Genomic DNA, 57,671 nt, shown 5'->3' with positions numbered 1-57,671 from the left:
TTTTGATCAATTCTAATAGGATCTGTAGCTGTGCATCAATATCTAATAATATTGCTAATTTCAGAAAAAGAGTGGCATCTGTTTGCTGATAAGTCATTAGGAATTTTGTTCGTAAATCAAGATAAAATTCAAACATTTCTGGATGTTTACTGATAAAAGAATGATTGATTACTCTCTGATCATAATAGGCCAAGTATTCTTCAGGCGTTTCAATTCTTTTCGTTTCCATTCACTCCCTCCTTAAAACATTAAAAACCACATTAATGTTTCTTTTAAGATTTATTTGTCAGATTCACCAAATTTAATTACGCTTACATTTTGATACTTCACTCAAGAAAATAATTACAAAAAAATATATCTTTCTTCACAGATTATTTTTATATTTACTCATTAATGAAAGTAACAGATTCTATATTTGATGTGTTCCATAATAACATTTAATGCAGAGAACATCTTACTAGATCCAAATCAGTTTTTCCCATTACTTAAAATTGTTTATGTGAGACTACCTTAAGAACAAGCCTCTTTCGTCGCAATAATTAATAAACAAATTGAACTAATAACACGCCTAATTTCTAACTTCTTCATGCAATTTTACAGTATTCAAATAATACTTCAATTGAATAATTTCATAGTTTTCTGAAATTTATCGATTGTTGTCATTAAGTTATTTTAATATAGTTATTAGGTAATATTAATTATCAATCTGAAAGCGATTTGTTTTTTAACCTTACGCTAGTGCAAAAGTGGATTGCTAAAAAAAAATAGAAAGGACGAATATCCGTAATGAATGGTATTAGTAGCTCGTTTATCTACTGAACACTTTGAACCACTATCAAAAACTGATCATAGAAGTAAAACCAACTCATTTGATACTGATTAAAATAACCATGTAAAATTGAACGCTCCAATAAGCAAATAAAAAACGTTAACCTTTCACTCAAAAGATAACATAAGCTACTTTTAATTTATATGAATGTCCACTACTCAATTTGAACATTACTCTCATATTCAACATGTAAGAAACTTAGATTTAATGAGTTCCTAACTAAATGAATACTATGATAAAAGCAATTCTCCTTTACTCTTTTATTAAAAATATACATCTGAAAATATTCTAACTTTTTTTGAATTTCTATCTCACTTGTTAACAAATAAGAAATTGGAAAATTCCAAAAATATATCTTTAACTTTCGCAATGGATGCAAGCCTATGCTCTATTTTCTATTCCCTAGAAAGATTTAGATAGGAGGTAAAAGTTCTATTGAAAAATTTTCAATTAAATTTTATAACAGATAAAGTAAAATTACGTTGGTTCCAAATCTTGAAAGAGTTAGAGTCTACTGGAATCTGTACGACAGCCCAACTGATTGGCATGACAAACAGTACAGCCAGGACATTAGTCAACGACATCAATTATTTGAGAGAATATTTCGAGAACGTCGCGGATATCCAATCCTCGAAACAAGGTTATTCTTTAAACATCCATTCTTCAGAAACCTACCTAGAAAAAAAAAGAGCGATTCTCGAAGATGAACCACTCTTTATTATTCTTGAACAAATTTTTTTCAACGAACTTCAGTCTATTTATGATTGGGCAGATTATTTTCATATCTCTGAGAGCACGATGATCACGTACGTTAAAAAAATTGCAGATCAAGTAAAAGAATTCAATATCACCCTTGAGCTAAATCCCGTCAATTTGATCGGATCAGAAGCCGATATTCGAAATTTTTATTTTGCTTTCTATTACGAATCAGATATTACACCCCACACGGTTTTTCCATCAATTGCGACGCAAGAAGTAGTGATTAAAATTGTTAACCTATTGGAGCGTCCTAATCAAAAAGTTTCTTCATTTGGTTATTTTAGTTATTTATTATACCTCTCTATTGAACGGATATTATGTGGTTGTATGGTGGAACTCGACCCTGAATTAAAAGATATTGTCCTTAATGATCCAGAGTTTCACCGACTTTCACCTGCCTATTCGATTGTAAAAGATTATTTTAATATTGACCTAACACAAGAAGAAGCCATTTTTATTTTTATTTCTGTTTTATGCCGTAGAGGTATCGAAAATCCGAGACAGGAAAAATATTTTTGTGAAAGGTATAATCGATGGCCTCGAATAATAGCGCTTACAAGTGACTATTATCAAATGATCAAGAGAAATACGCACACACAAGCACACGAGTTAATCTTATTAGAATCTTTTTTCACGTCCATCAAGCTACGTAGTCTATTGTCTAAAAGCGGAAATAAAAATATCCAAGATACAAATGAGTATGCCAAAACCTTGTTTAGCAATGAATATAAAAAAAATCGAGCTTTTTTAGAAAAAAATTCCTCCTTCCATCATTTGTTCTCTGATGATCATTTGGATGATATCTGTGCTAGTTTAACGATATTCACTGAGTCAATCAAAGAAAAATATTGGAAAAACCCTACGAATATCGCATTTATTTTTGAAGGAAATGAGTATATCAGTCAACATCTCGAAGCCTTAGTTCGAAAATATTTAGGGGGCTTTCAAAATATCTACTTTCTTCGTCCAAATGAGCTATGCGCCTCTTATATTGAAAATCATGAGATTGATCTCTTAGTCACGAATTACAATGAATACTTGACATTTTCTTCGTTAGGTCTTGAATGTCTTTTATTAAAAACAGTACCTGATGCCTCAGATTGGAAAAAATTACTAAATAAAATTGATCCTCAATTATTACAAAAATTTAGAACGCAACATTAGTTAAACTTACAGTTATTCATTTTTTCTACTGCATAATGTAGTGATCCAAACAAGTAAATACAACTACACCGATTCGGAGTAGATGGTCTTCGGACGACTCTTTCAGTGCATTTATACTTATAATCATCACTTGCTACATCTTACATCTAAAAAAGGAATTCAATTGACCTTAATGTACCGATCAATTGAATTCCTTTTTATTTTTTTCATTTCCAGTCAATTTTAATCACCACTGACTGGTTCATTCTATTCGATTTTTAGGAGTGGCTTGAAACGAGTAATTGATGTGCGTCGTATAGTTTGTTGCTTTTGCATTTGCTGTATTCGGCACATTTAGAAAGATACTGCTCTCTTTATTCGAATCATCCCCAAAATTATAAAACCATGTCTGCTTCTCTATGAATAGATTGGCATCGATCAATTGAATACTATTATTATTAGGAATCAAGATCCCACTCGTGCTGATGATACCTAAATTATCTTCATTGCCGATTTCTCCAGTGCTTGAAATGGCTTGTCCATTTTTCCAACTAAGTTGGGCACCTTTCAATTCACCTGTTTTTTGATTAGAAAATTGTTCTTCTTGTTTGATGAACAAACTCCAGCCACTTATTTCTGATACCGGTCGCTCATCTGTCACCTGAACAAAATTCGGTCTTGAAGTTTCCTGCTCCGTACCGCCTATCTGACTCGGTAATGCATGGTACGTTTGTGTTTTAGTCGTAAGCGGTTGGGTCCCAAAGTCCCAATTACTTGCTTGATCGATCGTTAGCTCTCCATCGACCATACCACCGACAATCAATGTGGTAGCAGGAACAAACGTTGCATCCCGAAATGCTAATGGCGTTTTCGGATTGATGTTTCCTACGTGATTATTCGTCTCTGGTGGATTCATGACACCAGCTTCACTAGCAGAACCTTGGTGATCTCTTAAGAAGACTTGGATGACATCATCTACTGCTAAATTTAACTTCTCAACAGCAATCCTGATATCCCCTTTATCATCTATGGTAATGAGTGTAGGATCGATTGTTTCTCCATTATGAGTCGCCGTAACCTCTACCTCAGGATCGTCGGAATGACCTGAAATAACCCGCGCATTTGCCGGAACTAAATGATTGGAGAAAGTCGCAGGTGAAGGTGGTGTGATAGGAAATACGGTGACATCTTCCACTTCATACACATTTTCAAAATCGCCTTCCATTTCACCTGCTAAAACCTCAACATCTGTTATACGTACAAGATCGCCTGCTTGTAAATATTCGTCAAGTTCGATTTCAAAAACGCCGCCTTGTGGCTCTTCATCATAGATACTAATACCTGGTTTTTCCGCTGTGTGACCATGTGTCAAGGTTTCGTATGTCTGAATCACTGCCCCATCTCTTTTGATTTCCACAGTTACCTTCACTTCATCTTGCCACGCGGGGCGGCTGTCATGGAGACCAACTGGCATACGGATCAACCCGTGGATTTTTTTATCCGCATTTGTCGGTACTCTCAATTCATTCACGATTGCCCAACGTGCATTGTTTGAGCTGAGTCGAGAATAAGAAGTCAAGCCCGCTGAGCCAAATGCTTCAAAATCGAAACGTTCTGCTGGTTCCATTGAAGTGAGCGTAGAAAAGTTAGTGCCAGAGAAAGTATAATCCATATTGTTCGAGTGAAGATACGGATCGGCATCTAAGTCTGTACCATCTTTCCAAACAGCAAAATCACTTGCAGTAGCAGTTAAAGTGGAGCTCGCAATATTACTAAAAATATTCCCGCCACCTACACGATTATTCCGATAGTCCATAAATAGCGGATTATCGAAATTCACAGTAGTTGAACGACCACGAAAAATACCTGCATTTGCGCTTGCCGTACGACCGGAAGCTTCAAAATAACCTAAATTACTCACTCTGATCTCACCATTTCCACCGGCTGTATTTCCACCGGCTACTGTCGCATCACTCATATCCAATGCGGGACCATCATTCGCATAGATTCTTACTTCTGAACCCGGATCATTGACAGAAAACCCATTATTTGATCCAGCAGTATAATGGATTCCTTGGTTTCCACCACCTGTATTCCCATTATGAGCAATACCAGTCCCCTCATTGACTACTAACAATCGCCCCGCATTACTAACAGTCACTTGATTATTACTGCCCCACATCCGGATTGCTGGCGCCATTTGCGCCGCACCCCCTGCGTTACCTTTTCTCTTAGTCACGGTCATATCCCCACCATTGATATTAAATTGATAGCCACCGTGCGTCGTTCCTGTATTATTTGGACCGGAACGTAAGAATCTTAAAGTAGCATTCGCATTATTTGCTTCAAGTTGTCCAGAAGGACCTGAATCTAACTTTAATGTCGCCTTGCTATTTACATTGAACTGTCCATTGATGCCTTGCAAGACTAATGCAGAGGATGAGTTCGCCCAAAGTGTGATATTTGCTGAATCGGATGCTCCTACAATTGGCTCACGTCCAATTTTTTCTGTTTCTTCTTCGCCTAACTTCACAGTGGATACACCATTTACAGTTGTTGCGATATAGTTACTTTTCGCATTGATACTTGTCTCTTTATTCTCTGCGAGGAGTTTGACATAATCACCATTCAATTGTATCGCTGTTGCTGCTTGCGTTTCCGCAGTTAACTTTCCGCCTTGATTAAGTGATAAAACAGCATTCGCACCGTCTAAGCGAATCCCTCTCTTCGTACCCGAGCGGACCAATACATCCACGCTAGCTCCTCGAGTAATTTCCATAGTAGGAGCATTTCCTTTTAAATAGATACTATTATTCGTTATGACGGTGTCAGCAGAATTAGTACTTGGAACTGCGACAGATAGTTGTGATTGGTTGTCAACAACCATTTTTGCTTGATTTCCTTGAAGAGAGACATTAGCAATTGCTCCGCCTTCATTTTCTACACTCATATTACTTTGGTTATCTAGGGTAAATAAACTAGTTTCACCCGTCAGAAGAATAGCTCCACCGGTACTTGTTGATTTCGTTGTCAAGTCACTTCTATCTAAATGGACAGATGGCTCAGCCCCAGATAGTTCCACTGCTCTTCCTGTCACGGTCTGTATGTCAGCCTTAGAATCTGCAAATGTAATACCCGCTTTCTTTCCTTGTAAATATATGCCATTGCCTGTTCCACTGTTGACTGTCAGATTCAGTTGAGCATTTTCTGAAAGAGTCGCTTTTGACTCTTCCCCGTAAAGTCCAATCAAACTATTCGCACCTGCGGTAGATACTAACGCACCTTGCACGTCTAGCGTTGCACCATTTTGCATACGTAACGTAGAATTTTTACCTAATGTGGTGGTGCCGAGTTGATTGATATCCTCGGTTCGGTTCCCTGTATTTGTAATAGCAACAGCACTATTATCAACAGTTAACGTCGCTTCTTGATTCAACAATCGAATACCTGCCCCGGTTGTCGCAGTCATCTTCAAATCACTGTCATTGATCGTCATTGTCGGCGTTATACCAGTCATTGTCAGCCGATTGCCTGTACTAGAGTTGATCGTTACATTACTTGCGTCACTTACTTCAAAAGTTGCATCGTTTCCAGACATGACTAGACTATTTCCTGTAGTCGATTGGATTACTGCCGTTGATTTAGCTATGTTGAATGCGCCATTTGCACCTGTAAGGTTGATGGAATGCGCTGTATTCGATTGACTTTGCCATTGACTACCTGATGCCACATCGATTGTTGGGTTTTCCCCTGTCATGATAATTGCCTGTCCACCTGTAGTTGTCGCATTTAACCTTCCATTTTCCAGCTCAATGCTCGATTGATTCCCTGTCATCGAGAGCGCATTCCTACTTGTAGCGTCTGTCGAAGTAGATGCTGCACCATCCGCTTGTATTTGTAAGTTACCGTTGTTTTTCACAGAAACTGTCGCATTGCTCTCCGTAAAATAGACGGAATTTTGCAAAGCCGTTGTTCCACTATTCGTAATAAACAGTTCTGCTCCGTCTGCGACGGTCAGTTTTGCATTCGCACGCGTAAATGCCAACGCAGAATTTTGAGTATTCCCTAGCTTCACGACTGCCTGATTTTCTACGATAAATTCTTTTGTCGTAAACAACGCGCCTGGTAGATTGATCCTATTATCTATGGTTAACTCACCGCCAGTTATTCGTACCACTGCGCTTGAGATATCAGCTACTCTAAAATAATTGATCGATGAGCGGTCTCTTGAAACATCTTCCATTTGAAGGGTCCAATTTTCACCAGTCGATTGCCCGATAACAAAGGGATTGGTATCTGTTTTATTAAGAAAAGTATTTTCAATTCTTAAAGTTTTGCTCTCAGTAGTCGTCAATAAACGCATTTGTCCGGTGCCAATATTCAAAGTATTCATTTGTCCATTGATTTTCAGCGAGCGAGCAATGTCTAAGTTTTCTGGACTGATAACTGAACCTATATCGATCGAACGTTCTAAATTAATGGTAGAAACCTCTGGATTGGCGAGTGCACTTAAAAATTCTGCACGAGTCGAAACTGGTACCGTTTCTCCTTGAAAGATATTTTCTTCATCCTGTTTCTCTTCCGAGCGATTTCTTTCTTCCTTTTGTTCGTTGTTTTCTGACTTTTCTTCTTCTGAAGAATGATTCGGCTCAGCCTTCGTGATTTCTACTTTAACAGTCGCCGTTTCTCCTACAGTTACTGAATAGGTTCCTGCTTCTGCAAACATCACAGGTACGGTAAATTCCTTTTTCGGAGTTTCTGATGATAAGAGCCACTGGTCGAACGTTTCATCATAACTGCTACTCATCCCTGATGACAATTCATCTTCAATGATCTCAGCAGTTGACGGAAGTTTGATTGCTACGTTGTCCACTTCTTCTGTACTTATAAAAGAAAGGCTAGTTACTGTTTTTTCAGTTCCTTTTATTACCGCTTGCTCAAAAGAAAAAGCGGGTGCCAGTGACTGGGTATCCTTCACTTCAGCTAATTCTGTTGATTGACTATTACTGTTCGGCGTGTTTATAGGTTGACTCCCTTGATCGATTGTCTCCGCAACAGCGAGGAAAGGTATACCCAAAGTATATAGTGCAAAGATTGAAATACTTATTTTAGTCATCATTTTACATACTTTTTGACGCATTGGTCCTCCTCCTCTAGTCATCTGTTTTATTTTCTGAAAGTGTATCCATGTATTTTTCTTGCATTAGTTTTGCTTTTTTCTTATTTTTGTATGTCGTATAGGCGAGTACACTAATAATGATCACGATTAGAACGATTGCTGAAATCAACCACCAGTTGGTATCTTTAACGGAAACATCTGATTGGTTCAAGCGTCTTGCTTCGTCTGCTGTCACATCAAAAGTTTCTTCCCAAGTCCATTCATGTTCGCCAGAGCGAGCCGTCATATTCAGCACATATGTCCCGCTTCTAAAACGTTCGCCATTGAGTGAGATTGGAAAATTAAAATTGGAGTTAGGTGCCATTTGCATCATCTCCTCTGATGCTCGATATAAAATCGTATCAGATCCTTCTCTACGTATCGCGGCTTCCACACTTAGTTCATTCACAAAAGTAGGTAAGAAATTCTGAATCGTCGCACTAAAGGCGTTTCTATAATTTATTTGATCCGCAAATACATCTAAAAGCGCCAATTCTGGAACAATCGTTTGTGTACGATCATTACTCGCTACGACACCAATTACATAAGAAAAAGAATTGATGATCTGCATTCCTTTATCCTCAGAATCCTCTTCCTCTTCTTCTTGTGCCACTTCGCTTAGTTGTAAGCCACCGGCTAATAATCCTTCTACCTCATCCTGAGGCATAGTGAGGGTTGTAACGATCCGTTTTTCCTCTCCTGCTTCTAAACGAATGGGTTCATCTTCGACATCCAGTAAGTCCTTCATTTCCACTTTTAATGTAGGATCGGGTTGGTCAGTTTCTCCGCCATATTCAACCACACCATTGATATTTGTGTAGGCAGTATGAGCTGTGATCGAGAGATCGATCGGGATATTTCTAACATTTTTCACCACTAACGTGAGTTCTTCTGTTTCTCCTGGTTGCAATTCCACATCAAAGTAGCCTTTATCATCCCCAAATTGACTTTCAGGCGTCATTGTGCGAACACTAAAATTTAGTTCACCATTGGCAAATACCTCTTGAGAAAAACCAACAAACCCGATCATTACATAAAGCATAACCAGAAAAGATGCAGTAAACTTGTTCAATAAAGGCATAGTTATCTCCTTTCTAAAAAACAACGATGCTGACTGCATCGTTGTTTTTTATCAACCTTTCAAATCTCTAGCTAGTTAATTGATATTTGCCGGTGTTGCAGACAATGTCCATAATAAATTAGTCGTATATTTGGAATTAGCATCTGTACGTGTTGTGCCAGGTACACTTAATTGTACAGAAGGATTAGCCAATCCTCCATCTACTTCACTGTCTTGCACTAAGTTGGCTTTATCTCCCCACATGGCAGTACTTAGTCCATAGCCTATGTTGCTTCCGGCAGTCATGATCACGCGGCTATTTTCCGGAATCAACGTGAAACCTGAATTTATCGTTGGTAATTCGTCACTTGTATTTTGAGCTGTCCCATTCGCAAACTTGACTTGAGCACCATTTAAGCTTCTTTCCCCATTCGTAAATTGTGCTTCTTGTTTCAATGCCAGGTTCCAACCTGTTAGGTCTTCACGTAAGTCACGTACTTGAGCAAATTGTGCACGTGCAGCTTGTTTTGTCGCTTCATTGACCCATGGGCTATTCATATCAGGATTAGGAAAATCAGTTGATTCTTCATCGATGTCAAACCACCAAGCGGCAGCTGGATAAGATTGATCTAATGCTGAATTTTGACGTGAACCAAAATCATAATCGCCAACGTATGCAATTGCGAAAGCACCATCTTGAGTAGGAGGTACGATGACTTCTTCTGGTCCTGGATTTGGATCAATTGTTTCACCGTTGTCCTCATCCGCTTCACGATATTGAATCTGTCCATTCGTTTTTAGTGTTCCATCCTGAGCTGTATCGTCTGCATGAACAACCATACTTCCTGTTGCTAGACTTGCTAATAACACTGACATTGATACTAGTTTTAATGCTTTCATTTATTCGTTCTCCCTATTTGTTTTATTTTTTTTACATCTACTTTATAGTGCAACTTGCCTGTTTATTTTCTTATCTCTTCGTTTTAGCCAGGTTCGAATGACCAATAATAGGATCAATAAACCCAATAATCCAAATTGTTGTAACATTTGATTTAATTTTGGTAATTGTCCTTTTACCTTTAACTGCTCATCTTTATCAGAAGGTTGCGTCTGCTCTTCAGAAGGTGGTTGTGGTTTAGGGTCCCCTTCATAATCGATTTCTCCGTAAAACCCTACATTCTTATTCGTTTCTACAGAGGAGCCTTCTGCCGCAAAGAATTGAACTGGTTGATGAAGCATCCCAAGAAACAATAAAATGGTCCATAACAAATACCAAGGCTTCTTTTTCACATTTATTTCATTCCTCCTATTCTATGTAACTACATTTATTTTCTTCTAAATAACATTTTTATGACTCAAGTTTGTTTTTTAGAAGAGTACATTATATACTTTAAACAACACACGTATTCTTTCGCAATTAGCGTTTTTCACCATACTCTGAAATTATTACTATTTACTAATTATACTTAATAGATATAATTTACTTAAAATTAGCTACACCTAAAACAAAGAATCAACTACCCTAAACTAAACTGATCTACGAGAGGTGGGTACATTGAAAACATTCCAACTGAATTTCATTACCAATAAACCCCTGATACGATGGCTTCAAATCCTCAATGAATTTGAAAAGAATGCTTGTTGCAACGCGAATGACTTAGCAATACTTACTGAGAGCACTTCTAGAACAATTGGTAAAGATATCTGTCAGATCCGAGATTATTTTGAAGATTCGATCACAATTGAATCTACCCATCAGGGGTATGTATTCAAACAACTAAAATTAGTTACTTACGAAGAGAAAAAAACTGCTTTACTTGAGAACGAGCCACTTTTTTTAATTCTTGAGAAAATTTTTTTTGCTGAATTATATACCCTTGACGATTGGTCCGATCAGTTACATCTCTCTAAAACGACCCTCTTGAAATACCTCAAAAAAATCCAAGCACAGTTAGTTCATTTTGATTTGGATATCACGCATGATCCCGTAAATATCATTGGTCAAGAAGCAGATATACGACATTTTTTTTGCACGTTCTTTTATGAATCTGAAATCACTCCGCACACCATCTTCCCTTCTGTTTCCGCTCAGCAAGCGGTGAATGAAATCAGTTGTCTGTATAAGAATGACTTCTATCGAAACACCTCATTTTTCTTATACACTTACTTACTTTATATCTCGGTTGAGCGATTCATGCAGGGAAATACTGTGAACGTAAATAACCACTTACGCTGTGTCCTGACTGATCGGCTGCAACAAGTACATGCCGAAAAAATAAATGACGTAATTGAAAAATATTACGGCATCCGTTTGCCTGAAGATGAACTGATTTTCTTATTCTGTAGCATTATTACACAGAGAAAAATGAGTGATATCATTGTTGAAAAACAATTTTGTTCAACATACAATCAGTGGCCAGAAAGCAAACGACTTGCAAAAGAGTTTCTAGAGATATTAGACTGTAGCGATGAAAATAAGCTCGTCAATCTGATCTTTTTAGAATCTTTTTTTACAACCGCGAAACTGAAAGAATATTTGTGCATTTCTGCTAATCGAAATACGCAAGATATCAATCGATTTATTCAAAAAATCTTCCCGAATGAGTGTCGTAAGTACCAATATTTTCTAGAAAACAGCTCGGCTTATCATTCGCTATACTCTCATGACTTTTTAGTAGATTTCGCTTCTAGCCTAGTGATCTACGTTGAAACCATTCGAGAACGCTACTGGAAAAACAAAAAAAATATTGCCTTTCTTTTTGAAGGCAATAATCATGTCATACAGTTCATTGAAGCCATATCGAATAAATATTTTATGGAATATCAATATGTGTTCTATCCAAACGCTAGTGAAGTAAACAAGAACTATCTTCTTAAAAACAAGATTGATTTTTTGATCACTAATCATCCTGAACATGTAGAAGAATTCCAAGAAGTAACAGAATGTATTCTTTTTCGGTCTATTCCTTCTGCTTCTGATTGGAATCGCTTACTCGAAAAAATCAATCCGAAAATCATCAATCAATATTTTTTAGCTGATAAAACGAGCTTTCCCTCATCCATATACGAATGATAAATCCACCATACTCCAATGGCCTTTCGAATGGGTCTTTGCTAAGCAGATTTTAACTATGTCTACGATTACTCCTAACCCTGGCTTACGATTATTTTATCAGCACCTGTATCATGAAATGCTTGTTGTTTAGATTTGCAAATATGTATCGATTTTTAAGACAAAAAAACTCCCTCAAATTGAAATAATCTTTGAGGGAGTAAAAACGTGATAACGTTAGTCGTTCATTGATTCAGTTGAGGGAAATGTATCTGGGTACAGCTGACTAGCACTTCCAGCAGTATACTCTCGATAACCATTGAACCCTAAGAAATTCTGTGTAAAGCTATTGATGTTCGAAGAAACCACTTGACTCCCATTTGCACCACTTAACTGTGTTTGTAGATGAGCTGTCCAAGCATGAGTCGGTGTTGGTCCAAAATTATTATTCGCCCAGAAAGCATTTCGAACGGCATTGATCTGGATATTTGTTCCTAACGTATGGATCAATGGACTAGAATAAGCGGCAGAACCCGTTTGTCTTAAATGGATTTGGTAAGGATTATCAATTGTTAAATGTCCAGATCCAAGGACTTTTACTACTGGCTCGCCACCAGTATGATCTGCTTTAAATGTTGAGAATTCCCCCACATACATCCGACCATTTGTTGAAATTTGTACAGGTGATAAAATATTCGAATTGACAGTCAAACTACCGTTGTTGATCACATTCAATTGATTCGCCACGATGGCTTCATTCATGATCACTTGGGAGCCAGAGTCGATTTGCACTAGACCATCTGTTCGGATAAATGGTTGCTGTCTCTGTCTTGTTTGTTCATTCCCAACAACCAACGTATTCCCAGAAAAACTTACTGTTGAACCAGAAACACCTTGTACAAATGGTTGTCTGACTTGGTTTCCGTTTGTAACAATTGGTCGATTCGAGTTAGAGTGAAAATGAACATGTCCACCAAACCCTACATGTAGAGAATGATTATTATTCATATTGATAGTCGAATTATTGAGGAAATTGATCGTCACCGCTCGATTCACTGTGTTTAGACTAGTTAAAGCGCTATTGAAACTTGAGGTGACATTGATCACTGATACATTTGAATCATTGATAGCACTTCTAAATCCAGACCATGTTCTTACGGATGCAGATTTGCGATTTTGACTATCTACAAAAAATTCCACATCCTCATCATTTGTAAATGTTTCCCCATACATTGATAACGTTTCTCCATCTTTCAGAAGAACACCACCAGCAGTTTCGCCTTCTGTCGATGATTGTGCTTCTGGTACGATTTCACTTGCAGCGACATTCGTTACTGAAATTGGGCCAGCAAGGAGCATACCACTTAATAATAAGGTACTCATCAGAGTCATTCGTTTCATTTTCTTTCCTCCATTCATTTGATAATTTAAGATTAACGAAGAACTCATATTGAATCAAAAGTGTTTTTTCGTGACTATACGAAATTTTTTAATTGATTCTTTCCAGGTTCTTCAAAAGCTGTTGTGATTTCTATTTCAATCATGTTACTCCGGGAATGTATCAGGAAATAATGGCATCTCCATTCCAGCAGTGTATTCTCGATAAGAACCAAATCCTAAAAAATGTTTTTCAAAACTAACTGAATTAGAACGAAGAACTTGTGAACCATGGGAGCCACCAAGTCGTATCTGTAATTGACTATTCCAAACATGAGTGGGACAAAAACTCATATTATAATTTTCCCAAAAGGCATTTCTTACGGCATTGATTTGCATAAGTACGGCAGAAGAATCGATCAATGGAGCGACAAGCCCGCCGAAGCCAGTCTGTTTTAAATGTATACTGTACGGATTATCAAAAAAAATCTCCCCGCCAGTCATTTTGATCACTGAATGACTCCCCCCATGCGTCACTTTTAACGAAGAAAATTCACCGACTCTAATCGTCCCATTGATCCCCATTTTTATGGGGGTGATTTCATGTGCGCGTAATTCTAAACGACCATAGTTGATCACAAATAAATCATTCGCTTCGATTGCTTCATGTATCCTTACATTGGAGCCAGACGGAACCTCGATCAATCCTTCTGTTCGAATAAAGGGTTGCTCTCTCAGTTCAGTTGAACCATCTCCGATGATCACCTCACCTTCTAGACGAATCGTACTCCCATAAGAACTTTGGATAAATGGTTGCTTTAATTGATTTTGACTAACAAATATAGGCGACTTGGCGTTCGCTTTGATTTCTAAAGTAGAATGCTTTGCCAGCTTGAGTGCATGATTATTTTCCAAATCTATACGAGCAGCATTGATAAAATTGATCGTCAATGGGCGATCAATCGTATCCAACGAATGAAAGGTCGTATTGAAGCTAGCTGACACATTGATAGCGCTGACATTTTGATCGTTGATGGCATTTCGAAATTGGTACCACGTTCTTACCTCCACTGTTTTACGATTTTCCTTGTTTACGACATAGTACGCCCCATCTTCACTGATAAAATGATGGACGTTATCGGCTAATGATTCACCATCTTCCAGCAAAATCCCATTGACCGATTCTTTCACTCCGATTCCAAGATTTGTTTGGAAATCATGCATTGTCGCTTCACTTGTTGTTGAACGTACAAAGAGTAAGCCTATTATTCCTCCTAAAAAAAATACCAAATTGAGCTGCATAATTTTTTTCATATCTAACACGCCTTCCTTTTATAAAGCGATCATACCTGAAAGCAAAATGGAATATCAAAAATGTTTTTTCTGCAAAGCAAGAATTTTTCTGTTTTTACAACTAGAAGTTGTGCTCATTCGGCATATACATCCACCATGAAACGAACAAACCAACAAGCCCCTTTCAATGACGGAGGCCTATTGGTTTGTTTCTTCTTTATTATTTTGTTTTTAGTAACTATTCTTTTTCGGACGTTTGTTACCTGAGCAATGATTCTTTCTAGTCGAAATAACAAGCCAGGCGGTAACGAGTAAATAGCCTAGCCACAAGAAACGCTGACCGCTCAAAGCGTTTGTTTTTGGTAGCTTCCCTTGTTTTAGTTCGGAAATATCAGCGACAAGGGTGTGCTTCTTGTCCTCGTTTCCATGTGATCCATTGATCGTTACACTTTTTTCTGTGCTAGTGTCTTCTCCAATTCGTCCAGTGACAGTGATTTGTCCCGTTGTCGTATCTGCACCAACTACCTCAGTAAGCAATCCATTAGCGATAATAAAGAATAGTCCCGTGATATAGAACAACTTCATTCTTCTTTGCATACGATTGATCCCTTCTTTTTGGGATTTAAGTGATTCTTTTTTACGCTACATTAGGAGAGAAACTCAAAACTAATTTAAATGTTGGGTTTAACTCTGCTGAGGCATTGACCGGCGTGACTTTACCAGTGAAAGTAAATTTTCCTTCATTCGTCCCTTGATTTCCTTGGAGTCTGAAAAGTTCAGCTACCGTTTCTGTTGGCTTGCCATCTTCAAACAAATCAATCGTATTCACTTTCAATGAGTCTACTTCAGCCATATTCGTTGGTGTATCTACGCCAGAAACGGAAGCAATCACGCCAACAGCAGAATTATTCGTAATCGTGTGTTCAGGTGACGTAATTGTGGTATGATTTGAGGCTTTTGTTGTGTAAAATAAGGCGGTTGTTGGAATCGTCACATTGATCCATTGATCCAAATCCTCAGGATTTGGTCCAGGTGTCGTATTATCGAATTCACCGATGATCCCACGTACAAGAACGTCTCCTGACGTCTCTCCTTCACGCCCGTCAATCACTTGCTCCGCTCTAGCGATTGTCCCAGTTGCCATGATCCCTACGATTGTTGCTGTACTTAGAAGTGCTGCTACTATTTTTTTCATCTAAATTCCCTCATTTTCTTTTTTTTTAGTTTTTAACGATAATCATTACTTCCGCCTCAGTGACCCCTTGTTTTTCTTTCGTTTCAGGATCATAAATATTAACGGTGGCTTTAGCAGGATACTCTCCTTTAGTTAATTGTTTTTCCAATTTTACATTCTCTACGAATTGGTTTGGATGGATGGCTCCCGAAGAATAAATCAACTCTCCAGTAGAGAGTAAAGAAATATCAACTGCGATCGGATAAACATTCGTCCCAGGATTGACAATCTCGATCGAGCCTTCACTCTGTCCGTTCTCAAAGACGGCTTCTGGATTGATTTGTAATGTAAAATAATTGGCATCGGCTACTTCTTGCGCACGTTCCGCCAAGCGTTGATCAGAGGCATCACCAACTGCTGGTAAAAGATCCGCACTGATCAATGGAACCTGATCTTTTGATTGATTGAAATAATAGGCAAGACCACCGGCAATCAACGAAAATAGCAAAAACCACAAGAGCCATTTACGCTTATTCTTATTTTGTGCTTGGTTCGTTTCCTCCAATGGATTCACCTCCTTGATAACTATTTTTTCTTTAAATTCGTGGGACGAATCGTAACACGATTCGGTAATTAGGCACGAGCGTGTTCTCGTAATAGCCTCCTTGCTCAATCTCAGGATTATCAACCCACCGTGGATAATCCCCATAAAAATCTCCTGATAAGGAAAGGGGTGTACGATCTCCTTCTGATAAACGAATCAGATGTTGCTCTGGCATCGTTGCGTATAACTGTTTTTTGACCTCTGGAGTTTGAATATTCAAGCGCAACAATGGCTTCGTAATATCCTCATAACTAGGATCCTCCACATCACTTTCTACATAGTCAAGTGGATCTTCCCCTTCTTTCAAAAGAACGATTCCAGCAGGATCATCAATAGCAACTTGGTTGATATACGTATCGACAGCTACCGAAGATTGGTTGTGGATCTCATAGGTTTGGCTCTCAAACTGGCGTTTCGATTCTGCTTCGTCATACAATGATTCAAAGATCATTTTGACAGGGATCGTTACCCGCAAATGTTCAACTTTTGAGGTCAGATCGATACCGATCGTCATCTGATATGCTTTATTGCCGACTTCAAGAATAGCGTAGTAACTTCCGTCTTCTTCACTATCTAACGAAAGATCGGTCTCAATGATGCGAAAATCATTGGTTATGTCTTCTTCGGATAAGATGTTTCTTGCTTGCGCACGACTTTCTTGGAGAATGAGCGCATGTAATCCTTCGACTGTCTCTAACTCATTGATCTTTGAACGATCTAACGTAAAGTTATTGCTCCGATAATCAATCCCTTTGATGACTATTTGCTCTTCTGTCACATCCCCAGTTGTATCCCCAGAAGGCTTTGACAGTTTGATTTCGACCTTTGACCCCGTTTCGAGCCGTTCATTTTCTGCTAAGTTGATTTGGAAGGAACGAACTTTCTGTTGGTTATCTTGATAGTCTCCCCAGACAATACGAGGAGAATCTTTTTCAAGAACAATCGTATTTCCTTCTGTGTTTTTATAGGTAATCGTCAAATGATCCACCAATTCTGTGGCATGACCGTGAATCGCTACAGATTGGTCACTCACAGGGTCCAGTTTGGCAATGAGTTGTTCAGGCGGAACTGGCTCCCAGATGTAAGTACCTGGATAAGTGCCATCATAGTTATTCATAAACTCGGTTGAGTTTTCAAACGCGATAACCCCCGTTTCGCTCGTTAAACTTTCTTCTAAAACCCACCGTCCTGTATATTGATCAGTTATTTCAATCTGTGGCAAATTTGTCGAACCAACTTATGACGCGGTTAGGAAAACCGTTTTTTCTCCCAGAACGATTGTCTTTAAAGGTGTATTATTAAACATAGCTACAACAAAAATGCTTCTTGCTATATCCCAATTACTGATATCTAATTTTGTTAAAGACGTTGCACCACTGAACATATACACAGTAGAAACTAAAGCGGAGGTATTCCAATTACCTAAATCTAGTTCTGTGATTGAGCTTGCCAATTGGAACATGCCACCCATATCTGTGACATTTGACGTATCCCAATTACGTAAATCTAATTCTCTTAGATTTGATGTACCGGAAAACATCATCTGCATGTTTTCGACATTTGAAACATCCATTCTATCAATATTCTCGATTATTTCCAGATTTCGCAAGTCTATAAACAGAGCCCGTGAATTTTTCGGTAATATCACTTGATCTTCCACGATGATTTGCTTAACTGAAGAATGGGTTTTCCAAGGTGCATCTGCTACTGCGCCAGCTTCTCCACTATATAATCTGATTGTTTCAGTTCCTTCCTCATACGACCAAGGAACCGTTCCCCATAGATTCTGTTCAGGCTCGTAGGTATAGACAACCGTTTGTTCTTCTACTCTAAAAGTTCCAGAGGCATTTTCGGGAGTCTTACTCAATTGCCAACCACTAATGCTTAACGCTTCGGTTGTGTAGGTTTGATCAACTAATCCAGTCAGCACGCTAGAATCAGCTAATTGATTCCCTTCCTCATCTTCATGCTTTACAGTAACATTTCCACCTTGAACTGGTTCAAAGACTGCACGAATCACAGAGTTTCCAGCTCCATTTTGGCTTACAGCAAGTTCCTGGCTAGTTGGATGAAATATAACTATTGGACCTGAAGCGACTTCCCAGCGTAAAAATCGGTAACCGGGATTGGGAAATGCATTCATATTCCCCAGGCTCTCTCCGACACGGAGCCATACCACATTCGATCCTGACGAATCAGTTCGTCTAGGATTACCACCAGCTGGTGGACTTGCAACTAATTCTAAACGATACTCAGTCGTACGATTACTTCCCTCTTTACTATTTTCTAATTCTTCTGATTCTTCTGTCTTTTCTGGATATTCCGAAATCGCTGTTACTTCATGATTATCAGAAGAGCTTGACTGATTATCCGCATAAGTAAGTTGAAACGGGAGATGGTGCAAAAGCAAAACCATAATCAATAATAACTTTCCAACGATTCGGCTAATTGTATTTATGTTCATACCACTCCTCCTAGTATTTGACCTACTGCATTATTCTTATTAGAAACTTATAGCGAGCAACGTTTAGACATTCTTTTTATCAACTGTCATTTCTTGTGGGCTCGAAGATAACTCTTTTCCCAAAAATTCTGTAAGTCAATTTGCATGTTTATTACTTCACTAAGATTACATTGATTTTTTAATGAAATAAAATCATCTATTTCATTAACGTCTGAAATAAATGAAAAAAAACAGTCGCTATTTTTATTAGCAACTGTAAGAAAAACATTAATTATAGGTTTTACGATAAGGATTTATTTTTCTTTCTAGTCGTTGCCAATCATGATCATCTGGAACAGCTTTCAACAAGAGAAAATCGCTCTCAATGATGTAATCTAAAAGATAGCGATTGTAGTTTGTCACGATCAAATCAATATGTGCGGCGTTCAATACTTCTTCTGCTAGATAATAAAGCGGTAAAAAAACTAATGTATGTTTACTCCCAAATTGTTGACGTACACGAGTTATAATTTGTTGACAAACAAAATGATCCCCTTCCAGAAGAAAGTAAATTGTTTTACTTGGTAAATAAAAATCGAAAATTAAATTACTATAAATCGTTAAACTCACACTTATATCTTCCATGTATTTTGAAGAAATAGAGTAGTTTTTCCTTTCTTTTTTTAAAAAACCTAAATTCCGCTGATAATTCTCATTATCTGAGCGTATAACTGCTTTTTTTATCTCTATCGCCTCTTTATTTAATACAGGTGATAACAAATCATTTATTTTTCTAGAGAGAAAAAACGAACGTAAGAATGTTGTGATTTTTTGATCAATATTTTGGGGGAAATCAAATTCCTTTAGATATCGATTCGTGAGTTGAGAAATTTCTGTGCCTTCATGAAAATCTTGATAAAACTTTTTCTCTGATTCTTCATGGTCTAGGGTACGTTTACAGATAGTGACTAAATAAATCCAAGCGAATTCTTCTTTTGATAATTCGACCTTATAAAGTTTCTTGATGTCCTCTTTCAAAGAATGAAGGAGAGAGAAATTCTTTGCTTTGTATGCTAATTTCGCCAATTTTCTAGGAATCTCTATAGAAAAACCCAGTCCTGCACGTTTGATTGCGATAAAAAAAGTATAATAAAAGGCTGCCGGCGTAGTTCCAGATCCAACCTCATCTTGGCCCAATTTATTGCTTAATTTTTTTAAAACCAATTCATGTAATTCAATATCAGGAACAAGCGTATAGGGCGTTTCTACTCCTTCATAATAAAAATCTTTGAAGAATTTTCGCAAATTAGCTTCTCTTCCTTCAATCGACACAGGATTAGATACCCACTCTAGTCCATAACTCTCTAAAACTGTGGTTGATCGATTCAATAATCGCCGAAAGGTACTCTCTGAAAAATGATAGAAATGTGCAAGTTCATCGATATTTGACAATTCCCCTAAAAAAATATTGCCGATAATTTCAAATAAACATTCATTTTCTAATAATTGTTGTTTTTTTTCTTGGTATATCGAAGGTTTTTTTTCTTCAAAAAGGATTCCACTATTGCCTGACTCTAAACTGATACAATCATCAAAATAGTCTTTGATGTACTTGATATCATTGGCAATCGTTCGTTGTGTCACTTGGATTTTTTCGGCCACTTCTCCAATCGTAAACAAACGTCTTCGTTCAATCATACTCAATATTCGAAACAAACGGCTCGTCGTCCGATTACTGATAAATGCCAATTGTAGATCTTTCAAGTTTTCCACCTCATTTTTAAATGAACGCTTTTCTTTATACTTAAATATAAATAACATAAGCAAGCGGAATGATAAACTATATTGTTTTGTTACTAAATGGAACTAGACATGAAAAAGTAGCAAGATTTGCTCTTTTTACTCTTATAGCACATGATTTTTTTTATCATCCGATTATTCTGATAGTTTAAATTTTTTGTTAGAATTTCAACTGTAAGCATCCATTGTAAATGAGTCCGGTGAATTATTCTCTATTTAAGAGTTAGAAACGACTGATGTTTGCCATCACAACTATTCACGGGAAAAAAATCAATCATAATTGTTATCTAGCTATTAGGGTAAAAGGATTGATTTTTTATTTAACGTAATTAGGCAGAAGTCGCCCATCCTCTCTAGCTGGATGATGACTGCCGTTCGGAATGAGGGGTGCCGTTAGCAACTCGAAAACCAACAGTTTTTCACAGTTTTGTTGGATAGCTTCGAGAATAGATTCATCGTTAGAAAAACTAGAATATTCGAGGACAACGCAAGTAAAAATTGATCGAAACCAAAAATACTCCAATTTAGCAGTATGACTATACCATCTATGAAAAACAAGCCTGTAGAGAGTTTTATATTGAAATATTTTTTTAAAATTATCGGTGGAATTGACGTTCCTCCACTAGAAGAATTTTGTGAATAAACAATGGACATACCTACAGAAAAAATTAGACTCCCCAAAACGATCGATAAAATTTTATTTTCAGTAAACATTATTTTAGGTACATAAGTTAACAATAACGGTAGAACTAAACTACCATATAAAACTTTCATAAATACTTGTTTACCTAAATAAATGATTGCTAATAGCAACATAACTGAATTTAATGCTAGCACGACGAGTGAACGATCTACTCGAACAAGGTATTCAAGTAATATTCCTAGACCACTCGTTCCTCCAGCAGCAATATAATGCGGGCCAAAAAACATATTGATACTAATTGATAGTATCAACAGCCCCAAAGTAATCGTTAAATATTTGAATAGATTTTTCATATGCGCCTCCTAATATTTTTTAATGCAAGAACACAAAAAGGGATTAGATAAGAATATTCTTATCTAATCCCTTTGGATCCTCCGAAACTTTAATTAAGTTAACACATCTATTCTAAAAAGTAAACCTGTTAATTTTATTTTTTAATTTTGACTCACAGAATTACACCGCTATAAACAATTGAAACTAGTATCCGGCAGAACTCCTTTCACTAATTGGCTTTCGTGGCTCTGTGCACGATCTAGTCAAACTAAAGAGGTATCTCTCAAAAAAAATTTCAGGTTTCACTGCTTATTGCTTATAGTTGTATCTTTCTGTCTTCTTCTGATTTTCCAGTTAGTTGCTCGTTTGTCTGACTCACATTCCATCTCTTACAATGGTCTTTTCACTGTTTCAGATAGGTTGCATGAAAAGCAATATGTTGTTCTACAAATGTAGCAATGGTGAAGTAGCTATGATCATAGCCTTCTTCTTTTTGGTAGAAAACTTCGTGTTTCGCTGATTCTGCTGCTGTTAAAAAAGCTTCTTCATTGAGCTGGACTTCGTAGAATGGATCAGCCGTTCCTTGTGTGATCAGGATAGGCGGTTGACTGGTTGTTTCTTTTTTGATCAGCTCAGTGGCATCCCATTCACTCCATGTCGCTTGGTCAGCACCTAGATAAGCGGTGAATGCTTTTTGTCCCCATGGTACGTTTGAGGGGTTCGAAATTGGTGCAAAAGCAGAGATCGAAGCAAAGCGTGCTGGATTTTTCAGACCGATCACTAACGAACCATGCCCACCCATGGAATGACCCATGATACTTTCTTTTCCAGAAAGATTTGGGATCAAGGAGTAGATGATCTCAGTCAGCTCTTTCGTAAGGTAGTCGTACATTTGGAAGTCTTTCTTCCAAGGTTCTTGTGTTGCATTCAAGTAAAAGCCAGCCCCTTGACCGAGATCCCAATCTTCACTGTCAGCAACATCCCCCCGAGGCGATGTGTCCGGCATGACGAAGGCGATTTGCTGTTCTGCTGCATAGCGTTGGAATCCACCTTTGATACTAAAATTATCATCTGTACTTGTTAAACCAGCTAACCACCAAATGAGTGGGATTTCTTGACTTTCAACAGTGGTTTCTGGTAGATACACGCTGAATGTCATCTCACAATGTAGCGTTTCTGACAGGTGACGGTATTTGATTTGTTGCCCGCCAAACGACCGATGTGTTTCAATTTTCTGTAGTTCCATCAGTATCACCTCCATAAGTGAGCATGGTACGAATGGATTCTCCACGATGCAACAGCTCAAGTGATTCATTGATTTGTGTAAAATCTAAACGATGGGTGATGAATGAATCTAAATCGATTCCACCGTTCAAGTAATCTTCCACCATACCTGGCAATTGGCTTCGACCTTTGACACCGCCAAAAGCAGAACCACGCCAGACACGACCAGTCACCAGTTGGAACGGACGCGTGTGGATTTCTTTTCCAGCTCCAGCTACTCCGATAATGATGCTTTCGCCCCAGCCTTTATGACACGCTTCAAGCGCGGAACGCATCACTTCTACATTACCAATACACTCAAAACTATAATCCACGCCACCTTGGGTCATTTCTACGATGACTTCTTGGATCGGACGATCGTGTGTTTTAGGATCAACAAAATCCGTTGCGCCCATTTTTTTAGCTAACGGCCATTTTTCAGGGTTCATATCGATTGCAATGATTCGTTTGGCGTTGGCTTTTTTCAATCCTTGGATTACTGCTAAACCAATCGCTCCTAGTCCAAAGACAGCTGTGACCGCTCCTTCTTCAACTTTTGCCGTGTTTTCCACAGCGCCTAATCCTGTTGTTACACCACACCCTAATAGTGGAACGGTATCTAACGGAGCATCCTCTGTGATTTTCACCAAATTGATTTCATTGACGACGGTATACTCACTAAACGTACTCGTACCCATATAGTGATAAATCGGCTCGCCTTTGTAAGAAAAACGTGTCGTACCATCTGGCATTAGACCTTTTCCCTGCGTTTCACGGACAGCAGAGCATAGATTGGTTTTTCCTGACAAGCAAAACTCACACTTCCCACATTCTGGGGTATACAACGGAATCACATGATCACCCACTTCAACAGAAGTCACATCATCCCCAACTTTGACAACGATACCGGCGCCTTCATGACCTAAGACCGCAGGAAAAACTCCTTCTGGATCTTCCCCTGATAAGGTAAACGCATCTGTATGACAGACAGAAGTGTACAAAATTTTTACCATTACTTCCGTCGGTTTCGGATCAGCAACATCGATTTCAACGATTTCTAACGGTTTTCCTGGTTCAAATGCTACGGCAGCTCTACTTTTCATTTTTCGTCCTTCTTTCTTATTCCGCTCGTCTGGTTCTTTGTTATTGAGCGAATCCGTAATCTTTCCACTTCATCGTATCATAGGCTGTGTTGAGAAACAAAACTGACAAACTTGTCAGTATCCTCAATTTCTTTACTTCTATTGGTGAGATTTGTATAATAGCAACTATTGCTGTCGAATAAATAAATCAAAGTGAGGTCCTTTATGTATCAATACCATGAAAAAGAGTTTACCAATACGAAAGATTTAGCCATGCACGTCCTTAGTGGAAAATACAAGATCGTCTTGATTTGGTGTTTTTTACAACAACCGATTTTACGATTAAGTGAGATTGAGAAAATGTTACCAGACATCAACCAACGCATGTTGATTCGCCAATTAAGAGAATTAGAAAGCGATCATTTACTCACACGTAAAGTCTATCCCGTAGTCCCGCCAAAAGTAGAGTATCAATTGACCGAGATTGGGCGCGAACTCTCAACGATCGTCCAACATATCTGCGATTGGGGCGATCATTATTATGAAGTCGTTGCTGATCTTTCAACGGATATAGCGGATTGATTCTGTAAATGATGGAAAGATGGTTTTTCTATCACAGTAAAGACAGTTCTTGAGACAATAAAAATCCCATATAGTTGATAGTAGAATGAACATCTTCTCTTATCGACCGTATGGGAAAGTGGGGAAGTATTTTAAAAAGTTGGATCAATCAAAACTCGAATGTTGTCGCTTCCAAAAGCGTCACTTCATCTTGTGGATTTTTGTTGATTTTGTAAGTCACTAATTTTTTACTCTGTGTGGGGCCAAACATGTTGACTTTGCATAAGATCCAATAGTTTGTCCCAGCAACTACTTGTGTTCCTAATAGCGCAAATGGTATAGCTTCACTACTGTCATCTAACGTTTTGCGTGCTTCTTCTACCAGCTTCTTGTGTTCATCAGTAATCGTTGGTGCGTCTGGAATAGTGATTCCTCCATCTAAATCAGTCATATCTATCGCCTCCTAAGCTTATTTTAAAAGCGCTTACCGCTTCTTAAAATAAGGATAATTTATTTTTAAAAAAACATCAAATAAAACAACCCGAAGAATTCCACACACTGAATGAATCTTTTTTATATTTTCCCTCTTTCGCCTATCCACCATACCATTCCCCACTGCATTAAAAACCACTAACACTCATAAAACAGTAAAAAACAGCTGGTAAACCAGTATTACCAAAGCCCCTAACACCTAGCGAATCATGGAATCGCATAAAATCTATTCATGTTTTACTCAACTAATTAAATAACTTTAAAACAAAAAATAGATAACGATATACTCAAAAAACTTGAGGTTGTCAACAACAAAAAACATACGCCAATCTTTGAAGATGGCGTATGTTCTCTTGATCATGCTATTTTCATTTTACCCATTCAACAAGGCACGTTCCAAGAGCGCTCCAGCTTGGTGCTGCCCTTCTAGGTTTCGTTCCCCGGAGAATTTCGACACACGATCCATGTTCGTGATCACAACGATGACCATGCTCTTTTTCCCTTGACTATGGATATACGGCAAATCCATTTGAGCAATTTTAGTGTCAACGGTTACCTGATCACCGACCTTTACAAGTACATCGAATCCTGCCCCATTCAAGTTGACAGTATCAATTCCCATATGGACTAATACTTCGACGCCATTACTAGTTTTAATTCCTAACGCATGTTTGGAAGGGAAAATCGTAGTGACTTTTCCGCTGACCGGTGCAAAGATGGCACCATCGATTGACTCGATTGCAAAACCATCCCCCATCATTTTCGTTGAAAAAACTTCATCAGGCACATCTTCTAAAGGAATATATTCTCCTTTAGCTACAGCGTGTAGATTCACTTCGTTCGTGTACTCAGTATCTTCTGCTTGTTCATTTGGTACTAAGAAATAAGTAATCGCAAAAGAGGAAACCAAGGCAATCACTATCCCAAGTACCGCAAACACAAAATACTGACCAATATAGGCGGGTAAGCTAAAAATACTTGATAAAATATAGCCGTAGATCCGAACACCAAAGAAACTGATAAACGCTGAAGCGATCGAGCTACCGATCGTAGCTGCCATAAACGCTTTCTTGTATTTTGATAAGATCCCGAAAAGTGCAGGTTCAGTGATTCCTAATAGACCAGAAACAGCAGAAGATAGAACCAATGATTTTTCTTCTTTTGATTTCACTTTCAAGTAAATAGCCGCTGTCGCCCCAGTGATCGCCATGTTTGCCATAAACATCATCGGCATCAACATGTCATAGCCTTGATTCGCAAAATTTTGTAAGGCAATTGGGGTCATCGCATGATGCAACCCAGTAAAGATCGCAATTGGACGAATCGCACCGACCACGATACCAGCTAACACTGGCGAGATTGAGAATAACCATGCCACACCAGCTGCTAAGAGGTTACCTAAATGAATACTGATTGGACCAATCACTGTTAGTGTCAATAAACCTGCAACGAATAGTGAAATGGTTGGTGTGAACACCGTTCGTAACACTTGTGGTAATAGCTTATCCACCCAACGATAAATGTAGCTGAGTGCCAATACCGCAAAAATGATTGGGATAACTGTTCCTGCATAATTAAAGACAGGAACTGGAATAATGCCAAACAGTTGGAAAGCAGAGATCGAACCTTCAGCAACCGCTGTCGTCATGGTGGGAAATTGTAAAGTTGCAGCGATCGCAATCGCTAAATATGGATTCGTTTTGAAGATCCGAGCAGCAGAAGCAGCAACGAAAAATGGCAAGAAAGTAAATACGCCACTCGCAATCATATCAATGATCAAATACGTATCCGTCTGGTTCGAAATGACATTCAATGCCACTAAACCGGCCATCAAACCCTTGATCATTCCTGCCCCAGCAATTGCTGGTACGATCGGACCAAATACACCGGAAACAGTATCCATAAATAAGGATACGACGCCTTTTTTCTCTCCTTCACTTCGTTCACTTGTTTCATCTAACCCTAATTCTTTCGCAATTGGTGCAAAATAGTCAGCGACTTCTGTACCGATCACGACTTGCAGTTGTTCGCTTTGATACTTTGTCCCCACCACTTTCGGTGTTTTTTCCAACGCAGCATAATCCACTTTTTTCTCATCTTTTAAATCAAACCGTAATCGTGTCATACAATGCCAAGCGTTGTTGATATTACTTGCTCCACCCACATGTTGTATGATTTGTTTTGCTATTTCTTCATGCTTCACTTGTTCTCCCCCTTATTCTCATCAAACAATGATTCTTGTTTCCGCTTTCACCCAAATAGTAGCATGTGGAACGCCACTTGTAAAACCAGTCCTTTTTAGTAAATAACCAATGAAAAAGCTTTAATATCAACGTTTATAAAAATACTAACGTAAAATTGGACTGATTTTTAGTCGGTTTAGATGTTTTTATTAGACCAAATTGACAGGATGTTCTTCCCCATGTTTCAATGAGGATGCACACGATTCATATTTATGTATATTGGAGTGAAAAAAATGACACCAACGATCATTACAAATATAAAAAGTTACGCAATCAAACCAGATCGTCACAACTTGTTAGTCGTAAAAGTTGAAACAGATAAAGGCGTGACCGGCTTCGGTTGCGGCACTTTCCAATTTCGTCCTTTGGCTGTCCAGACCGTAGTTGAAGAATACTTAAAACCTTTACTGATTGGACGCGATGCGAATCAAATCGAAGACCTTTGGCAAGTCATGAATGTCAATTCTTACTGGCGGAATGGGCCAATCACAAATAACGCCATTTCAGGTGTCGATATGGCGCTCTGGGATATCAAAGGGAAAATCGCTGATATGCCATTGTATCAGTTATTCGGCGGAAAAGCTCGAACAGCAATCCCTGCGTATACGCACGCTGTCGCAGATAATTTAGAAGACCTTGATCGTGAAATCGAGACATTTCTCGCACAAGGGTATCGCTATATTCGTTGTCAATTAGGTTTTTATGGGGGAAATCCAACGAATTTAGCCACACCTGAACAACCACTTGCTGGCTCTTATTTCGATCAAGAAGAATACATGTCCACTACGCTGTCCATGTTTGAACATATCCAAAACAAATATGGCGATCGTTTCCAAATGTTACACGATGTTCACGAACGCTTGCATCCTAACCAAGCGATCCGTTTTGCAAAAAAAGCAGAAAAGTACAATCTTTTCTTTTTAGAAGATATTCTACCGCCAAACCAAAATGAATGGTTGGCTCAATTGCGAAGTCAATCAACGACCCCGATTGCTACTGGAGAATTGTTCAATAATCCAATGGAATGGAAAGAATTAGTTCGCAATCGTCAAATCGACTATATGCGTGCCCATATCTCACAAATCGGCGGGATCACGCCTGCCTTGAAATTGGCACACTTTTGCGAAGCGATGGGGATACGAATCGCTTGGCATACGCCATCTGATATCACACCGATCGGCTTAGCAGTGAATACGCATTTGAACATCCATTTGCACAATGCGGCGATCCAAGAAAACATCGATGTTCCTGAAAATACGAAACAACTTTTCGGAAATATCCCCACACCAAAAAAAGGCTTTTTCTATCCGATCGAACAAAGTGGGATCGGTGTCACATTCAATGAAGAACAGGCAGCAGAATTTCCAGTTGTCTATCGCCCACATGAATGGACACAAAGCCGTACACCAGACGGGACGATCGTGACACCGTAATTCCCAAAAAAGCTATCCTTACACGAAACATGTAGGGATAGCTTTTTTTGGTTCCGCTGTATTCCTCTTATTACAATAATGAATACACGTGTAAATCTTAGCAGCTTTTTATGTAAAACATAATTTTCAAAAATCAATTTCTAAAGAATAATCTAAAATCTGTTTGACTTGAAGAAAATCGTCTCCTCTTAGACGATCAATAAATTCTTTACTAATAATCCGGTCAGTATCAAAGCTATGAATTTGTCTAGCGTTCACTCTTCCACGTTTCTTGTAATCATTCAAAGAAACATATACCCAGAAAAGTTATTCCCCCCAGTCGTTACCGGACAGACAATAATATAGTTCGTTTTTTTATTGTAAGCATTTGAGGAAACAACTAAAGTCGGGTGCTTCCCTCTTATTTCCCTGCCAAAAGAAGGCGTAGAATTAAGCCATATCAAATCACCTTGTTGAGGTTCCTAGATTTTTCCCAATCTCCTCTTTTGCTATTGTTTGCCATCCCTCATCTTCATCCTTTTGAAATGGTTCATCCGATAAAAATGGATTTTCTATTTGGGGTGTGAATATTAATCCTCCATTCTTAGATTTATATACGACATATTTTGATCCAGCTTCAACCTGATACTGTTTAGGAATTGAAATAGAGATAGAATTCCCTATTTTACGAGCTTTTACATTAATCATCATTTATCACTCCTCATAAAATAAATTTTACAACGTAAAAGATACTAATACAAAAATAAATCAATAGAGTTCTCAGACCTTCTTAATCTTTTATTTAATGCCACATTCTCATTAAACACTTATTGAATATTGACTTAAAAAAGGCATATAATCAACTTAAATCACAATAATAATTTTAAGGAGAATGAACATCTATGTCGAATAAAACCCAAGCTGGGAGTAAACTTATTCAAGTTATTTGGTTGTTACAACTTTTAACTTTGTATACTTTTTTCCTAACAACTAACGATCAATCCTATCAGCTATCGAATCTGATCATGAAGTTACTTATCATGCTCTCTCTAGGTTTACAGAGTATTTTTATACGCAGTAACAGGAACTATAAATTTGGTATTATCTTTACATACAATCAATCAACAATAGCTCAAATAGTTGAAAGACTTATTTGGTTCATACTTATTGTAAGTTATTTTTTTGTGTTTTATATTTTCTATTATAAATAATAGATATAACTTACTTCACTTATCAAGCACTTGTAATAAAAGCACTGATGATTGCGTTTTACGCTTCATCAGTGCTTTCTTCACAATCACTATCAACTAATTCGTTTTAATATTTTCTCCCTTAACTTTCAAAAAAGCTATATTTTTACAGAAGTTTTTTCCTTAAGCTATTTTGAGACTACTCAAATCCTCAATCAATCCTCGACCGATGGATCTCACGGTCAAAGGGACGGATGTAAGTCACTGAGTAGTCAATGGCAATGATACTGCTGTATTCATAGACTTGTCCATCTTCTAATATAGCTCGGTTCGTGATTTGCATGGCTGGTGTACCGCGTTTACATAGCAATATTTTTGATTGTTCTTTGGAAGTCGTGATCGGGTCATAACTCGTGATATAGTGAGAAATTCGATAGCCTTTTTGTTCTACATATTTTTGGATGGAATGTTCGATGACTTCCTGGGACAGGTCGGGAAACATTGCAACCGGCATTTTTGACATTTCTAACTGCTCGATTTTATAATCAACGATTCGAATACGTTCAAATGTCCAAACTTCGGCGCCTTCATCAAGTTGAAAGATTTTTTGCTCATCAGCCGTTGCTAGCGCTTTGTTTAAACCGATCATTTTTGAATGGATCCGATCATAAGGGGTACGTGTCAACGAGTTGAAGATCAAGGGATTTTTGACCCATTTTTCATGGATAAAGATACCTGATCCTTGAACGACACGGACAATACCGATTTCTTCTAGATTTTTGATCGCTTGTTGGATCGTAAAGCGAGAAACATGATAGATTTCCGCTAGTTTTCGTTGATTCGGTAATTTTCCATCTTTAAATTCTTCTTGATAGATTTTACTCAATAAATCTTGGACGATGAATTCTCGTTTTTTCATGATCTTCTCCTTTACGGGTTACATTCACTTCTTTATCTTAACAAAAAAACAACCAATCACAACCCACTCATGACGAGCCAGTGGCGAACGAAACGTATTTAGAACAAAAAAGCCACAAAAATTGGCAAAAAGAACCACTTTTGTGACTTCATCTAATCAATTGAAGTTGAATCTTTCTTCTTGATCTTCCTAATTCAAACGTAATTCTTGACCAGGATTAAAGAAGAAATCATCCATCGTCATGCCATTCAAGGACAAGATCGTCTCAACTGGTACACCAGTCCGTTGCGCAATTTGATTTGGACCTTCGCCTTCACGTACAACGGTTGTAGCTGCTTGATTGGCTTGATTGCTCATATCTTCTGTGGACTGTGCCGTGTACTGACTGGCTTGTGACTCCGACGTTTCTGTTGTTTCTGGTGTCGCTTCCGTCGAAGGTGTCGTCGCTTCCGAAGAGGATTCGCTACTAGGTGTCGCTGCTTGAAGTTCCGCACTTGTTCGCAGATAAATGTCGGAGATCCGAGCGACCTGCGCCGTGTAACTTGCAGATAGCTGATTGATCATGGTATCTAGGTCGATATCCTCCTTATTGGAAGCATCTTGGTACATCCCTCTTAATTTACTGATTCCTTCATCCGATAAAGCTTGAAGTTCTCTTGCTTTTCGGTTGGCAATGACCGAAAGACCATTGACACCGTCTTGATTGTTTTGGATCTCTGCTTGGTACTCTTCGATCAACACTGGGGTTTTATCTTCGATTTTCTTCGAATAATCTGCAACGACTGCCTGTAGTTGTTCAGAAATAGCTCCTGAAGGTTCTGTTGCTTCGCTGCTTTCTTGTGTTGCTTCAGTTTCAGATGAAGCAGTAGTTGAAGCTGTGGACGATTGCGTCGTTTCACTCGTCTTTGCTACCGAGTTTTCACTGGCATTGTTTCTACTATGGAGATATAATCCAGTACCTGCACCAACCAGTAGTAAGACTACTGCAACAGCGGCACCGATTTTCATCATACGCATGCGTGATGCTTGTTTCTGTTGTTGTCTTCGAGCTGATCGAACATTGCCACGCTGTTCATTTTCTTCATTCATTTCATTCACCACCTGTTATTTCTGTAAAAAAAATAGCGTTACCAACTTTCTTGTAGTTCCATTGTAGCAAATAATAAGCGTTATGAACATTTTTTATTATGTTATTACTGAAGAAAAATCACCATTTTTGATGATTCCAAGATTCTCCATCGATTTCTCCTTGCAACTGCTTGATCCGTTCATTGATTTCGACAAATAAGCGTGACATTTCATGAAGTAAGGCTTTGCCCTCATAATCCGCTTGCGTACTCAATTCGGCTAATTGTTCTGTCAACCATTGATCCATTATAAGATCCTTCCTTTCATCTCTTGTAGTATAAATGTCAGATCTTCAATGTTTTCTTTGGCTTCTTCTAACATCGTTTCGATCATCTGTTGCTTCATCGGTGCTTTTTCCTTGATGCGTTCATTTTGCGCAAATCGTTCGATAAACCAATCGATCCGATTGATCAATGAAGGTTTTTCGACTAATGTGAGATATTGCTGATAACTGATCAAGCGTTCAAATCGTTGTTCTTGAGTCAAGTACATGAACTGTGCTAAAACAAACGGAGGTAAAAAGGTCATCTGGAATTTATGGGCAATTCGTTGGTAAGGACGCAAATACTCCGAGATCGTATACTCTTCTTTCCCACCTGCTTGGTATTCTTTTTCACTCACGCCGGTTGTTAAGACGATCCCTAATTCTTTACCTGATAAGACTGCTGTTGCCGCTTCTAACACTTGGTCTTGCCACATTTTCAAATGGGCTGGCGCGCTATACCAATAGAAAGGAAATTGGAAGATGATCCGGTCATGCTCTTTCAATAAAGCAAGTTCTGCTTGAAGATCAATTTTCCCATCTGGATAACAAGCTTCTAGATGATGCCAAGTAGTCGATAGCTGGCTGGATGCTTCTTTAAAAAACTGTTGGTTCAACGATGTGTCAATTGTCGGATGGCTGACAATAATCAATGTTTTCATAGCTTTTTCCTCCCGTTTTCTAGTCTAGCATATCCCAAGAAAAACCCAGTCAACAATGCCTTTATGTCTTAGGTTGCCCAAGAAATGATGGCTTGTTCTTCTAATTGCTTTTTTAATTGTTCTGCGGAAACTCCTTTGATCTTTTCGTTATTCATTCGTCTACGATAGTTTGTCGCCGTCTCACCAGTGAATTTCTTGAACATGCGGCTAAATACGACCAAACTATTGAAGCCGACTTGATAAGCGATTGCTTCAACGGATTCTTCCGTCAGAGATAAGAGAAACGCTGCCCGATTGATGCGAACACCGATCATATATTCTTTGATACTGATCCCCATGTGATTTTTGAACACACGAGAGAGATGACTTCGGTTAACGGATAATTTTTTTGCGATCTCCTCAACAGTCAAACGCTCGCTGTAATGTTCTTCGATATACTGTACCGCATCAACAGCGAGGGCTGAATAACTTTTTTGTTCTCCTAAATGAACATAGCCACCATCTTCTAATAAGAGCGCGAGCAATTGATACGTCAACGCATTTAATTGCAGCTCATCGACTAGATTTTTTGTCGAGTAATTCATACATGCCAAGATAATCTCCACATATCTAGCAATTTCTGAAGAAACCATCGTGTATTGATCATCTTTGAATAAAGAATGTTGAATGATTTTATCGGCTACTGCCCCACCGAAGGAAATCCAACAGTAGACCCAAGGATCTTCACCATCCGCCAAATAAAAAGTAGAATCACCCGGTCTAATCAAAAAAAGATCACCTTTTTTTAATTGATATTGCTGATCTTTTACGCGATAGACTCCTTTTCCTTCCATCACGATATGCAAAATATAATCTTGACGAATAGCTGGTCCAAATGAATGAAAGGGCAATGTTTTAGAAAAACCGCAAAAGTCAAAGTATAGTTCTTGTGAGATGGATTGATGTTCTTTTTTCAAAAAAATCGCTTTTTCCATTGACGTACCCTCTTTCGTATTTTCTTTATTCTACTATAGATGCAACAAAAAGTTAAATACTGCTCACAGAAATACATTCAAGCAAGTGCTCTTCTTTGATATGATTGAATGGTAAAAATAGTAACTACTTGATTGTAAACGCTTCATTTAATGGTATAGTTAATTTGATTAGGCGTAAACTGCGCCTACACCAACTAATAATCCAGCACCAAGAAAGGACTACTTAAATGGACATTACTAAAAAAACATTTGGACAATCTGCACATTTGATTACTTTAACCAATCAACAGGGTACGACCCTCGCTGTTACCGATTTAGGCGCACGGATCGTCAGTTTGACATTCATGGATAGAGAGTTGATTCTAGGTTTTGATTCAGCAGAAGAGTATCTCGAAAAAGATGCCTTTATCGGAGCAACGATCGGACGAACTGCTGGGCGGATCGATGCAGGCAAATTCACCCTCGACGGCCAGACGTATCAACTACCTGTCGATCCCGCAACTGGTCACTCCTTACATGGCAGTGCGCCAAGTTTTGAAGAAAAAATCTGGCAATACGAAATCATTGATGGCGAACAAGAAGCCACTGTGATCTTTACCACGACTAGTCCCGATAAAGAGCGTGGTTTTCCAGGGAATTTATCCGTAGAAGTTCGCTATACCCTTACAGAAGATAATATTTGGCGTGTCACAACGAAAGCAGTCAGTGATCAATTGACACTATTCAACCCAACCAATCATGTTTATTTCAACTTGAGTGGTGATGTGACGCAACCAATCGATGACCATACTTTGTGGGTCAACAGTCACGCGTTTGCTGAATTACGACCGGACAGCATTCCGACAGGTGAACAAATAGAAGTGACTGGAACACCGTTTGATTTTCAAACACCAACAAAACTAACGACTGTTTTCACCAGTGACTTTCCACAAAAAGAATTATTTGATGGAATCGATCATCCGTTCTTCTTAAAGGACACAGGCTTAGATAAAACAGCCGCTTCTCTTTTAAGTCCAGATGAAACAATCAAAGTCAGTGTCAGGACGGATGCATCGAGTATCGTCATTTTCACTGCCAACTTTGGGGAAGATACACCTGAAATGCGCGGGCAACGTTTAGCGAACCATGGCGGCATCACTTTTGAAACACAAATCGCTCCAGGAGCAGAACGTTACCCTTCTTTTGGCGACATATCTTTGGTACCGGAAACACCATTTGAGACGATTACAGAATTCAAACTTGAAGCAAGAGAGGAACAAGACAGATGAATAAAACAGCACATTTAACAACGAAATTCAATGAATTATTTGGTGAAAAACCAACATCAAACTATTTTTCACCTGGGCGAATCAACTTGATCGGTGAACACACGGACTACAACGGTGGACACGTTTTTCCTGCATCGATCACTTATGGCACTTACGGCGTTGCTGCACGTCGAGAAGACAACAAAGTATTAGTTTACTCAACAAACTTTGAGGAAATCGGCGTGATCGAATTCACGCTTGATGACCTGACATTTGATAAAAAAGACAACTGGGCAAATTATGTCAAAGGAATGATCTTGAAACTAAAAGAAGCTGGCTATACCATCGAGAGCGGTTTTGAATTGGTGATTGAAGGAACGATCCCTAATGGTGCCGGACTTTCTAGCAGTGCTTCGTTAGAATTATTAGTGGGGGTTGTTCTGGAAGATTTGTTTGATTTAGCGATCGATCGTTTGACACTCGTTCAAACTGGAAAAAAAGTAGAAAATGAATTCATTGGTGTCAATTCAGGGATCATGGATCAATTTGCGATCGGTTTTGGAGAAATCGACCATGCCATCTTGCTAGATACGAATACATTACACTATGAAATGGTCCCAGTTAAATTAGATGACTACGCTGTGGTTATCATGAACACGAATAAGCGACGTGAATTAGCAGAATCGAAGTATAATGAACGCCGCAGTGAATGTGAAGAAGCCTTGAAACGTCTACAAACGAAGCTGGACATCAAAGCTTTAGGCGAATTAGATGAAGCGACTTTCGAAGCGAATACGGACTTGATCGGTGATGATACACTGATCCGTCGTGCACGTCACGCCGTCACTGAAAATCAACGAACATTAAAAGCAAAAGCTGAATTGGAGCAAGGAAACTTAGAAGCTTTCGGTCTATTATTGAATGATTCTCATTACTCACTCCGTCATGATTACGAAGTCACAGGCATCGAATTAGATACACTTGTAGATGCTGCACAAGCGCAACCTGGTGTATTAGGCGCACGAATGACAGGCGCAGGATTTGGTGGCTGTGCCATCGCTCTAGTCAAAGAAGAGGAAATCCCCGCCTTTAAAGAAAATGTCCATGCACGTTATTTAGAGGTTGTAGGATATGAGCCAGAGTTCTATGTGGCACATATTGGAAGTGGTACGACGAAAATCACAACAGATACCTCTATTTCATAATCTTCTTTTTTCAAGAAACAGGTTTAGAAAAATAGCATGATAACATATATAGCAATAAGTAATAAGGTAGGAATTGAGAAAATCGTTTCTCAATTCCTACCTTATTATCGTAAAAGTATATGAATCTAAAAAACTATCTTGACCCAATAAAACAGCTAGAGTTACTTGAATTTCTTTAGTTATCCTCACTGTTAGCTTCAAGAAATGCTTCGAGTCGAGTCATATCATGTTTAGATAATTCTCCTATATCTTTACACTTAAAAAAAGTTGATTTTTTTGAAAGAATAAATAAATTTCCAGTATCAATCCAAGACTCTTTTTTTAAGTTTGAGTCTATCCAATCTTCAATATGAAAATAGAATTTTTTTATCGAATCGGATTTATTTCTAAACTTACTAGTTATTGCATAAAAGAATACTTCATTCTTATTATTTTCCACAATCAAAACAGGTCTTCGTTTTCCACCTTCACTTCCAACATAGGCAACATACATTGATACGATTTTATTCATCATCATTTAACCAAGCTTCTAAAGTCTCATTGTCCTCTATTCTAGTTATATTAGATGACTTTTTTGCTAGTCTAGCAATTCTTCTTGCTTGCTTTGTTCGTTCAGACAACTTTACTTCAAAAGGCAATCCACCCTCCTCGATTACTTGTTTATAAAAAACAGTAATTGCAGTTGTTGGATTCATGCCTAAATCTTGCAAAATATCTTCAGCTTCCGTTTTTAAATCACTCTCAACAGCGACTTGAATTCTTTCTTTTTTTGTTTTCATCTTCTACACCTCCGAACATATTATACTCACTATAAACTCTTTTTTTTTATTTTATCAATATATATGTAAAAAAGATAGTATAAAACAAGTAAAGTCAATCAGCCTTCTTTTTCACAAAAAAAGATAGAAAGAAGCTATATGCATTCTTTCTATCTCAATCATTCTAAAATTTTTTTATTACTCGTATCACTATTTTGACTTGCAACGCTACAAAGTGTTCAGTCGTTTAACCCAAGATCTCAACAATTGCTTTGTTGAATTCAGGCAAGTCATCTGGTGTACGGCTAGTGACTAATTGATTATCGATCACCACTGCTTCATCTTTGACATTGGCGCCAGCGTAAGCCACATCTGGACGAACAGTATCGTAAGCAGTCATTGTTCTGCCTTCTGTTAGACCGGTTTGGATAAACAATTGTGGGCCATGACAGATAGCAAATAACGGTTGGTCATTTTTCAAGAAGTAAGTAACGAAATCAACAAAACGTTGATCCTTACGTAATTGATCCGGTGAGAATCCTCCAGGGATCAAGAGCGCATCGAAATCTTCAGGAGAAACTTCATCAATGCTGCGATCGATCGTGAACTCGCCACCTTTTTTGCCTTTGATCGTTTGGTTTGCTTCAAAACCAATCGTTGTCACTTCATTCCCCGCATTTTCCAATGCTTCTTTTGGTGAAGTCAACTCAATATCTTCGACTAAATCAGTTACGATTGCTGCAATTTTTTTTGCCATTTTTCCTCTTCCTTTCTTATCGCTTAATTCTAGCCTAAAGGATTTCAGAAAAGTGTGCAAATCATCTGTTTATGATTTATAACTTATTTTATTTAAAAGAAAAATGATAGTTTCTCTTTTAAAGTTAAGCACCTAGTTTTTCACGAACAATGGCTTCAGTCAATGTCTTTGAAAAATTTAGATGCATTTCTTTACCTAACTTATCTGCCCATTTTGGGATCGTTAACGTCTTTTTTACAGGTTCCTCTGAGCCTAAATATTCTGTTAGATCTACAGCGACCATTGAAATAAATGATTTTTCAGCATCATATTCTAATATGAACTCAGAGTCACTTTTAAAAGGGTTATTTTCTATAAGTGACAATGAATTGATAAGAGATGGTTCAGGTAATGTTCGGTCTTCTTCTATCTCAGCCGCCAAAAGAATCCCTAAGTAATCAGAGGCATTTTCGAGCGCTTCAGGAATGTCAGATCCGCTTGTACCAGCCATCTCCGGAAAATCTGGAAAGAAAACAGAAAATCCCGAGTCATAGCCTTCACTTGTTTCTAAATAGAATAATGCCGGATATGAAACAAGCATGATTCTCCTCCTCTCTCAAGAAGCAGGAACAGAGCTATTTTAACCCTGCCTGCCTCAGTATCGCATGTTCTGTCCCTTTAGGTAGCTTGGAAGGAACAATGATTGGTCGATTTACTCCTGGTAGTTTCACTTTTATATGAGAACCTTTTCCACCCTTAACTTTTAACCCACCTATGGAAATCAAGAGTTTGACCATTTCCTGTTGTGTCATTGGCATTGTTACAATACCTCCTGACATATCTATACTAACACGTGTAACACGTGAAGAAAAGAAAAAACACGTGTTATACGTGTAAAATCAAATATAGAAAAATTATTCAATAAAAAAACCAAGGCAGCTATCTAGGTTCAGCTGCTTTGATTTATTTTCTGTATGTCGCTTTTTTATCCTCACGGCTACGGTACACGGGATATTCTCCAATCAATTGGACCGGAAATGCTCGCTGTTCCAGTAGTTTGATTGCTTCGTTCAATTTTGTATCTGCTTGTTCAATCTCTACTTCGATCACGAAAAAGTATTCACCTAACGAGGTTTTTTGCGGTCTAGACTCGATTTTGGTCAAATTAAGTTTTTGTTCTGCAAATACCGCAAGTACTTGATATAACGCACCTGGGCGATTTTCTGGCAAGTCTACAAATAGCGTTGCTTTGTAAGTACTAACTGGTAACTTAGATGACATCGGTGAAGAACCTAGTAGCCAAAAACGGGTTTCATTGTTGCGGATCGATTGGATATCTTGCTGAACGATGGTCAAACCAAACTGTTCCGCAGCTTCTTTAGGTCCGATTGCCGCGATTTTTTGTTCAGGATGCTCGGCAACTTGTTGGGCACCTTGGGCAGTCGAACCCATTTGCTCGATTTCCACGTCAGGGAACTGTTGCTTCAAAAATACTTGCGATTGTGCCAACGCTTGCGGATGACTACAGATTTTTGTTACCTCTTGCCACGTCTGTTGATGCTCAGGATGCACCATCAATTGTTGCTTGATGGGCAAAACGATTTCTCCTTGGATCATTGGTAAGGTTTCATAGACATGGTCTAATGTGGGCAATACGGAACCTTCGATGGAATTTTCGATCGGTACCATCGCATAATCGATCGCATCGTTGATCTGGGCATCAATCAAATTTGTTAAAGCTTGATACGGAGACCAATCGCCTTCGTTGAAATAATTCTTTACTGCACTATATGTGAAGGAACCTTTTGGGCCTAGATAACCAATTTTCATCGATTCATCACCTGCTTTATGATTTCTGAGACAATTTCTGCTGGTGACTTACCAGTTGTTTCTATCGTAAGATCTGCTAATGTTTCATAGTGTTTTTTCCGCGAAAAAAATAATTCTTTTAACTCTGTATCATCTTTATCGAGTGCCAACGGACGGGCTTGTTTGTGATCTTGGCGGATACGTTTGATCAAAAGATCGGGATCAGCTTTTAAGTAAACCACCAGATGATCTGTCAGCAGTCGTTGATTTTCTTCTTGTAGGATAACTCCCCCACCTGTCGCAATGATCGCTTCTTCTTGCAACGAGTTTTTCAACAGCTTCGTTTCTTCCTGTCGAAAGGCAGCTTCGCCATGTAATTCAAAATACTGACTGATCGAACAGCCAAACTCCTCGACTAGTTTTGTATCCATATCGATCAATGGTTTCTTTAACTGCATAGAAAGCTTGCGACTGATCGTTGTTTTACCGGCGCCCATAAAACCAATCAGCACAATTGCAGCCATTAGTTTTTCTCCTTGATCAGACCAGCTAGATCAGTGAAGAAGTCAGGATAAGAAATATTTACCGCTTCTGGATGGTTCAATTCAACTGGTTCATCGGTCAATAATGCGGCAATCTGTAACATCATGCCAATGCGATGATCCCCATGACTGTCAACAATTGCCCCATGTAAAGGTGTCGGACCATGGATGATCAGCCCATCATCTGTTGTTTCGATGTTTGCGCCCATTTTTATCAATTCTTCCGCTGTCGCATCGATGCGATTTGTTTCTTTCACTTTTAATTCTTGTGCGTCCCGAATGATCGTCGTGCCTTGTGCTTGTGTTGCAGCTAATGCCAAAATCGGTAATTCATCGATCAAGCGAGGAATGATTTCTCCTTCGATCGTACACGCCTGCAAGTTGGCAGAACGTACCATTAAGTCAGCCGCTTGATTTTGTTGATCGATCTGCATTTCTTGGATCGAAGCACCCATTTCGATCAATACATCTAAAATCCCTGTTCGTGTTGGATTGATTCCTACTTGTTTCAATAAGACTTCACTATCTGGCAAAATACTTGCTGCGACTAGATAAAAGGCTGCTGACGAAATATCCCCAGGTACCGCCACGTTTTGTCCAACTAACCGTTGCCCGCCAGCAAGTGTGATCACTTTATCTTCTACTCTGATTTCTCCACCAAATTGTTTGATCATTTCTTCTGTATGATTCCGTGAACGTTCTTTTTCGATGATCGTTGTCTCACCATCTGCTTGAAGTGCCGCGAATAAAATCGCTGATTTGACTTGCGCACTAGCAATCGGCATCTCATATTCGATTGGTTTCAAAGGCCCACCAGTCACTCGTAAAGGTGGTAGATCTGGATGTTCGATCCCTTTAAGATCCGCACCCATTTCACGTAAAGGATTCATCACTCTCCCCATCGGGCGACGATTCAACGAGTCATCTCCAGACACTTCTGCCGAAATCTTACTTCCAGCTAAAATCCCTAAAAGTAAACGGATCGTTGTACCAGAATTACCTGCATCTAAACGTTCTGTTGGTGTTTGTAATCCCTCTACGCCATGACCATAAACATGGATTTTCTCTTCTTCCTCTTCTATTCTCACACCTAATTGTCTAAATATGGACATCGTACTCAAGCAATCTTCTGCTTTTAAAAAGTTCGTTATCGTCGTTTTTCCATGACTGATTGCACCAAACATGATGCTGCGATGAGAAATCGACTTATCTGCTGGAACCGTTAGCTCACCTTTGATTCCATGTGTAGCATTAAGTAATTGCATTGTCTCAACTCCTGATCCAACAGTGAAAATTTTCCGCTTGAATCAATGCTTGTCCTTTTTCTAAATCGGTTTGATTTTTGAAGGACAATTCAAGGACTCCGAAAATATCTTCTCTAGTTTCTTGTATTTTTAGATTGATGATTGAAATATCTGCTTGGCTCAAAGCCGTTGTCACCTTAGCCACTGCACCGGAAATATCCGGAATATCAACGTATAGATCATAGAATGCTGGAATCGTTCCTTGTCGTTTCTTCGGCAACTGATCCCTTGTCTGCTTCGCTTGTGCAAAAAATCGATAAATGGCCTCTTCATCATTTCTCGCAAGTTGTGTTTTCAATGTTTCCATGGAGGATTGCCATTCTGCTAACAAGGACAACATGATTTCTTGATTCGTTAATAAGATATCTGTCCACATTTTAGGATCAGATGAAGCAATTCGAGTAATATCCCGAAATCCTCCGGCGGCAAGTTGGGAGGCTCTTGGATGTTTCTGATTGAGTTCATCACTGGTTTGCACTAAACCAGCAGCCACGATATGAGGCAAATGGCTTAAGACACCGACGATCTCGTCATGATTTTTGGCTTCCATCAACACAAATTTCGCTCGCGTCGGTTCCAATAGTTCCATCAATTCATCCACGCGCTCACTCTCATGATCATTGGCCAATATATAATAAGCTTCCTCGAACAAATTGGGATTGCCGGCTTTGACTCCTGATTTGTGCGAGCCTGCCATTGGATGCCCACCAATAAAAGTAAAAGGTAATTCCTTAGCCGCTGTCATGATTGCTGCTTTTGTACTGCCAGTATCGCTGACCAATACCGTTTCCTTTAACGGAAGTGTTGCTAATCGTTGCAAATAATCCAAACTAACTTGTACAGGAACCGCTAATAAAATAACATCCATTTGACTCGCTTCTTCGATCCCAGACACCAGATGATCCACTAATTGGACTTCTTCTGCAATTTTTCTAGTTTCTGCTGAATGATCCCATCCATAAAGAGTCACATTCGATCCTTTGATGGCTCGGCAAAGCGAAGCACCAATCAGACCTAAACCTAAGACGAATACCTTTTTCTTCATATCGCTCTCCTTACTAAAAGTCTTGGATCATCTGCCGATGACTGGCCACAGATTTTTTCAGCTCACTCATGTTATCCGCTGGGAAATGTTCAAGGATCTCCACGGCAAGTGCTGTTGCAATAACGTGTTCAGCAACCACCGAAGCTGCGGGTACAGCCGTACTGTCTGAACGCTCGACACTTGCTTTGTATGCTTCCTTCGTATCGATATCGACACTCATCAATGGCTTGTAAAGTGTCGGGATCGGCTTCATCACACCACGAACGATGATTTGTTCGCCGTTCGTCATCCCACCTTCAAAACCACCTAAATGATTGGTTGTCCGGCGGTAGCCTTGTTCTTGATCCCATGTGATTTCATCCATAACTTTAGAACCTGGTAAAGTCGCTGCATCAAAACCGATCCCAAATTCCACCCCTTTGAAGGCATTGATACTCAGCATGGCTTGTGCTAATTTTCCATCTAATTTTTTATCCCATTGGACATAACTACCCAAACCAGCCGGTACATTTTCAACCCGGACTTCGACGACACCACCTAAGGTATCACCTGCTTTTTTCGTCTCATCAATCAATGTTTTGACTTGTTCTTCGATTTCAAGATCGACCATATTAACTTCGGAGATCGTTGTTTTTTCTTTGATGACTGCTACAGGTAGCACTTCAGGTATCGTTGCTTTGATTCCTCCAAGAACCGCTACATGACTGGCAATTTCAATATCTAGTGCTGCTAGGATCTGTTTTGCTAAAGAACCGATTGCCACACGCATCGTCGTTTCCCTAGCGGAAGACCGCTCTAACACATTTCTAAGATCTTGATGTTGGTATTTCATACCACCGACTAGATCGGCATGTCCCGGACGTGGTTTCGCTACACGGCGACGTGTGACATGTTTTTCTTCGATTGGCTCGACTGACATCACCGTCTGCCAATTCTTCCAGTCTTTATTCTCCACGATCATTGTGATTGGCGAACCAAGCGTTTTACCATGTCGAATACCTGAGGTGATTTGGACACGATCTTTCTCGATCTTCATTCTGCCACCACGACCATAACCTCCTTGTCGCCTCACAAGATCTTCATTGATTTTTTCAAGTGAAACTTCTAAACCTGCCGGGATCCCTTCAATAATGGCAGTTAACTGTGGACCATGAGATTCTCCTGCTGTTAAAAAACGCATTTATTTCCCCTCCTTTAAATAGTCTTTCACGGACTCAAGCGGAATTTCTTGGATCCTTGCTTGTCCGATCTTATCTAATAAAATGATTTTCAATGTCTTTCCACGTGCCTTTTTATCGTGGGTGATCGCATCATAAAGGGATTGCTCCTCCCAAGGTTGGTACTTGATCGGTAACTGATACTTTTCGATCATTTGGATCAATTGCGCAGTGATACCCACTGGTGATTGTCCCAGCTTTTCGGCTTGTTTGGTGATTTGCACCATACCGATCGCTACGGCTTCGCCATGACTGATCTGACCATAACCAGCAGTATTTTCGATGGCATGTCCGATCGTATGGCCAAAGTTCAATAACAAACGATTCCCGTTATCGAATTGATCTTCTTCAACAACTTGTTTCTTCACACGCAACGCCTTTTCAATGATTTTTTCACTATTAGCCAGTAAGTCAGCAACTCCTGTTAAGCTTGCCAAATCTTGCCATAGCGTTTCATCACTGATTGCGCCACACTTGATGATCTCAGCGATCCCTTCTTGGATTCTACGTTCTGATAAAGTGGTTAACGTCTCTGGATCGATCAATACCCCATCTGGTTGTGCAAATGTCCCGATCATATTTTTCGCCATAGGTGCATTGATCGCTGTTTTTCCTCCAATGCTTGAATCGACCTGTGCCAGTAAGGAAGTCGGGATCTGGACAAATGAGATCCCTCGCATATAGGTGGAAGCAACGAAGCTGGCTAAATCGCCGATCACTCCTCCTCCAAGCGCAATCACCGCATCACTACGCGTAAATTGTTCTTCTGCTAAAAACGCATAGAGGTTAGCTGCCATGTCGAATGATTTGCTGCTCTCCCCAGCTGGAACAACATAGTGGACGACTTCGTAGCTTGCCCGCAACTGTTGACAAATTTTTTCGCCGTATATCGGAAAAACATTCGTATCACTGATAATCGCGATTTTTTTATTTTTCCAGATTCCTTCGATCCACACAGACACATGATCGAGTGCATTTCGTTCAATGATGATCTCATAGCTTTTTTCTGGTAAGACAACTTCTAACATGACGCTCCTCTTTTCTATAAGGCTTTTATTTTATTCATTGCTTCAACTAAAATCTCGACTTCTTCCATCATTCTTAGGTAGTTCTTTTCATTCAATGATTGCTGTCCATCTGACCATGCGTGGATTGGATCAGGGTGGATCTCTACGATCATCCCATCTGCGCCACTAGCAACTCCGGCTCTTGCCATTGGTGATACGAGATCCCAAACCCCGGTACCATGACTTGGGTCAACGATGATTGGGAAGTGACTTAATTTTTTGATGATCGGCACAGCACTGAGATCGAAGGTATTACGTGTCGCTGTTTCGTAGGTGCGAATACCACGTTCAATAAAGATGATGTTTGGGTTGTTTTGTACCGCAATGTATTCCGCCGCATTCAACCATTCTTCGATCGTCCCTGAAATCCCACGCTTCAAGCCGATTGGTTTTCCTGTTTTCCCAACAGCTTCTAATAAACGGAAATTCTGCATATTTCTGGCACCGATCTGGATGATATCTGTGTATTCACAAACGACATCGATATGGGCTTCATCCATGACTTCGGTAATAACTTTTAAGCCGTAATGATCCGCTGCTTTACGCATCATTTTCAGCCCTTCTTCTCCTAATCCTTGGAAAGCATATGGTGACGTTCTAGGTTTGTAGGCTCCTCCACGTAAGACCGTTGCCCCACCAGCTTTTGCCATACGAGCAGTTTCCATGATTTGTTCTTCGCCTTCTACTGAACAAGGACCCGCCATCGTTACAAAACTACCATCACCGATTTTCAGACCATCCACATCAACGACTGTATCTTGCGGATGAAATTCTCGAGACGTCAGTTTGTACGTATTAGAGATTTTTACTGCGCGCTCCACCATGTCGTATCTTTCAAACGGTACGCCTTGGATAATTTTTGGATCACCGATCAATCCTAAAACTAGACGATCTTTGCCATGGTTGATCTGGACGTCTAAGCCCTCTTCTTTGATACGTGAAAGTACTGGTTCTAGTTGGTTTACTTCAATTCCTGGTTTAATAATTAAAATCATAAGATAACATCCTTTTTTATTTTTATTTTTTTATCACTGTTTGAACACTTGATCGACAATGGAAAATCGTTCGTTGTTTACTTAAAATAACTCGTTGGAAAATGAACTGATGTGGTTCTCCTTTCGTTAGGTATAAAAAAAGCCCGCCGTAGACAAATCTACAGTGGGCCTTCACCAATTCTAACAAAAAAGCCACTATAGATTTTCATCTATGTGGCGGACAAGTCATCTCAAACATCCTTAGCCATCATAGATACAAACGTTGTGTTTGCACCCATGAATGTCATGAATACAAACCTATCTAAAATAGCTAAAGTAATACGTATTCAGTTGTGAATTCAATGTGATTTTCATAAGAAATCGCTCCAAACTGATTTAAGATTGGTTTAAGTATAGATTTCTTTCTGAAATAAGTCAACTACTTTTTCAAATCTTTTTCTCTTTATGCCAATGATCCTTTAGAAGACCGATGTTTTTTTAAAGTTCCTATTGATTTTTTCGTTGACAAAAAATGCGAACATGTGTTCTAATCATGTAGAAGAGGTGACTGTTATGTTTAAAAATCAAAATCCTGTATTTGACTATCATAAAGAACCTTCTAGAGATATTTTATGTATTGATTGTAAGTCGTTCTATGCTTCTGTTGAATGTGTCTCACTTGGATTAGACCCTTTAACAACCAAACTAGTTGTTATGTCGTATCCCGGAAATTCATGGGAAGAACGTGGTAGCGGGTTGATCCTTGCCTCTAGCCCAGCTGCAAAAAAAGCCTACGGGATCACGAATATCAGTCGTGCGCGTGATTTGCCCTTTCCTTATCCCAGTGATTTATATATTGCCCCACCACGAATGGCCTATTATATGGAGAAGAACAAAGAAATCAATGCCATTTATAAAACCTATGCAGACGAGAGTAACCATCATGTCTATTCGGTCGACGAAAGTTTTTTGGATATCACAAATAGTTTGAATTTGTTCGATGCACCTGATGCCCGGGCACTTGCAAAAAAAATTCGTCAAGACGTTTATGATCAGACAGGGATCTATACCACGATCGGTATCGGTGATAATCCACTATTGGCAAAATTAGCTCTGGATAATGAAGCGAAGGATACCCGAGACATGATCGCCGAATGGCGTTATGAAGACGTCCCTGAAAAACTTTGGCGGATTCCTCAGCTGACAGATTTTTGGGGGATCGGTCGAAAAACAGCGATTCGTTTAAATAAAATGAACATCCATAGCATCTATGAGCTTGCACATGCGGATTACTATCGTTTAAAAAGTGCAATGGGGGTAATTGGTACACAACTTTATGCCCATGCCTGGGGAATCGATCGAAGCTTTCTTGGCGAAGTCTACACCCCTAAATCAAAAAGCATCGGAAATAGTCAAATCCTCAATAAGGACTATACTCGCCGAGAAGAGATTGAAATCGTGATCAAGGAAATGGCGGATCAAGTAGGCACACGCTTACGTCGAGAAGAAGCAAAAGCACAAGTAGTTAGTCTGTGGGTCGGTTTTTCTTTAGGCTACACAGATGTTTCAGGAAAAACCGGGTTTCACCAACAGATGAAAATCGAGCCGACCAACGCCAGTCATGTCTTAGCAGAAGCACTATTGATGATTTTTGATCGACATTATCAACGTCAAGATATCCGAAGTATCGGCGTCAATTGTTCTCGCTTAGTTTATGCGACTGGCTTGCAATTGAATCTATTCGATGATCCTAAAGAGCAAGTCAATGCGGCAAAGATTGACTTTGTCGTGGATAAGATTCGACAAAAATATGGATTCAAAGCAATCGTCCATGCACATAGTTTACTGGAAGGTGGTCGAGCAATCGCCCGCAGTTCGCTTGTAGGCGGTCATGCTGGCGGAATGGCTGGTATTGAAGGTGAAGGACATGCGACGCACGAAAAAAGAATTTCTCGATTACAATGAATACCGCGATCGCCCCTTTGGCTTGAAATGGGGAACCGCTTTTGCCATGGATGAATTAGTTAAAGGGATCGATGAAAACGCTGAAGACGCCCTAAAAGACCTCCCTCCCCAATCACAAATGACGCGAGAGGAAATCGACCAAGTCCTGTTACAGTCCTTTCTCTATCAGCAAAAAGTAACGATTCAATTAAATACAAAGGATGAATTTGGCAGGTATTTAGAAAATATTGAAGGCGTCTTTTTTGGAGAAAGTGATGAAGATGAGGTGACGATCGATGACAATCAAATCCCTTGGCAAGATATTCGCCATATCGAATTAAAGCAAGAAGAAAAATGGTCGCATCTCTCTACTTTTGCTACCATGGGAAAAATCAGCAATCGTATGCCTCAATCGCACAAACAAGAAGAGATTCAGTTGATCAAAGATGAATTTTACCAAGAATTCCCAACCGACAATGACTAAACGACTAAATAAAAAAGGAAGCGTTCGTTATGAAAACGATCTATACCCATTTTGAAACAGTGATCATCACCGCTTATATCGCCAAGCAAGAAATTGCTCTTCTGACAAAAAGCGGCAAACATTACCAAGGAAAAATCCAGTCCATGATGACAGAAGAAGGTTTTTATATAAACGACCAGTTTATTTATTGGACAGAACTTGCTACGATCGATTTAAAAGAAGAATACTTTCACTTTTGGCGACACGTCATGACAAAAACAAGCAGATAGGTCCTTTTTTGTCTTATTTGATTTTAGAGGTAACTCGAAACTAGATTTCGCATAATAAAAAGACTTGCCATTAGCTATCTAGTAACGCTTAAAACAAAATAAACGAGAAAATCCAAAACTTAAAAACAGTTTTTAGATTTTCTCGTTTATTTTTTGGAGTTGTCTATTTCCGTCACATTTCATTTAAAATAATTCACTGTGGGAACCTAGCCTAGCAAGTATTAGTAGTAATTGATCAGTATCAATCTTATATACTAATAGCCAATCTGGGCTGATATGACATTCTCTAAATCCCGCATAATTGCCGGTCAAATGATGATCACGATACACTTTGGGCAATTTATGTTGGCTTTGCAAAAGAGATAGCACCTTTTTTAATTTGGCTAAATCTTTCCCTTGCTTTTTCGCTTTTTTATAGTCTCGCTTGAATTGTGAGGTATAAAAAATATCAAGCATCCAAATCCTCCAGCAACTCATCAACAGAGCTGAATCCTCCATGAATATTCCCATCTTTTGCATCTTTTAGCGCTTGCAAAGTGGCCGGATTTCCTTTTTCAATTTTAAAAGGAATTGCCTGTTTATTGACAGACTGTTTCAAAAAAACTGTAATTGCGGTTGTCATATTCATACCTAACTCATCAAATAATTGCTCAGCATCCTTTTTCAGCTCCTCATCAATTGATATATGGATTGGTTTCTTTTTTGTCGTTTCCATGTTATCACCCCTATTATTTTTCAATTTTATTTTAACATAAAGACAACATAAAATCACCATAACAACAACATAAACACATATCGAACACCTAGTTATTCCTTATTTTTCTGATCAACGCTCGTTCTAATCGTGGTCGATTATAGCGTTGAATCATAATAAACGGAACATTGACAAGAAGCGCATAAAAAACCATGACCCACCCCGCCCATCTTGGATTCCACAAAAAAAACAGGAACGCTGGCGGGATCAATAGCCAATGTGTCAGCTCTGCTCTTTGCGTTTCGATGATGAATTTCTTCAGTGCAGCAGAATCAGTCTTGCCAAGCCTTGATTTATCGAATCCTCTCTTAGCAATCACCGTACCATCTGGTAGCTTATCTTTCCATTTTTTGATTCGGAAATTTTTTTCCCAAAAACTCCCTCGCTTTTCAAAAGAAAAGGAACGAAACCAACGATGCTTTCTTTCAAAAAACGAGTCAGCGATTTGGCGGACACCGTAGGATATTCCTAAATGGAATATAAACCAGACAAGAATGTCGAGCATGACTAATACTCCAGTGGTCAAATGGATCAGCGGCATAAAACCCTCCTAAAATTTGATTTTTCTTCCTTTCCAAGTCACTGATTTCAACAGATACGTTTGGATCAACGACCATAAAAACAAGAAAAGGAAAAAGAGAAAAAAGATCGGGAAAAACAACAAGAAAGCAAGGGTGAAATTCCCAACACGTTTGGCAAAGATGATGCATTGGCATACATACAGACAGTAGATGACTAGCGCAAACTGCCATTGATCCGTACGAAAAGCCAATACAGAGCCAACTCCACCAGCTATCCATAATATGGTCCCGAACAAAATAAAGGGATTGGTGGCTCTTGAAGCTGTTGCAAAATCCTTTGTCCACCCTTGGATCAATTGCTTGAACCCTTCTGGATACATGCGAAAAGCAATCAACTCTTTTCCGCCGTATAAATGGATGGGAAGATCTTTCTTTAGGAAGCGCTTAGCTAAAGCCATGTCATCTAAGATCCCACTAGGCATATCATTATGCCCATCCACCTGAAAATAATCTATTTTTGAACACAAGATACACGGACCGAATGCCCCCGCTGCTTTTACTTTTTCCCCAAACACAGAAAAAGTATTCAATCCTACTAGAATGATCACATTAAAAATAAAAGAAAACTGTTCATAAAAGCGAAAGGTCTGATGAAAAGGTTGTAGCGACATTAGTCCACGCTTTCCTCTTTTTTCGTATTCAGCCAATAATCTTTCCAAGCTATTCTCGGTTTGGAAGAATGTGTCCGCATCTAAAAATAAGAAAGTCTCACTTTTAGCATGCGTTGCACCTAACCAACAGGCAGCCGCCTTTCCATGCTGTTCACGATCATTTGAAAAAACTACTGTACCTAAGCGCTTGGCGATTTCAGCTGTACCATCAGTGGAAGCATCATCTACTACGATGATCTCTTGTGGTTGGATCGTCTGCTTCTGGATTGATCGAAGCAATTTTGGAATCGTGTTAACCTCATTACGTACAGGAATAATGATTGAAACACTTGTTGCAAGTCGAGTCGTTGGTGCTGTTTTCGCGAGAAACGGCAATCGATAAAAGATACACCACCCTGCAAGCCAAGCGACGAAAAGGACGATCATGATCAGTAACAAAATACCTCTTCCTTCCTATCTATTCGCTTCTCTTTGCACGATCTTATCACTTACTTGTTGCCCACTCAAAGTAACCATTGGCATACCAGCTCCAGGATTGACCGTTCCACCGACAAAGTATAAATTGTCATAGCGCTCACTATGTTTTCCATGTTTGAACCCATGATTTTTTTTACGATCTGAGACAGTACCGTAGATTGCTCCCCGATGGGATAAATAATTTTTTTGGATATCTTCTGGGGTCCAACGATTTTCATAGACAATATGTTTTCTCAAATCCGTTAGCCCCATCGTTTCCAATTTGATCAAAATACGTTCACGAAAAGCATCATATTCTGCTTCTGTAAATGGTTGATCTTGTAAATAAGGGATATGGGGTAAAATCTTGATATTCTCATGTCCTTCAATCGTTTGGGAAGGATCAGTCTTATTCACATTGACCAAATAGATCGTTGGGTCTTCTGGCAACTGGTGCTGATGGAAGTTTTGATCAAAATTTTCTTTCTCCGCATTTGAAAAGAAAAAATTATGATGTGCTAATTGCGGATATTCTTTATTCACACCTAAATGCAAGACAAACCCTGAACTTGCTGGTTCAAATTTCTTTTCTAACTTCTCAGTAAACGCTGGTTTTTCATCTAATAACTGTTCATAAGCCGGGATGACTTCCATATTCGAAACAAAATAGTCTGCTTCGATCACCGTGCCATCTGCCAATCGCGCAGAACGGATCTGATCATTCTCTATATTTAATTTTTCAACATAAACGCCGGTATGGAACGTCACACCGATCTCTTTCCCAAGTTTCACGATCCCTTCCGCAATCTTGTGCATCCCACCTGGCACATACCAAATCCCTTGCGCATGTTGCATATAGATCATCATATTCAAAACCGCTGGTGCATCATAAGGAGACGAACCAACGTACTTACTGAAATAACCAAGCATCTCTTGCATTTTAGGATGACTCACTCGTTTTGCGATTCCATCATGCATCGAAGAAAAATAATCAAATCCTTTCAACGCTTTGATCACACCATGTTCTTTTAAAATCTCCATCGTTGAATCAAGCCCTTTGTCAAAATAACCGACTTCTGTATAATCGTAGATTTCTTTTGCGTAGTCTAAAAATGCTTGATACTCTGCCATATCGGTTGCAGACAACATTGGATTTTCTTGCGCCATTTTCGTTAGATCGCTGTATAAATCAATCGATGTATGGTCAGGAAAAAAAGAGCGCCACTGCAAATCCAACCGTTCAATCGGAATGTAATCTGCCATCTGTTTGCCACTTGCAATAAACAATTTTTCAAAGATTTGAGGCATCGTCAAAATAGATGGCCCTAGATCGAACCCAAATCCATTCGCTTCTAAACGGTTTAATTTACCGCCTAGATGATCATTTTTTTCATATAAAGTAACCTTGAATCCTGCTTGTGCCAAAGACACTGCTGCAGATAAGCCCCCAAGGCCTCCACCAAGAATAATGACTGATTTTTGTTTGTTTTCCATAACAGTACCTCTTGCTTTCTAAGTCTCAAAGCAAATTTTTACAGCTGGACATTTTATATGAATCAACTGTAAAAAAACACTTCATATCTATATCTATAGTAGCATATCCATAAAAAATCTTATTTCATTGCGCATTGTATTGTTATAAAACAATAAGAAAACATAAAATGAAAAACAGAGTAGACAAAACCAAAAAATCGTTTTGTCTACTCTGTCTCAGGCTAACTATTGCTTTTACAATCCGTTTATTCTCCACAATCAAAGAATCGGGACAAATAAACCACTGATTTTCTCTTTGACTTTCGTCCATCCACTTCGCCGTTGCCATTCTTCTTTTTTGACTCTTTTCGCATGGGCTAAATCTTCCGCAAAATGATCATTCAATTCATCGATTGTTCTTGATGGTCCATAAATGAACATCGATAACTCATGATTGAGATAAAAACTGCGAATATCAAAATTAGTCGAGCCAATTGTTGCCACTACATCATCGACGATCATATATTTACAATGGATAAATGCGGTCGTATCATAAATAAACACTTCGACCCCCGCCGATAATAAGTCATCAATAAACGAGTTCGTCCCATGGAATGAAATGCCACGATCCCCTTTTCCCGGTATGACCAATTGCACCTTGATCCCACAACGTGCTGCTCGTCTAAGTGCGCCCAATGTTTCTTCATCTGGAATAAAATAAGGCATAGCGATTTTGATCGAATCAACTGCTTTACCAATCAAGTCATTAAAAGAATCTTTGATGATTCGTTCTTGATCATAAGGACCGCCATAAATGACCTGTACGATTTCCGAGCCTTTGGGTGTATCCGTCTTTAATGGAAAATACGTATCTTGATGTTTGATAAAATGACCGATCGTTTCCGTTCCTTCATCAAGGAACAACCAATCATAAACGAAACATTCTTGTACCTCTAATACAGAAGGCCCTTCGATCCGAACATTCGTATCTCGCCAATAAGAGAACTTATTACCGCGACCACTATACTCATTTCCGATATTCATACCGCCAGTATGTGCGATTTTGCCATCAATCACAACGATTTTTCGATGGTTTCGCCAATTCGCTTTGTTACTCAACCACGGTGAATTCAAAAGATCATAAGTCCGTACTTCCACACCATTTTCTCGCAGCGCATCTAATAACCGATTCGGAAAAGCAATCGATCCAACACTGTCATACATAAAACGGACTTCGATTCCCTGTCGTGCTTTTTCAATCAAGGCAGCCGTCAGTTCTTCGCCGGTTTCATCTCCTTTTACAATATAGTAAAAAAGGTGAATATGATGCGTTGCCTGCTTGATATCTTGCAACAATGCTGTAAAGGCTTCGTCCCCTTCTTTTAACAAAGTTAGCTGATTGTCTTTCGTTGGATACTTTTCTGAAAGATGGAAAATCTCGTTAGACAGATCGTGCTTGGCATGGATGATCTCTGAATGTTCCTGAAGGATCTTTGAAACAGTTTGTTGTACGTTTCGCTCATTCGCTACTTGCTGTTTCGGCAACTTCCGTAAACGAGGCTCACGACCAATCAAATAGTATAAAATGATTCCAACGATTGGCAGAAATAATAAGGCTAAAATCCAAGCAATCTTAGATGTTGCCTCCCTTTGATCAAAAATCACTAAGTACCCACAAAGAAGAAACGCATAAATCTCCACGATCAACCACGCATAAATGATTTGATTCAAAAAAACAATCAGTGAAACCGCTACAAGAATCAATAAAATCAATAATATTTTGTATTGTTGCAATTTATTCTTTATCATCGTTTTCTCCATGTTTGCATGCTTTATTTTGTCGTTGATTCTTTTTTCTGAGACAGTCAACGATGTTAGTTACAGCACACCTTATTTAGATTATATACGTTATAGTCGCTCTAATGTAAAGGATTTTCTCCTTCCTTACATCTTTTATAGAAACTTTTCTTCTATAATAATAGTCATTGTTTTTCACTCCGTATTAAGAAGGGAAAAAAAGCGCTATGATATTAGTCATCTCACAGTCTCTAAAACTGAGTAAATAGTATTCCAAAAATAAGCCAGAAACCCAATAATTTTCGGGTTTTCTGGCTTATTTCTCAGAATTGTATACTACTGTTATAGCTCTATTTCTTTATCAATTTCCCGGAACACTACTTAATTCCCAAGTAAGTGTCGTTGAATATTCTTTGGCTTCTGGATTCGTTCCTTTAGGGACATACAAACCAACACTTTTATCTGCTGTCTCTGCATCCCCAAAACGATAGATCCATGTTCCTGTTCCAGATTCTTCATCTGCTTGTAATAAGATTTGTTTCGTATTTGGTAAAATCCTTTGCATGGATTCTTCCTGTAGCTCAGGCGAATTTCCGCCTTGTGCTGTCGCCAATTGTTGATTACTCAATTGGATTTCCGAACCAAGCAATTCATGACCATTTCGATTACTGAATTGTCCATTCTGGGTAACCGATAATTGCCAACCACTTCGCTCATTGTCCGGTCGACGATCACTGATTTGAACATAATTTGGCCGCTCTTCGTTCTCTTTCACTGTCCCATCTTCATTCAACAATCGTTGAGGTTGGGCATAATATGTTTGTTCATGAACAGAAATAGCTTGTGAGCCAAAATTGAAGGACGAAATAAAGTCAATACTTAGTTGCCCTTGATTTTCTGGCAATTCTGGTTTATTTTCAGGTTCCACTTCTAATTCTGGATCTAAAGGATCTACCGGTGAGAAAGGTCCTACATCCTCAACGATTAATGTCGTAGCCGGTTCAAAAGTTACATCGTGAAATGTTAATTCAGCGGCTGGGTTGATATTTCCACGCACGTTATTGGTTTCTGGTGGATTGATCACACCTGCGGCTTCTGCCGAGCCTTCTGCATCTCTTAGAAAGACCTGAATCTCATCGTCTTCTTTTAAAGTTAAGTCAGATAAATCTAGGATAAAGTTACCCTCGTTGTCTATCGTTACATCAGAAGTGTCAAAGATTTGTCCATTATGAGTTGCGGTTATTTCAACCTCTTTGTTTTCAACATATCCCTGAACATGTGTAGCTGTTTTTCCGATGGTATTCAAAGGAAACTCCGCTGGTTTTGGTGGGATAATCGGAAAGACGACAACACTATCTATTTTGATATCCTCCGGTAAACTTGGAACTCCAACTTCACCAACACCACGAAAAGCAGATAGAACGCTAATCCGATCTCCCTCATTTAAAAGATTCGGTAATTTTACTTCAAATATCCCCTCTCTATCTTCTTCACCATAGATACTATCTACTTTAGTAATTGCTCTATGTGTTTCTTTTTCTCCAGTAAGTCGTTCAATTTCTATCTCTAGTTCCACCTCGCCTCCAAACGCTGATCTATAGTCACTCCCTTCCGGAATACTTACATGACCAAAAATAGACTTATCTGCATTAGTAGGAACTCTTAATTCATCAACAACAGCACGTGCGTTATTTGCACTAATTCTACTATATGCAGTCATTCCAGCCAGTCCAAAAGTACTTGTATTAAATGATTCCGGATCGCTAGTCTTTCTAATAGTATTAAAATTGCTTCCCGTTAATTCAAAATCAACCATATTCCAATACTTTTCTGCTTCAAGATCAAAATTAGAACCATTAGCCCATGCTGCAAAATTAGAATTTTTCAAATCAAATATAGAGGATGACGATACATTATATATGTTGCCTCCATTTGGACGTGTATTTTTAAAATCAAAAAAAAGTGGATTATCAATAGTTATATTACTAGTTGAACCATTAAATATTGCACCTGATGCAGTGCTCGATCTTCCAATTGCTGTAAAACTAGTTCCTTCCCTAACATTGATTTCCATCGAACTGTTACCACCAATAGCAGGTCCAAAATCAGAGACAATATTTACTTCTGTTCCCACGCCACTCAAATCAAAAACTCCACCATCATTAGCAAATTCTATCCCTTGATTCGCCGAATTATTAGGTGATCCGTTTCCACCATTGTACATTTGTAATTTACTATTTCCTTTTACAAAGAATTGACCATCCGCACGAAATCTTACGGCCGGAGCAGCTCCTTCTTCAGCCTCAATAATAACAGTACTATTATTATCTATATCAAATCGAGAACCTCGGCTTGCAGCCCCATAAAATCTAACTGTTGCATCATTTCCATCAAGAAGAGAAGAGTAAAGTTCCATTTTAGAGCCATTGTCTACCAAAATTCTTGAATTCGTAGCAGTATCATAAAGAAGCGCACTAGTTTGAGGGGCTTCTATTTTCAAAGATGCTCCATTGTTAACCTCAATAAGCGATTCATTTGAATCTAGTCTGATAACCCCTCCGTATCTACCAGAGCTTGTTGAAGTTGTATTAATAGAAACTGTAGTGTCTTCATCCGTAATTTGAACTACCGGTAATACGCCTGAAATTTGTGCTAACTTTGCTTGCAGGTCCATACTTACTTTACTTCCATTTCGAGCAAAAAAATTATTGACTCGGAAGACAGCATCATCACGCGCATTCATAGTCGACCTATAAGTATTTTCGCCACCTATATATCCTGCCTTTGCATTCGGTGCATTAACTAAACCAGATACATTCCCATTTCCTGTATGAACATTTTCAAAATTTAATGTCCATCTTTGACTGTTGGCTGCTGTACCTGTAAAAATTGCTGTAGTTCCCGGTTTTGTTATTGTTATATTTCTTAAAGTAATTGTCGTCTCTACGCTCACTGCTCCAAGTGTGAATCCAGCAGTATTATTGGCAAAATTTATCGACCATCCTTGTCCGTCAATTTCTATATTTCTGTTGATCGTACCTGCCGCTCCAGCGTTTCTGACTATGTCGTTTTCCAAAATAATTTTTTGTACATCATCGTTACTTATGGCTTTTTGAAATTCTTCCCATGTTGAAACACTTACGAAAGGCTCTTTCTCCTTTGTTTGTTGATTCTGCGGAGCTTCTTCCTTAGGCTCATCTACTTCTTCGGATGTCTGATCATCCTCTTGATTTTCTTCTATTATATGTTCTCCCTCTTTTGATTCCTTTTGTCCGCCTAGCTCCTCATCAGGGGAGTCACTTTCTTCAGCTGGAAGTTCATCACTGATTGCTTCTGGCTCACTGATTTTTAGCTGAGTCGTCGTTTCTTCCACAGACAGTTCATAGTTTCCTGTCTTGTCAAATACCAAAGGAAGAACAAACGTATTTTGCGCATGTTTTGACTGAACGATCCATTCATGAGGCTGCTCTCCTTGTTCTATTGAAATCCCTGCCGACAATTGGTCTTGGATAAGCGTTGCTTCTTCTGGTAAGATCACTCGT

Annotated in this window: 53 protein-coding genes (2 of these 53 only partly in view); 9 read left to right on the top strand and 44 right to left on the bottom strand. The window is 38.9% G+C overall.

What is annotated here, in order from left to right; translation table 11 throughout:
• Positions 1-229, bottom strand: partial view of a DUF7006 family protein gene (locus tag IGJ14_RS02695; RefSeq protein WP_019724361.1) — the 5' portion only. The gene continues 155 nt to the left of window position 1, outside the view; 229 of the gene's 384 nt are visible here — the first part of the coding sequence; its start codon is at positions 227-229; its stop codon lies beyond the left edge, outside the window.
• 1,035 nt (positions 230-1,264) lie between these two features.
• Between IGJ14_RS02695 and IGJ14_RS02690 the strand changes: the two genes are divergently transcribed.
• Positions 1,265-2,752, top strand: coding sequence for a helix-turn-helix domain-containing protein (locus IGJ14_RS02690; RefSeq protein ID WP_104776562.1), 1,488 nt, complete (start codon positions 1,265-1,267; stop codon positions 2,750-2,752).
• Positions 2,753-2,993: 241 nt separating this feature from the next.
• Here the strand turns inward: IGJ14_RS02690 and IGJ14_RS02685 are convergent, their stop codons facing one another.
• From IGJ14_RS02685 to IGJ14_RS02670, 4 genes are all read right to left on the bottom strand, one after another.
• Positions 2,994-7,871, bottom strand: a complete 4,878-nt coding sequence (locus IGJ14_RS02685; protein WP_019722363.1) for a WxL domain-containing protein — start codon at positions 7,869-7,871, stop codon at positions 2,994-2,996.
• A 13-nt stretch (positions 7,872-7,884) separates the two neighbouring features.
• The gene (locus IGJ14_RS02680) at positions 7,885-8,970 is read right to left on the bottom strand and encodes a DUF916 and DUF3324 domain-containing protein (RefSeq protein ID WP_019722364.1); all 1,086 of its coding nucleotides are present in this window, start codon (positions 8,968-8,970) and stop codon (positions 7,885-7,887) included.
• Positions 8,971-9,045: 75 nt separating this feature from the next.
• Complete coding sequence (locus tag IGJ14_RS02675; protein ID WP_019722365.1) at positions 9,046-9,849, bottom strand: WxL domain-containing protein; 804 nt, start codon at positions 9,847-9,849, stop codon at positions 9,046-9,048.
• 42 nt (positions 9,850-9,891) lie between these two features.
• Positions 9,892-10,239, bottom strand: coding sequence for a hypothetical protein (locus tag IGJ14_RS02670; protein ID WP_019722366.1), 348 nt, complete (start codon positions 10,237-10,239; stop codon positions 9,892-9,894).
• Between the two features lie 265 nt (positions 10,240-10,504).
• Here IGJ14_RS02670 and IGJ14_RS02665 point away from each other — a divergent pair, with 265 nt between their 5' ends.
• On the top strand, positions 10,505-12,022 hold the full coding sequence (locus IGJ14_RS02665) for a helix-turn-helix domain-containing protein (RefSeq protein WP_065096217.1): 1,518 nt from the start codon (positions 10,505-10,507) through the stop codon (positions 12,020-12,022).
• Between the two features lie 216 nt (positions 12,023-12,238).
• On the opposite strand, the gene IGJ14_RS02660 is transcribed toward IGJ14_RS02665, so the two are convergent.
• The 11 genes from IGJ14_RS02660 to IGJ14_RS02610 form a co-directional block, all read right to left on the bottom strand.
• Positions 12,239-13,402, bottom strand: coding sequence for a hypothetical protein (locus IGJ14_RS02660; protein ID WP_065096218.1), 1,164 nt, complete (start codon positions 13,400-13,402; stop codon positions 12,239-12,241).
• 144 nt (positions 13,403-13,546) lie between these two features.
• The gene (locus IGJ14_RS02655) at positions 13,547-14,692 is read right to left on the bottom strand and encodes a pectate lyase-like adhesive domain-containing protein (RefSeq protein ID WP_065096219.1); all 1,146 of its coding nucleotides are present in this window, start codon (positions 14,690-14,692) and stop codon (positions 13,547-13,549) included.
• Positions 14,693-14,902: 210 nt separating this feature from the next.
• Positions 14,903-15,268, bottom strand: coding sequence for a hypothetical protein (locus IGJ14_RS02650; RefSeq protein WP_019722369.1), 366 nt, complete (start codon positions 15,266-15,268; stop codon positions 14,903-14,905).
• A 40-nt stretch (positions 15,269-15,308) separates the two neighbouring features.
• Complete coding sequence (locus tag IGJ14_RS02645) at positions 15,309-15,866, bottom strand: hypothetical protein (RefSeq protein WP_019722370.1); 558 nt, start codon at positions 15,864-15,866, stop codon at positions 15,309-15,311.
• A gap of 25 nt (positions 15,867-15,891) precedes the next feature.
• A complete protein-coding gene (locus IGJ14_RS02640; RefSeq protein WP_019722371.1) occupies positions 15,892-16,410 on the bottom strand; it encodes a hypothetical protein in 519 nt (172 codons plus the stop codon).
• A 31-nt stretch (positions 16,411-16,441) separates the two neighbouring features.
• On the bottom strand, positions 16,442-17,671 hold the full coding sequence (locus IGJ14_RS02635; protein ID WP_430608251.1) for a hypothetical protein: 1,230 nt from the start codon (positions 17,669-17,671) through the stop codon (positions 16,442-16,444).
• 15 nt (positions 17,672-17,686) lie between these two features.
• Positions 17,687-18,913 carry a BspA family leucine-rich repeat surface protein gene (locus tag IGJ14_RS02630; protein WP_430608249.1) on the bottom strand — a complete coding sequence of 409 codons (1,227 nt, stop codon included), beginning with the start codon at positions 18,911-18,913 and terminating at the stop codon, positions 17,687-17,689.
• A gap of 267 nt (positions 18,914-19,180) precedes the next feature.
• Positions 19,181-20,656: a helix-turn-helix domain-containing protein gene (locus tag IGJ14_RS02625; RefSeq protein WP_065096221.1), complete on the bottom strand. Its 1,476-nt coding sequence runs from the start codon at positions 20,654-20,656 to the stop codon at positions 19,181-19,183.
• A gap of 429 nt (positions 20,657-21,085) precedes the next feature.
• On the bottom strand, positions 21,086-21,688 hold the full coding sequence (locus IGJ14_RS02620; protein ID WP_207463689.1) for a YitT family protein: 603 nt from the start codon (positions 21,686-21,688) through the stop codon (positions 21,086-21,088).
• A gap of 383 nt (positions 21,689-22,071) precedes the next feature.
• Positions 22,072-22,914, bottom strand: a complete 843-nt coding sequence (gene fghA, locus IGJ14_RS02615; protein WP_207463690.1) for an S-formylglutathione hydrolase — start codon at positions 22,912-22,914, stop codon at positions 22,072-22,074.
• On the bottom strand, positions 22,895-24,034 hold the full coding sequence (locus IGJ14_RS02610; RefSeq protein ID WP_207463691.1) for an S-(hydroxymethyl)glutathione dehydrogenase/class III alcohol dehydrogenase: 1,140 nt from the start codon (positions 24,032-24,034) through the stop codon (positions 22,895-22,897). Before IGJ14_RS02610 ends, fghA begins: the two co-directional genes overlap by 20 nt.
• Positions 24,035-24,238: 204 nt before the next feature.
• Here IGJ14_RS02610 and IGJ14_RS02605 point away from each other — a divergent pair, with 204 nt between their 5' ends.
• Positions 24,239-24,595, top strand: coding sequence for a winged helix-turn-helix transcriptional regulator (locus tag IGJ14_RS02605; RefSeq protein ID WP_019722377.1), 357 nt, complete (start codon positions 24,239-24,241; stop codon positions 24,593-24,595).
• 148 nt (positions 24,596-24,743) lie between these two features.
• Here the strand turns inward: IGJ14_RS02605 and IGJ14_RS02600 are convergent, their stop codons facing one another.
• Positions 24,744-25,025 carry a hypothetical protein gene (locus tag IGJ14_RS02600; RefSeq protein ID WP_065096225.1) on the bottom strand — a complete coding sequence of 94 codons (282 nt, stop codon included), beginning with the start codon at positions 25,023-25,025 and terminating at the stop codon, positions 24,744-24,746.
• Between the two features lie 414 nt (positions 25,026-25,439).
• Positions 25,440-27,269: a glucose PTS transporter subunit IIA gene (locus IGJ14_RS02595; RefSeq protein ID WP_104870676.1), complete on the bottom strand. Its 1,830-nt coding sequence runs from the start codon at positions 27,267-27,269 to the stop codon at positions 25,440-25,442.
• Positions 27,270-27,542: 273 nt separating this feature from the next.
• On the opposite strand from IGJ14_RS02595, the gene IGJ14_RS02590 reads away from it, so the two are divergent.
• Complete coding sequence (locus tag IGJ14_RS02590; RefSeq protein WP_207463692.1) at positions 27,543-28,742, top strand: enolase C-terminal domain-like protein; 1,200 nt, start codon at positions 27,543-27,545, stop codon at positions 28,740-28,742.
• A gap of 281 nt (positions 28,743-29,023) precedes the next feature.
• On the opposite strand, the gene IGJ14_RS02585 is transcribed toward IGJ14_RS02590, so the two are convergent.
• From IGJ14_RS02585 to IGJ14_RS02555, 7 genes are all read right to left on the bottom strand, one after another.
• A complete protein-coding gene (locus IGJ14_RS02585) occupies positions 29,024-29,185 on the bottom strand; it encodes a type II toxin-antitoxin system PemK/MazF family toxin (protein ID WP_231112536.1) in 162 nt (53 codons plus the stop codon).
• A gap of 1 nt (position 29,186) precedes the next feature.
• Entirely contained in the window at positions 29,187-29,429 is a 243-nt protein-coding gene (gene mazE / locus IGJ14_RS02580) for a type II toxin-antitoxin system PemI/MazE family antitoxin (RefSeq protein WP_430608244.1), read from the bottom strand.
• A gap of 693 nt (positions 29,430-30,122) precedes the next feature.
• Positions 30,123-30,830: a GntR family transcriptional regulator gene (locus IGJ14_RS02575; RefSeq protein ID WP_207463693.1), complete on the bottom strand. Its 708-nt coding sequence runs from the start codon at positions 30,828-30,830 to the stop codon at positions 30,123-30,125.
• 189 nt (positions 30,831-31,019) lie between these two features.
• Positions 31,020-31,919 carry a LysM peptidoglycan-binding domain-containing protein gene (locus IGJ14_RS02570; protein WP_066025175.1) on the bottom strand — a complete coding sequence of 300 codons (900 nt, stop codon included), beginning with the start codon at positions 31,917-31,919 and terminating at the stop codon, positions 31,020-31,022.
• A gap of 118 nt (positions 31,920-32,037) precedes the next feature.
• Positions 32,038-32,205, bottom strand: coding sequence for a hypothetical protein (locus tag IGJ14_RS02565; RefSeq protein WP_171844979.1), 168 nt, complete (start codon positions 32,203-32,205; stop codon positions 32,038-32,040).
• Complete coding sequence (locus tag IGJ14_RS02560) at positions 32,205-32,882, bottom strand: NAD(P)H-dependent oxidoreductase (protein WP_066025176.1); 678 nt, start codon at positions 32,880-32,882, stop codon at positions 32,205-32,207. Before IGJ14_RS02560 ends, IGJ14_RS02565 begins: the two co-directional genes overlap by 1 nt.
• Positions 32,883-32,950: 68 nt before the next feature.
• Positions 32,951-33,856, bottom strand: coding sequence for an AraC family transcriptional regulator (locus tag IGJ14_RS02555; RefSeq protein ID WP_010736261.1), 906 nt, complete (start codon positions 33,854-33,856; stop codon positions 32,951-32,953).
• A 227-nt stretch (positions 33,857-34,083) separates the two neighbouring features.
• Between IGJ14_RS02555 and IGJ14_RS02550 the strand changes: the two genes are divergently transcribed.
• The gene (locus tag IGJ14_RS02550; RefSeq protein WP_066025177.1) at positions 34,084-35,124 is read left to right on the top strand and encodes an aldose epimerase family protein; all 1,041 of its coding nucleotides are present in this window, start codon (positions 34,084-34,086) and stop codon (positions 35,122-35,124) included.
• Positions 35,121-36,308, top strand: coding sequence for a galactokinase (locus tag IGJ14_RS02545; RefSeq protein ID WP_066025178.1), 1,188 nt, complete (start codon positions 35,121-35,123; stop codon positions 36,306-36,308). Before IGJ14_RS02550 ends, IGJ14_RS02545 begins: the two co-directional genes overlap by 4 nt.
• 175 nt (positions 36,309-36,483) lie before the next feature.
• On the opposite strand, the gene IGJ14_RS02540 is transcribed toward IGJ14_RS02545, so the two are convergent.
• The 12 genes from IGJ14_RS02540 to aroF all read right to left on the bottom strand — a co-directional run bounded on the left by IGJ14_RS02540 (position 36,484) and on the right by aroF (position 45,781).
• Entirely contained in the window at positions 36,484-36,819 is a 336-nt protein-coding gene (locus IGJ14_RS02540; protein ID WP_229078383.1) for a type II toxin-antitoxin system PemK/MazF family toxin, read from the bottom strand.
• Positions 36,812-37,087 carry a type II toxin-antitoxin system RelB/DinJ family antitoxin gene (locus tag IGJ14_RS02535; protein WP_019722390.1) on the bottom strand — a complete coding sequence of 92 codons (276 nt, stop codon included), beginning with the start codon at positions 37,085-37,087 and terminating at the stop codon, positions 36,812-36,814. The genes IGJ14_RS02540 and IGJ14_RS02535 overlap by 8 nt, the downstream gene beginning before the upstream one ends.
• Before the next feature lie 226 nt (positions 37,088-37,313).
• The gene (locus IGJ14_RS02530) at positions 37,314-37,823 is read right to left on the bottom strand and encodes a type 1 glutamine amidotransferase domain-containing protein (RefSeq protein ID WP_010736264.1); all 510 of its coding nucleotides are present in this window, start codon (positions 37,821-37,823) and stop codon (positions 37,314-37,316) included.
• A 124-nt stretch (positions 37,824-37,947) separates the two neighbouring features.
• A complete protein-coding gene (locus IGJ14_RS02525) occupies positions 37,948-38,403 on the bottom strand; it encodes a type II toxin-antitoxin system HicB family antitoxin (protein ID WP_317742809.1) in 456 nt (151 codons plus the stop codon).
• A 34-nt stretch (positions 38,404-38,437) separates the two neighbouring features.
• Positions 38,438-38,620 carry a type II toxin-antitoxin system HicA family toxin gene (locus IGJ14_RS02520; protein ID WP_065096231.1) on the bottom strand — a complete coding sequence of 61 codons (183 nt, stop codon included), beginning with the start codon at positions 38,618-38,620 and terminating at the stop codon, positions 38,438-38,440.
• Positions 38,621-38,765: 145 nt separating this feature from the next.
• Positions 38,766-39,632 (bottom strand): prephenate dehydratase, encoded by an 867-nt coding sequence (gene pheA / locus IGJ14_RS02515; RefSeq protein ID WP_207463695.1) that lies wholly within the window; start codon positions 39,630-39,632, stop codon positions 38,766-38,768.
• Positions 39,629-40,135 (bottom strand): shikimate kinase, encoded by a 507-nt coding sequence (locus tag IGJ14_RS02510; protein ID WP_019722393.1) that lies wholly within the window; start codon positions 40,133-40,135, stop codon positions 39,629-39,631. Before IGJ14_RS02510 ends, pheA begins: the two co-directional genes overlap by 4 nt.
• Positions 40,135-41,418, bottom strand: coding sequence for a 3-phosphoshikimate 1-carboxyvinyltransferase (gene aroA, locus IGJ14_RS02505; RefSeq protein ID WP_010736268.1), 1,284 nt, complete (start codon positions 41,416-41,418; stop codon positions 40,135-40,137). The genes IGJ14_RS02510 and aroA overlap by 1 nt, the downstream gene beginning before the upstream one ends.
• 4 nt (positions 41,419-41,422) lie before the next feature.
• On the bottom strand, positions 41,423-42,502 hold the full coding sequence (locus IGJ14_RS02500) for a prephenate dehydrogenase (protein WP_019722395.1): 1,080 nt from the start codon (positions 42,500-42,502) through the stop codon (positions 41,423-41,425).
• A gap of 13 nt (positions 42,503-42,515) precedes the next feature.
• Positions 42,516-43,682 (bottom strand): chorismate synthase, encoded by a 1,167-nt coding sequence (gene aroC, locus IGJ14_RS02495; protein ID WP_019722396.1) that lies wholly within the window; start codon positions 43,680-43,682, stop codon positions 42,516-42,518.
• A complete protein-coding gene (gene aroB, locus IGJ14_RS02490; RefSeq protein WP_207463697.1) occupies positions 43,683-44,747 on the bottom strand; it encodes a 3-dehydroquinate synthase in 1,065 nt (354 codons plus the stop codon).
• A 14-nt stretch (positions 44,748-44,761) separates the two neighbouring features.
• Complete coding sequence (aroF, locus tag IGJ14_RS02485; protein WP_066025183.1) at positions 44,762-45,781, bottom strand: 3-deoxy-7-phosphoheptulonate synthase; 1,020 nt, start codon at positions 45,779-45,781, stop codon at positions 44,762-44,764.
• A gap of 552 nt (positions 45,782-46,333) precedes the next feature.
• Here aroF and IGJ14_RS02480 point away from each other — a divergent pair.
• Genes IGJ14_RS02480 through IGJ14_RS02470 form a run of 3 tightly spaced genes read left to right on the top strand, consistent with a single transcriptional unit; the run spans position 46,334 to position 48,457 of the window.
• Complete coding sequence (locus IGJ14_RS02480; RefSeq protein ID WP_062805667.1) at positions 46,334-47,725, top strand: Y-family DNA polymerase; 1,392 nt, start codon at positions 46,334-46,336, stop codon at positions 47,723-47,725.
• Positions 47,688-48,188, top strand: coding sequence for a hypothetical protein (locus IGJ14_RS02475; RefSeq protein WP_207463698.1), 501 nt, complete (start codon positions 47,688-47,690; stop codon positions 48,186-48,188). The genes IGJ14_RS02480 and IGJ14_RS02475 overlap by 38 nt, the downstream gene beginning before the upstream one ends.
• Before the next feature lie 29 nt (positions 48,189-48,217).
• Complete coding sequence (locus IGJ14_RS02470) at positions 48,218-48,457, top strand: hypothetical protein (RefSeq protein ID WP_019722401.1); 240 nt, start codon at positions 48,218-48,220, stop codon at positions 48,455-48,457.
• A gap of 183 nt (positions 48,458-48,640) precedes the next feature.
• Here IGJ14_RS02470 and IGJ14_RS02465 read toward each other — a convergent pair whose 3' ends face one another.
• The 7 genes from IGJ14_RS02465 to IGJ14_RS02435 all read right to left on the bottom strand — a co-directional run.
• Positions 48,641-48,913, bottom strand: coding sequence for a type II toxin-antitoxin system YafQ family toxin (locus tag IGJ14_RS02465; protein WP_019722402.1), 273 nt, complete (start codon positions 48,911-48,913; stop codon positions 48,641-48,643).
• Positions 48,906-49,172: a type II toxin-antitoxin system RelB/DinJ family antitoxin gene (locus tag IGJ14_RS02460; protein ID WP_019722403.1), complete on the bottom strand. Its 267-nt coding sequence runs from the start codon at positions 49,170-49,172 to the stop codon at positions 48,906-48,908. The genes IGJ14_RS02465 and IGJ14_RS02460 overlap by 8 nt, the downstream gene beginning before the upstream one ends.
• An 88-nt stretch (positions 49,173-49,260) precedes the next feature.
• Positions 49,261-49,752 carry a glycosyl-4,4'-diaponeurosporenoate acyltransferase gene (locus IGJ14_RS02455; RefSeq protein WP_065096237.1) on the bottom strand — a complete coding sequence of 164 codons (492 nt, stop codon included), beginning with the start codon at positions 49,750-49,752 and terminating at the stop codon, positions 49,261-49,263.
• A 9-nt stretch (positions 49,753-49,761) separates the two neighbouring features.
• Complete coding sequence (locus IGJ14_RS02450) at positions 49,762-50,841, bottom strand: glycosyltransferase (RefSeq protein ID WP_081277432.1); 1,080 nt, start codon at positions 50,839-50,841, stop codon at positions 49,762-49,764.
• Positions 50,842-50,856: 15 nt separating this feature from the next.
• Complete coding sequence (locus IGJ14_RS02445) at positions 50,857-52,353, bottom strand: phytoene desaturase family protein (RefSeq protein ID WP_019723665.1); 1,497 nt, start codon at positions 52,351-52,353, stop codon at positions 50,857-50,859.
• Between the two features lie 258 nt (positions 52,354-52,611).
• Entirely contained in the window at positions 52,612-54,141 is a 1,530-nt protein-coding gene (gene cls, locus IGJ14_RS02440) for a cardiolipin synthase (protein ID WP_108173530.1), read from the bottom strand.
• Positions 54,142-54,490: 349 nt separating this feature from the next.
• On the bottom strand, positions 54,491-57,671 hold the 3' portion of the coding sequence (locus tag IGJ14_RS02435) for a WxL domain-containing protein (protein WP_229054011.1). Its footprint extends 266 nt past the window's final position; 3,181 of the gene's 3,447 nt are visible here — the last part of the coding sequence; the start codon falls outside the window, past its right edge; the stop codon is at positions 54,491-54,493.

Origin of the sequence: Enterococcus sp. DIV1304_2, assembly GCF_050555445.1 — a bacterium.
GTDB lineage: Bacteria > Bacillota > Bacilli > Lactobacillales > Enterococcaceae > Enterococcus_B > Enterococcus_B pernyi.
Note: the sequence above shows the minus strand (reverse complement) of the source record. Positions and strands in the feature narration are given on the sequence as shown.

What these genes read in the sequence shown, in the direction of transcription:
- IGJ14_RS02685 (WP_019722363.1), bottom strand. Translation starts at nt 7,871, where the DNA reads ATGCGTCAAAAAGTATGTAAAATGATGACTAAAATAAGTATTTCAATC.
- IGJ14_RS02680 (WP_019722364.1), bottom strand. Translation starts at nt 8,970, where the DNA reads ATGCCTTTATTGAACAAGTTTACTGCATCTTTTCTGGTTATGCTTTAT.
- IGJ14_RS02675 (WP_019722365.1), bottom strand. Translation starts at nt 9,849, where the DNA reads ATGAAAGCATTAAAACTAGTATCAATGTCAGTGTTATTAGCAAGTCTA.
- IGJ14_RS02660 (WP_065096218.1), bottom strand. Translation starts at nt 13,402, where the DNA reads ATGAAACGAATGACTCTGATGAGTACCTTATTATTAAGTGGTATGCTC.
- IGJ14_RS02655 (WP_065096219.1), bottom strand. Translation starts at nt 14,692, where the DNA reads ATGAAAAAAATTATGCAGCTCAATTTGGTATTTTTTTTAGGAGGAATA.
- IGJ14_RS02650 (WP_019722369.1), bottom strand. Translation starts at nt 15,268, where the DNA reads ATGCAAAGAAGAATGAAGTTGTTCTATATCACGGGACTATTCTTTATT.
- IGJ14_RS02645 (WP_019722370.1), bottom strand. Translation starts at nt 15,866, where the DNA reads ATGAAAAAAATAGTAGCAGCACTTCTAAGTACAGCAACAATCGTAGGG.
- IGJ14_RS02630 (WP_430608249.1), bottom strand. Translation starts at nt 18,913, where the DNA reads ATGAACATAAATACAATTAGCCGAATCGTTGGAAAGTTATTATTGATT.
- IGJ14_RS02620 (WP_207463689.1), bottom strand. Translation starts at nt 21,688, where the DNA reads ATGAAAAATCTATTCAAATATTTAACGATTACTTTGGGGCTGTTGATA.
- fghA (WP_207463690.1), bottom strand. Translation starts at nt 22,914, where the DNA reads ATGGAACTACAGAAAATTGAAACACATCGGTCGTTTGGCGGGCAACAA.
- IGJ14_RS02610 (WP_207463691.1), bottom strand. Translation starts at nt 24,034, where the DNA reads ATGAAAAGTAGAGCTGCCGTAGCATTTGAACCAGGAAAACCGTTAGAA.
- IGJ14_RS02605 (WP_019722377.1), top strand. Translation starts at nt 24,239, where the DNA reads ATGTATCAATACCATGAAAAAGAGTTTACCAATACGAAAGATTTAGCC.
- IGJ14_RS02600 (WP_065096225.1), bottom strand. Translation starts at nt 25,025, where the DNA reads ATGACTGATTTAGATGGAGGAATCACTATTCCAGACGCACCAACGATT.
- IGJ14_RS02590 (WP_207463692.1), top strand. Translation starts at nt 27,543, where the DNA reads ATGACACCAACGATCATTACAAATATAAAAAGTTACGCAATCAAACCA.
- mazE (WP_430608244.1), bottom strand. Translation starts at nt 29,429, where the DNA reads ATGATTAATGTAAAAGCTCGTAAAATAGGGAATTCTATCTCTATTTCA.
- IGJ14_RS02575 (WP_207463693.1), bottom strand. Translation starts at nt 30,830, where the DNA reads ATGAAAAAACGAGAATTCATCGTCCAAGATTTATTGAGTAAAATCTAT.
- IGJ14_RS02570 (WP_066025175.1), bottom strand. Translation starts at nt 31,919, where the DNA reads ATGAATGAAGAAAATGAACAGCGTGGCAATGTTCGATCAGCTCGAAGA.
- IGJ14_RS02565 (WP_171844979.1), bottom strand. Translation starts at nt 32,205, where the DNA reads ATGGATCAATGGTTGACAGAACAATTAGCCGAATTGAGTACGCAAGCG.
- IGJ14_RS02560 (WP_066025176.1), bottom strand. Translation starts at nt 32,882, where the DNA reads ATGAAAACATTGATTATTGTCAGCCATCCGACAATTGACACATCGTTG.
- IGJ14_RS02555 (WP_010736261.1), bottom strand. Translation starts at nt 33,856, where the DNA reads ATGGAAAAAGCGATTTTTTTGAAAAAAGAACATCAATCCATCTCACAA.
- IGJ14_RS02550 (WP_066025177.1), top strand. Translation starts at nt 34,084, where the DNA reads ATGGACATTACTAAAAAAACATTTGGACAATCTGCACATTTGATTACT.
- IGJ14_RS02545 (WP_066025178.1), top strand. Translation starts at nt 35,121, where the DNA reads ATGAATAAAACAGCACATTTAACAACGAAATTCAATGAATTATTTGGT.
- IGJ14_RS02540 (WP_229078383.1), bottom strand. Translation starts at nt 36,819, where the DNA reads ATGAATAAAATCGTATCAATGTATGTTGCCTATGTTGGAAGTGAAGGT.
- IGJ14_RS02535 (WP_019722390.1), bottom strand. Translation starts at nt 37,087, where the DNA reads ATGAAAACAAAAAAAGAAAGAATTCAAGTCGCTGTTGAGAGTGATTTA.
- IGJ14_RS02530 (WP_010736264.1), bottom strand. Translation starts at nt 37,823, where the DNA reads ATGGCAAAAAAAATTGCAGCAATCGTAACTGATTTAGTCGAAGATATT.
- IGJ14_RS02525 (WP_317742809.1), bottom strand. Translation starts at nt 38,403, where the DNA reads ATGCTTGTTTCATATCCGGCATTATTCTATTTAGAAACAAGTGAAGGC.
- IGJ14_RS02520 (WP_065096231.1), bottom strand. Translation starts at nt 38,620, where the DNA reads ATGCCAATGACACAACAGGAAATGGTCAAACTCTTGATTTCCATAGGT.
- pheA (WP_207463695.1), bottom strand. Translation starts at nt 39,632, where the DNA reads ATGAAAATTGGTTATCTAGGCCCAAAAGGTTCCTTCACATATAGTGCA.
- IGJ14_RS02510 (WP_019722393.1), bottom strand. Translation starts at nt 40,135, where the DNA reads ATGGCTGCAATTGTGCTGATTGGTTTTATGGGCGCCGGTAAAACAACG.
- aroA (WP_010736268.1), bottom strand. Translation starts at nt 41,418, where the DNA reads ATGCAATTACTTAATGCTACACATGGAATCAAAGGTGAGCTAACGGTT.
- IGJ14_RS02500 (WP_019722395.1), bottom strand. Translation starts at nt 42,502, where the DNA reads ATGAAGAAAAAGGTATTCGTCTTAGGTTTAGGTCTGATTGGTGCTTCG.
- aroC (WP_019722396.1), bottom strand. Translation starts at nt 43,682, where the DNA reads ATGCGTTTTTTAACAGCAGGAGAATCTCATGGTCCACAGTTAACTGCC.
- aroB (WP_207463697.1), bottom strand. Translation starts at nt 44,747, where the DNA reads ATGTTAGAAGTTGTCTTACCAGAAAAAAGCTATGAGATCATCATTGAA.
- aroF (WP_066025183.1), bottom strand. Translation starts at nt 45,781, where the DNA reads ATGATTTTAATTATTAAACCAGGAATTGAAGTAAACCAACTAGAACCA.
- IGJ14_RS02480 (WP_062805667.1), top strand. Translation starts at nt 46,334, where the DNA reads ATGTTTAAAAATCAAAATCCTGTATTTGACTATCATAAAGAACCTTCT.
- IGJ14_RS02475 (WP_207463698.1), top strand. Translation starts at nt 47,688, where the DNA reads ATGCGACGCACGAAAAAAGAATTTCTCGATTACAATGAATACCGCGAT.
- IGJ14_RS02470 (WP_019722401.1), top strand. Translation starts at nt 48,218, where the DNA reads ATGAAAACGATCTATACCCATTTTGAAACAGTGATCATCACCGCTTAT.
- IGJ14_RS02465 (WP_019722402.1), bottom strand. Translation starts at nt 48,913, where the DNA reads ATGCTTGATATTTTTTATACCTCACAATTCAAGCGAGACTATAAAAAA.
- IGJ14_RS02460 (WP_019722403.1), bottom strand. Translation starts at nt 49,172, where the DNA reads ATGGAAACGACAAAAAAGAAACCAATCCATATATCAATTGATGAGGAG.
- IGJ14_RS02455 (WP_065096237.1), bottom strand. Translation starts at nt 49,752, where the DNA reads ATGCCGCTGATCCATTTGACCACTGGAGTATTAGTCATGCTCGACATT.
- IGJ14_RS02445 (WP_019723665.1), bottom strand. Translation starts at nt 52,353, where the DNA reads ATGGAAAACAAACAAAAATCAGTCATTATTCTTGGTGGAGGCCTTGGG.
- cls (WP_108173530.1), bottom strand. Translation starts at nt 54,141, where the DNA reads ATGATAAAGAATAAATTGCAACAATACAAAATATTATTGATTTTATTG.